Raw genomic sequence first — 57,671 nt, 5'->3', positions numbered from 1 at the left:
TTTGTTTGTGACTTCTTCCCCTTCACCACGGCTAGCACCAAATCCATGAATGTAGACAATGGCGATGGGTGTTTTTTCTTCTGAAACTCGAACCAGCAGTTCTTCGTTGTTTGGTCTCGTATTTTCTTTGGCACTGATTTGCAGTTCGTTTTGGTAGAAGGCGTCAAAATTTTCGAATTTCCGCGAGGAATCATAATTGTATTCACTGATAGACCAGTTGTAAGTGGATACTAGAAATGAAGATAGAATGAGAGTGATGGCAATCACCCATTTGATTATTATTCTCATCGAGGTTCTCTTGTTACGAAAGTTAAATATAACAAATGCAGGATTTCTGTTACTAATTCAAGTCAATTTGTTTGTTTTCTGTCACAAACAGACAGCACCCATCCAACTCTGGATGACACCACCCCCAGAAGTAGCAAAAACTGCCGCCGTATATGGTGAAATTAGAAATCCTTTCGCAGTCGATGTGGAGATTCGAAACATTCTCAGTAATGATTACAAAACTGTTGAGTTCCATGAGACCTCCATTGACAACGAGACCCAAGTGGCAAAAATGCGTAAGTTGGAATATCCTATCCAAGTAAAAACAAATCAGACGATTCAATTGATGCGATCTGGTAAACATTTGATGTTATATGAGAAAATAAAACATTCTGAAAAAATAGAATTAGAACTGGAGTTTTCAAATGGAGAAAGAAGAGTCGTTATAGTAGAAGAGCGTTCTTTATGAAAAAAAAGTTTATCTTAATTTTGGTTATTGGGATTTTTTTGGGAGGTTGCGGGTCAGCTTTCGAATTTACAGACCTACCGATAGGAGGGAATGTAGAGGCAAAAGATAAATCAGGTAAATTGATTTCCTTTCGATCTTTCCCCGAACCGGTGTTACTCGTTTTTTTTGGGTATACATATTGTCCCGATTTTTGTCCGAATACACTCGCCAAAATAAAAGCCGCTGTGGAACCCCTAACCGAAGAAGAAAAATCAAAATTTAAGGTGGTTTTTATCTCGGTAGACCCTGTTCGTGATTCACCAGAGACAACCACAAAGTATGTCCAATTTTATTTGCCTCAATCGGTGGGCCTTTCTTTTTCAGCAGATACGACAAACCAAATTTTAAAACAATACGCAGCCTATGTTCAAAAAACGGAAGATGGTCAAAGTATTGACCATTCTACTTATATTTACGTTTTAGATCAAAATCGTAAGACCCGAAAACTAATCAAGTCCACCGATTCTAAAGAAATAATCACAAGATCCATACAGAAGTTAAGCGGCTATTCCATTGAGTCGAAGTAACGCATCGATCTCAGGATCTTTTCCATAAAAATCTCGGAAAAGATCCATCGCATTTCCTGAACCACCTTTTTCTAATACAGTTTTCCTGAAATGTGCTGCATGATCTAGATCGAAAACCCCTCTATCAACAAACGAATAATAGGCGTTCGCCGATAGAAGTTCTGCCCATTTGTAAGAATAATAACCAGCAGCATACCCACCAGCAAAGATATGGGTAAAGGAGTTTTGAAATTTGTTATAAGCAGGTGGGAACACCACAGAGAATTCTTTTCTAACTTGGTCTAAAATTTCCTGAACTCTTTTTTCTGTTGGTTTTTCCATATGAATCAACATATCAAACTTAGCAAATTCCAATTGTCTCACCACTCCCATGGCCGACATAAAGTTTTTGGCTTTTACCATAGTTTCGATATAGGAATTCGGAATTGGCTCTTTGGTTTCGTAGTGTTTTGCAAAAAGCTCCAAAACTTTTGGTTCATAAGCAAAGTTTTCTAAAAATTGGGAAGGGAATTCTACTGCATCCCACTCAACCCCGTTTACTCCACTCACAAAAGCTTCGTTCACACGGGAGAGAAGGTGGTGGAGAGCATGGCCTAGTTCATGGAAGAGAGTCACCACATCACTGGGGCGGAGTAACGAAGGTTGAGTTTTTGTGGCTTTTGGAAAACTTGCAACAACAAAGGCAACAGGAAGTTCTGTTTTTCCGGTTTCATCTTGGAAATGCGGTTTCCAATTGTGCATCCAAGCACCACCTTTTTTTTCTGTTCTCACTTCTAGATCCAAATACAAACGAGATATGGTTTCTCCTTCCACGATGAGATCATAACAAAGAACGGATGGTTCCCAAACAGCTGTGTTAACTTGTTGGAACTGAATGCCTAAAAGTTTTTCTAAAAATAAAAAAGTTCCACTGATTACAGTTTCTTTTTCGAGATATGGTCGGTAAATTTCTTCATCATATGAAAAAGATTCTTTTTTAAGTTTTTCTGAAAAATACGTGAGATCCCAAGGCTCAAGGTCTGCATGCCCTAACTTTTTAGCAAAATTTTTAATTTCGTTTAGTTCTTGTAAGGCGATCGGTTTTGCTTTTTCCCCTAGATGGTCTATGAAATCGATTACTTGTTCCGGGTTATCTGCCACTTTGGTAGCCAAACTCAAATGGGCAAAGGTGGGAAAACCAAGAAGTTTTGCTTCTTTTTCTCTGAGATCCAAAATTTCTTCTATTAATTTCCCGTTTTCTGGAGCACGTGTGCAATAACCATCATAGAGTTTTTTTCTAATTTCTCTGTTTTCGCCATAAGTCATATAAGCAATGTAAGATGGAAAGTGTAAGGTGAATAAATAGGTTCCATCTTCTTGTTTTGCAGATAATTTTTCGCTTTCGGGAAGTCCTTTTACTTCTTCTTCTGAAAGTTTAAGAGAAAACGCATTCGTGGCATTAAGAACATTCTGCGAAAATTGATTGGAAAGGTCGGACAATCGAATATGAAGTTGTTTGAGCTCTTCTTTCGTTTTTACGTCCAATCCCACTCCGGACAATCGAAAGTCTCGAATTTCATTTTCTAATACTTTCTTTGCTTCTTTTGTTAAATTTGTTTCTGTTGATTGGATTTTTAAAAATGTAGAAAAGATATCTTCGTTTTGCCCAAGGTCTGTATAGTATTCGCTTAGTTTTGGTAAAAGCCGGCTGTAGATGGTTTGGCTTTCCTCATTGTTTTTGACAGAGTTGAGATGTGAAACTTCTGTAACAAGATCCCCCAATTCTGTTTGGATTCTTTGGTAAGGTTTGATAAAGTTTTGAAAAGTTGGTTTGTCGTTTTTTAGTAAAGTTTGAATGAATTTTTTGTTAGACTCCATTTTTTCTAAAATGGCAGATTCTTTTTTGGGAAGATTTTCAGAATGAAATTCAGGAAACATAAAGACCTCTATGGATTTAGACTCGATTTCAATTGATACTTCGTCAGTTTGGAAGTAGAGGGAAAGGATGCCACCGGAAAAAAGTAAAATTGTTTTCTTTGATGGAATTTGTCATTTGTGTATGGGATCGGTCCAGTTCCTTTTGAAAAAAAACCAAAAAGAAAATTTATATTTTTCTGCCATTGGTTCGGAGACTTTTCATTCCTTGTTTTCAAAAGAGATATCACCAAAACTTCCCGATAGCATTTTATATTGGAGGGAAGGGACTTTGTATTTAGAATCCGATGCCATTTTGCAATTGGTTCGGGAACTTAAATTCCCTTGGTTTTTATTGTTTGGGTTTTGGATGGTTCCCCGAATGATTCGAAATCCTCTTTACCGTTTCATCGCCAAACGACGATATGTTTGGTTTGGCAAAGCGGAAGCTTGTATGGTCCCTGCGCCAAACATAAAAAAACGATTTTTGGATTAAGGTTCTATCGTTTTTACGAGTCTAAGATTTAGTTTTTTGTTTCGATCATATGCATAAAGAGAAAATGGTTCTCCCACGGGTTCCCAGTAAACTCCCATTTCTTTCCAAACCTGATAATCAGAATCAGAAACAAATAAATATCCCTTTGTTGTTTGGATATCTTTCCAACTGATCTCTATTATCGGGCGATTGTAATAAAATGCAAAACTAGGAATCCCGTGGGCTCCAAATGAATGTAATGTTTTTTCTTTTGGAACGTATCCGCTAACGATCCTTGCCAGATTTTTTGTGTCTTTTCTGATTTCAGCAAACTTAGGTAGGATCATAAAGGAAATGATGGCAGCCATCACAAGCGCAACAGTTAGATAGATTCGATACATATAAATTTGGTTGTGTTTTCTTGAAAGTTGATCTCCCAGTAGAATGGAAAGAATCGGATATGCGGAAAGTGGATAAGAAGGAAGTTTACTTGCTAAAACTTCATAAAAAATCCAAGAAAAAACAAGTCCGAGGAATAAAAAACGTTTTGGTGTAAACGTGTAATCCATCTCTTTCCATTCCCAAGGGAAAAGATTTTTAAATATTTTAAACCCGTTTGTTCTGAGTAAGGCAAATAGTTTCCAACCATTTTCATAGAGAAATGAAAGATAAATTCTTGTCCAAGGGAAAAGAGTTACAACAAATAACATCAGATAGGTGCCAGGTGGACCTGACTGACCAAATACTGGATCAGTCGCACGACGAAAAATATACCAATCCAACATCCATCGTATGAGTTCTCCGTTGTCTTTTTGCCAAGATAAATAACCCCATAAAAAAAGTGGAAGTATCGCTAGAGGAAACCATAAAAATGGATGGAGTTTCCAAATCCAAGAACGAATTTGATTGATGCTTAAAAGGAGAGCACAAGTCCCACCTAAAAAAATCAGGATAGGTGGCCCTTTGACAAGAAGTCCCAAACACACACTGAGCCAAAACAAAAATACGAATCGTTTTTTGTTTGATTTGATCCAGTGGTACAGAGATACAAAGCCTGACATTCCGAAAAATACTAAAAGAGAATCGACCAACGCAATCTTTCCATTCAGCGGAAAGTATAATGAAAAACTCAATATACTAAAAGCATATAATGCCGTCCTTGATCCAAACATAACATTTGCAAGATGGTATGTTAACAAAGTTGTTCCCAGAATACAAAGTGCGGGAAATAAACGTAAAACCCATTCAGAAACTCCGAACCATTTGAAAAAAACAGCGGTGGTCCAAAAATGGAGAGGTGGTTTTCTATGAGGGGTAGAATAGGGAAATTCCATTCGGAGATAATCTCCATTTTCCACCATATTTCGAGAAAATCCTGCATAAGCTGCCTCATCTTGGTCCACCAATGGAGAGGAATTTCCATAAAACAAAAATACGGTTAGGACAAAGAGAAGGATGAGGAAAGTGCGATGGACAGATAAGAATTTCACAATCTCACGAGAGGGAACCCACGCTTCTTTGTCAAAGCGGAATTGAGTTTTTGGTTTTGTATCCATTTTGTAACAAATCTGGAATCAAATTGGAAAAAAAAATCGATACAGTTTCTTTATGCTTTTCAATGTTCCTGCGCCCATCGTTAACACCGAAAGGCAAACAGAGAATAAACCTTCCTTGTGGAAGTATCGTTACGTTCTTTTTTTGTTCTCTTTGTTCGGGATTTTATTATTTTATCAATTAGCTGTTGTTTTACTTCTTAGAAAAACAGTTCTCCTTCCTTCATCTCCCTTCCAAGGATCAAAAATAGTCAATCCATACCAAAATTGGAATGGGGAAGACCAGGAAAAAATTTCCTTACATACTCATTCCGATGAAGTTTGGTTCACCCCAGAAAGACATACGGTATCTGAAATTATCTCTGAATACAAAAGGGAAGGATTTTCAAATGTTTCCATCACGGATTACGGTCAAATATCTGATACAGAGAATCAAGAATACATTCGTGGTTTGGAATGGGGGCAGAATATAAAAAAACGCCATCTTTTAGCGATTGGGATTAAAAAGTCATTTTATGATTATTTTCCAATTTACGCAACGAGAGAAAATCTCAATTGGGTGATGGATCGTATGCATAAGTTAGGTGGTTATGTGGTCATTCCTCATCCTAAATTATTTGATTCATTTTCCAGAGAGGAGATATCTTCGCTTGGAGGTTTCCAAGCAGTTGAAGTTTATTCTCCCTATGGAGATGACCCTAAAATTTTAGATTCATTACTTAGCCAAGGCAGAAACGTCCATTGTATGGCCAGCGATGACCTACATTATTTTCCAGAATCCTCAATCAAACGTTTTGACCAACCGAGTTGGAAGAATGCAATCCAAACTTTGGGGAACCAAAGAGGACGCAAAGGGGAGAGTTTTCTACGTTATATTGTGACAGAGAAAGGAACAAAAGACCAGTCATCCGTTCTATCGGCACTCCAACAAGGTTCGTTTTATTGTGTGAAAAAGTTTTTTCATGGAGCTGATGATCCGAAAGTCCCAACGATACAAATGACAAAGGATCAGACAATCCAATTGAGTTCAAGGGAACGTTATCTTGAAATTCGTTTTATTGGCCAAGCTGGAGAAGTTTTACAAGTGAACCCTGACACAAGTTATGCCGAATATAAACTTAAAGAGAAGGATTCCTACGTTAGGTTGGAGATGATCGGCCTCACAGGATCGATTCTCTCCAACGCAATTTATAGAAATAATTAGTAATTAAATTTTACTACCGTTATTTGAAGTTTAGATTTTGGTCTGAACCATCAAATGCATCCAAAAATGCTTTGGAAGTGGTTTCGTATTGTTTTACCGTACCAAGTGCTGCTTGTCCCGATATGCTTGCACCAAAGGCAACATAGGTTCGATTAAATGCTTCGTCTACGGACATAAAATCAGCTCCGCCAACAGTTGGACTAGGGTAGTCGGCTGGAACTTGTGTTGCTAACAATTGATCGGTTACATACCCATTGATATTAAAAATCCCATATGACAGGCGAACATTGGGAGCAGAAGGTGATTCTGGAATTGCGCAGATGGTTTCCGGTCTTGCCGCACTCATCGTGAAGGTTGCTTTGGCTGTAGTTTGGAAAGGTGAATCGAACTTTTGCATATAAGCGAGGTTATAGTAGATTTGGTCGCTTGATCCTGTTCCTTGTGCAGCGTTACAAACAGTTTTTAAATTATCTAAGGCTACCGCTCCCGATGGGTTAACTTCTTTCAGTTTGGTAAATGTCAAACGTACCACGGAACGAAAACAAAGCTGTCTTCCTGCATCAACTTCAGTAAGAACTACTCTTCCATGTCTGCTAATCCAACTAGCATTTTCAGGACCGTTCCTCCAAGTATAGGTTTGGAATTTGGTTCCGTAAACAGAGTCGTTTGCCGTATAACTTTCGGTGATGACATTTCCTACGTTGGCAAACTGAGGATTACCAAAGTCAACCAAACGATAGTAAACCAATGCTCCATCGTTACCCAGAGTTGTGTTTGGATCGTCGAAAAACAATTGTAAGGAGGGAGTTGAAGCACCTGTTTTTTTGATCTCAAAAAAATGGTTAAAGTCTTTGGTTCCAGTATAGGCAGTGGAACTAACTCCTGTCGTGGGTGTGCTAATTTTAATGGTTAGTGTGGCAGAACCAAATCCACTTAAATTGACATTGTTTAATACATCATTGCGTGGTGTTGCATTGTTGAAGTAACCTGCGTTTTTTAACGCAAGGATGAGAGAATCGATGATCCCTGAATTCCCTCTGGCCCAGGTTGCAGATTGGCGGACAAAACCCCAGTTGTCGGCACTTGTAGCCGACCAAATTTTTTCAGAACCAATTCCCAGATGGATGGCATCTCGAAAGAGATGGACGAGTTGGTCGTTCCGATCCAAACGAGTGAGTTTATTAAAGTCGGAAATCTGAAGGCTCATTCCAAAAAATACAATGGCATAGAGGATCTTTTTCATGGTTTATTCCGCAATTCCCTTGGGGATACAGATGGTAAACCCAGACTTTGGACCAGAGCAGCCGGCAGATTGGTTGTAAGCCCACACAGAGAGTAGGAGGGCCCCTATGAGATCTTCGTCTTTTTTATCATCTTTTTGAAACATCGAACAAGCGACGAGTGTGCTAAGTGCGAAAAGGGCGATGGATTGAATGATAAATCTTCTCATACCTTTGTTCTAAAAGATACGAGAAGTTTTTGCAAGAATTTATCGAGAGAGGATTTGGTATTCCCACTCCATCACTGGACTTTGTTCAATGGAAGCAGTAAGTGTGTTCGGAACTATCACCATTGATCTGGCAGTGGTTTTGGTTCCTGTGACAGCAGGAGGTAAGAGTCGATAGAATGAATCTTCTTTTTTGCCTCGGAGTTGGAATTCCTTCCATTCTTCTCTAGAAGCAAAGGCACGAATTCTATCTTTGGAAGGAGTCGAGGAGGCTCTAAACGAAATTCGTTTATCAGGAATGGTCACTCGATCTCCCTTGCGAATGAAATTATCATTTTGGATTTGGTTGGGGAAAAGAAGGACAGGCTCTCCTTTTTGGTTCTCAGGAACTAAAACGACATACACATAATTGTCTTCAGCCGATTCGATTTCAAAACGAATGGGTTCCCCTGCTATATAAGTGGGCTTTAGGGAATTAATTTTGAGTTGGGTCGCAGATCCTGAACCTGTTTCTGACAAAGCCAAATATATATTTTTTTATCTAAAAAACTCAGGAAATCAGAGACTAAAGTTTTAGAAAGACTATCCGGGAGGGAATTGCGGTATTCTAACTTTTGGTGTAAAACATCTACAAAGGAAATCACAGCTTGTCCATCTTCTGTTGATACAAGCAGAAGTTTGTCCATACCAGAGAGACTTTTGAAGTTGCGAATGGTTTCTTCAGAAGGATTTCCTTCTTTATCAAATTCCCAAGTCCCTAATTCAGAGTGTTTCAAAGGAAGAGTTACCAGTCCGCGGGAAGTGGATTGGATTTGTTCTTTGATAAAATCACGAAGGACAACGTTTTCTTCTGAATTTGAAAGAGATTCTACTGCAATTCTATAAACAGGTAACTTCCCAATTTTGTCTGAAGAAAAAAGGGAAAGAGAAATGATTGATGAGAGAATTAAAAATTGTTTCATTATTCGTCTACCCTACCTTGGCCTTTGTATTCATTCATAAGTTGGTCGTTTTTTTCGTATTGTTCTTTGATCCGTTGGTAGTTTTCTTCTTTGATGGCTTTGAACTCTTCAAAAATGCGCATTTTATCTTTTACAAATTCATCTAAAATTTGTTTTTTTAATTCTTTTCCAGATACAACTACTTCTTCATTTTCAGCAACGAGAGTTTGTTTTCCCTTTTTATCCGGACTGACTGCTACAGTCCCTTCATTGACATAAACTCCCGTTTCCACTTCGGTCAGGTCTTCGTTGACTCCACCGGTGTCCGGGGCAGCCGCTAAAAATTCTGTTCCTCTCACTCCTGCCACAAAGCTAGGATTGACAACACTGAGTTGGTTTTGGCTTGGGACTCCTGGTCCTGGTTTGTGTGCTTTGACAAATAATTTTCCACCCACAAGTTTGAGAGTAGTGGATTTGGATTTAGGATTGAGCAGGTCCTCGATTAGAACAGATGAATATTTTGACAAACGAACAGTTGCTTGTGTTGCCAATTGGATCTCGCAAGTGCCATTTTCAGTTGTGATTGTATCCCCTTTTTTTAGGATACTACCTAACTTTACGGGCTCTTTTGACCTTTTGAAACGAGGTCCAGAAAGGTAGTTTGTTCCTTGAATGAAACTAATTATCCCCACTTCCTCTGCGGCGAGGGTTGTGGTCAAAAGAAGAAACAAAATGGACACAATAAATCGAATCATGCCACTTTTATAGTAGAACTCACTCCTCTTACAAGCTAAAAAAACTAAAAAAAAAATCAAAAATTCCCCTACAAAAATGGTGAGCGAGGACCAATCTGCAAATTTACCACCTATCTTCTGATATGTGGTATAAGTTTTTTTCCATATGTTTTTGTTTGGGATTTCTTTTTTATCCTTTGTTAGCAGAGGACAATTTGTTCTGGGAAGACTGTGTTTGGATTGGGATGGAACGAAATGGAAATTTAGGTTTGGAACAGGTTCGTTCTGAAATATTTCCGATCCTGACTCGTGAAAAATGGAAACAATACCTTCCCAAATTAGGAGTTCATTATTTTGGAATTTTCTCAAAAAATCCAGAACAGATCGACCAAGAATACCGAGACGTTCGTTTGCAAATCCAACAGTTATTGTATGATGGAGGAGATACCGAAAGAGAAAAACAAAAATTAGAGATTCGAAGACTGATTCATTCGGAAGAGAAAAAACTCCTTCGAGAAAAAATATTTAAGTCAATTTCTCTTTCTTATCTTTCATTTCAAAAACGACAGTTAGTAGATTTGATCTATCAACTTAGATCAGAACGATATAAACTAGAACAAAAAAAACGAAAAAAAGAATTGGAACTTGGGTTATCTTCAAAAGGGGAATCCGAGTGGCGCAAAGTTTGGGAAGTTGAATTTCAATCAAAACAGATACATTCAGATACAAATAAAAAACTGGCAGTTTTGGAATTACAACAAGCGATGTCACTTGAGCCGAATGTTCGCATTACCCTAGCAGGTGGATTTACAGAACGCATTCGATTGTTTGATCCAAATTCCAAATTATTGGCTCCCAATGAAAACCACCCACTTCGGAAAAAATTGAGACTACAAATTGAGTTAGCAGAACTAGAAGAAGAAAGTTTAGACAATGAATGGAAACCAAAACTAATATTAGGTGGTTATATTGGGAAAAATGGCAATGGAGGTTTCCCGCTTCAAAATGAAATTTATGGACTGAGTGTGGGAGTCCAAGCCAATTTAGGAGGAACAAGTTTTCAGTCCAATACGCAAAATGGGATCCAGTCGGAAGGAAACGGAATCCAAAGAATTCCAGGGTATGGACCGCAGCCAGTTGGTCCTGGTGAAAATTCTTTTCAAAGTGGATCAATTGGTTTATTCGATGATTTGGGTCGAAACAAAAAAATCTTCGATTCAAAAATGAGTTTGTTACAAGCAAAAACTGATTGGAAACAATCGGAGATCGGTTTTTTGAACCAAGTCCAATCGATTGAAATTAAACTAATTGAATTGTATCAAAAATATAACCTCTATTTGGAAAATACAAAATCCAATTTAAACCAACACAGAGCCAAAAGAGAGGAAAGGAACCTTGGATTTATCTCAGAAATTGAATACTTAAAATCAGAAGAAGAAGTATTTGTTAGTTTGGAATCCGTATTGGAGCCTTACTTTCAATACATATCCACTGCTTTGGAACTTGTTTTGTTACTCGGAGATAATCCTTTTGACAATCGTTATTACCGCGTAGAGTCAAAACGCATCCCAAGTGATCTCTCCAGAGTTTTAGAAGACTGGAAAGAATTTCCTGAAAGCGAAAAAAGAAAAATAAACGAACCAATTCAAAAGAAACCTTACCCATTTTTAATGGAGGATTCGTATGAAGCTCGTTAGATGGAATCTGTTGTTTTTATTCGTATCTGTTTTATTTCAATGTTCTTCCAAATTGGGTTCATTTGATGACTGGATTGGAGTTTTGAATTCTAGTGATGCTCCCAAAGTTCTTGTTTTTTCTCCGGCTTCTGATTCCAACAATGTCGAACCAAAAACAAATATTTCTGTTGTATTTAGTAAAGCAATGTCCATCCAGTCTTGCGTATCAGCTTTTTCATTGGACCCACCAGTTCGAGGAAGTTTTGAAACAACGGAACTTTCTTTAAAATATTTTCCAAATACGGAATTGCCATCTGGTGGTTATGTGGTTCGACTCACCAAACAATGTGAAGATAAAACTGGAAAGGATCTGGACCGTGTTTACACCATCCCTTTTCGTGTGGGAGAAAAAGATAATCCTGGTCCACCGATGATAAATTCAATAATGATTTCGACGGGAACAGAATCGGAATGTTTGCTCGGTGGAAGTTTTACCAATATATTATTAGGTGGAACTGAAATTGTTTGTTCCGGGGTTCCTGGTCCTTCACCAATTCAAGTTCAATTTTCAAAACCAATGAACCAAACGGAAGTGGGCCTCGGACTTCGGATTGAGCCTGCCATCTCTTACCGATTGGAATGGGAAAGTCCGACTTTACTAACTGTTTTACCAGACCTCAATTTTTTACCGGAGACTCGGTATCATATTTTATTCCCAGTAGGATTGCATTCATTGGATGGTGCCGAGTTGTCGGAAGTAGTTCGTTCCGATTTTTTTGTTGGCCCAGATTTGAGTGAACCAGAAGTCATTGGTTTTGGATTGGAATCACAAAACTGTGGTTTGGGGATTCAGGAATTAGGATCGATTGCCGGAGGTCGTTGGGATTCAGGATTTTGTTTTTGGAGCCAAGGGCTGCCCATTCTTAGTCCTAATCATTATCATTTTCGCGGGGGAGACACAGGCTTTGGAGGACCAGCTACGAGTTCTGACTGTGCAGATGTAAATACAGATAACTTTCGGATTTTTTTTGATCAGTATATGGATACAACTTCAGTCATCGGAGCAACAAGATTATCGAGAATTTCCCCTCCATCAACAAACATTCGTTTGTCAACTTGGGTTTGGTCTCATTGCCAAACAGAATCCCCGTTTGGTTGTAAACAATTAACTTATTCCTTTGCTGAAAGTGAAGCAAGTTGTAACGGGACTTTGTTTGGAAACATTTCAACCGGTGGCGATTTTAATTTATCTTATTCTGCTCTTGCACCAAACTTTTATCCATATTATGAGTTTCGTTTGGATCCGGATGCAAAATCTATTTCTGGGAAAAGGATGAAAGTTGGTTTTGTCATTCAGGTTGAAGCAAAATGAGGTATGTATTTGTTGCGAGTTGTTTTGTGTGTTTATCTTGTGTTGGAAATACAATGGCTTTCAGGAAGCTTACTTATCCCATACCGAATGGTAAAAAGATCTTGTTTGTTCATTCCGCTTCACCTTGTTTTTACGATAGTTATTCAGAAGAAAAAGAAGTCAGCTTTCAAATACAGGAAGAATTAGAACAGCTAGGTTATTCGGTATTTGTTAGAGAAACAATTTGGAATGAAGTTAGTTCCGACCATTCCAAAGATCCTTTAGGGGACTTCCAAAATCATTTAAAAAGATTACCTACGGAGAATCAGTCGCGGATACAAATTTGGAAAGAACAAGCGGATCAAGTTGGAGCAACTGAAGTTTTGGTTTTACGGTTCGCTTTCCCATTCAAACAAAATCAAAATTCTATAAGAGTGATCTGGTTTGATTTTTCTAAAAGAGAAGTGAGTCGATTCGATTGGATCTGGGACAAAAAAGATCCATTCCCTTTTCGTGATTCTATCCAAAATCTCTAGGAGTCCCGTAATGAAAAATGGATTTATTTTGTTTTCTGTTTTTGTTTTCTTTCGTTGTTCGCAGGTAACTATCCCAGAATCGAATGATCTAAAAGTTCTTTCTGAAGCTTATTTATCTGGTCATTTAACTGTCGTCAGCTCCATTTTGAAGGAGAAAAAGAAAGAACAAAAATTGTTACCTTCAGAAGAGCTACTTTTTTGCAAATCTTTGTTTTATTTGGGTGATTGGAAGGAGTTTTTTGCTCATTGGTCAGAAGTTTCTTATAAAACACCTGAATTGATATTGTTATATTTTAAGGCGGTGCTTGTATCAAAATTTCCTGTCACTATTTCCTCTGAAGATGAATCAAGATTAATTGAGTTACTACCCATTTCACCTGAAGCTTGTTTGTTGTATTTGAAATTAAAGAATACTAAAGATCCAACAAAACAAAAGAAACTTTTTTTGGCCCAATGGAAACAATTCCAAACCCATCTAAATAGATTAGAAAAGGAATTGGGTAAAAAATGAAAATATCTCTTCTGAAAATTCAGCTTAAACAATACCAAAAGCTTCTATTGAAAACGTTAAAAGAGAGATTTAAGGGATTCTATCTATCTCCTTTTTTCTTCCTTACTCTTTATTTTATACTCTACGGAGTTCATTGTTTCTGGAATTGGGATGAGTTTATGAGTAACAATCGCAATTTAGAAATGGATGCGATAAGCTCAGGGAAACAAGTTTCTCTTTGGAGTTTGTATCCATTTCAAATTGTTAGTGTAATTTTTGTTAGCGTATTGTATTTGCTCCTTTCTATTTCGATCAACTTTCTTTTTTCTTTCTTCAAGAGAACAAAAGAAACATTTCGCAACAATTTGGGAAAGTTAATGAAGAGTCTGATTCATCAATTTTTTTTCTTTGTCTGTCTCCTGTTTTTAGGAAACCAAATTTTAGGTCATTTCCTGGGTTCTAATTTTTATTCCACATTGGTAGTAGTATTTTGGACAACGTTGTTTATATTGTTTCTTATTAATAATGGGGAACTATACAAACGGTTGTTTGTTTCTAGTGACCAATTTGTAACTTTTCTGTCTCGTTGTTTGGGTTATTTAAATCCAATCTTATTTGTCTTTTTTGTTTTGATCTTGGCAAATGTATGAAAGGGAATTTTAGACATTTACTAAAAGTATGGCTCTGGAAATTAATTTTTCTGGTAATTTCGTTTTCTGTTTTGTCGATTCTCTATACATACTTTTCAACACCCGCTATTCGTCTCCGATTCCCCTTTTTGGCTTCATTTCTATACTTTCCCAATCAATTGGGAAAACCCAATGATATTTCTGTTATGGGCTCACCAAATCAAAATTTGGTGTTCAAAAAACCAAGAGTTTTAGAGGAAAATAAGGTTTTGGAATACCCTTCTGTTGTGGAGCCAACTAAAGAAATTCAATTGCATAGCAAACAAACTGGAAGAGTCAAAAAGATACTAGTAGAGGAGGGGGACTTTGTTAAGGAAGGCCAAATTCTTTTAGAGGTAGATGATGAATTGATTCGATTGGAGGGGGAAAGATTAAGTTTATCTGCTGATATCGCAAAATCTCAAGTGGCAATTGCTTTTGAAAAATGGAAACATGCAGAGAAACAAGTGGAAACTAAACTTAGAGAGATCGATAAAAAAACGGAATGGATTGAACTTGCGGAAAAAGAGCTGGCGTTAGCCCGAGATATAAAAGAAAAAAAAATAATCCTTTGGAGACAAGGTTTTTTATCTCTCTCCGAGTTGGAGAAAATAAAACAAGAAGAAGAGTCTAAACAAACACAGTATAACAATTTATTGCGAGATCGGGAAAATCTGCTATCTGGTGTTTATTTAGGATTGGAATCAGGAGAGATTCGTTTTGAGGAAAAGTTAAAGGTCTGGAGAGAAAAAAATACCTCTATCGAACGTTCTGAGTATGAATTGAGTTTGGCTCATTTAAAAATCATTCAAAACCAAATGGAGTCAAATAAGCAATTGTTAGCCGATACTCGTTTGCGAACTCCGAAATCTGGAAAAATATTAAAAATTCAGACAAAAGAAGGGGAGTTAACAAACCAAATTCCTGCAATTATTTTAATTGAGAAGGGGGAGCTTTCAGCTGGGTTCCAAATTCCTGAATCTGATTTGATTCATTTTTCTCCAGGGAAATCAGTAGTTTTTTTGCCTTCACAAACCAATTTACCATCAATCAGAGGTAAGGTGGAAAGGGTAGGAGGTTTTTTGGAAGCAAGGTCTCATAGTATTGGTATCAAAGTTCGTTTGGAACAAAATCATAAAATGATTCTGCCTGGTATGTTCGGGCTTTCGCAAGTGAAACTAGATGAGGTTAGCAAAAAAATTTTGATCCCTGCATCTTCTCTTCACGGAGATGAAACAAATGGTTTTTTTGTGAACGTAAAAAATGGACAAAAGGTAGAAAAACGTTTTATACAGTATAAACCCTATTTGTTAAATGAATTAGAAATACTTTCTGGTCTTTCTTCTGAGGATGAAGTAGAATTTAGTCTAGTTTTATGAAGATTGAAAGTTATATTCTTTCTTTATACAAACACAAAAAATTATATTTTGTTATCAGTTTATCGATTGTCATTGCCGCTTTTTTTAGAATTCCAGAATTGGAAATTTGGTTATTACCGAAATTAACACCCTCTCGGTATTTTGTTGTCACTGAGTATCCGAATCATTCGGCTGAAGATACAGACATGATGGTGAGTTTACCAATTTCAGAAATGGTCTCTGCTGTAAAGTCTGTGGATCGAATACGCACAATTTCTGAACACAGTAAGTCAATTGTGGAAATTGATCTACAATTTGGTGCTTCTATTCGTGATTTTAAAGAAGAATTATACCAAACAATTTTAGAAATGAAAGATAAACTGCCATTAGGTGTCGGTATTTCACGTTTGGTTCAAGGAGAAATAAATGATCGCCCGTTTCTTGAGATTATTATCCCGAATGAAACAATCGATGGTCTTAAGAATTTCAATTTTCGTTTAAAACAATTGGTGTTCCAATTGGAACGAATCCCTGGTGTTACGGAAGTTCGAGTTGTAGGAAACAGAAATAAAATTTCTATTATTTCCATAAATCCCCAGACTTTTGATTTGTTTCCGATTAACATCCGTGATTTGGAATTGCAACTCCAAGCAGGGATTCGCCACGGATCACTGGGGGTGGTGGAAGAATACAGAAAAGAAACTGAATTGAAATTTTCTCCAGAAGTTCTTTCTCACCAAAATCTTTTTGAATTTCCCATTCATTTAGGAAACGGAAGTTCCGTAGGGCTTGGTCGACTAGCAACAATCTACGAATCAGATTCTCCAGGTGAAAAACTAACACGATTGAACGGAAAAAGCTCAATTTATCTCGCAGTCTTTACTGATCCTTTTTCAAATCCATTGCGGTTATCTTCAGAAGTTAAAACAAAACTAAGAAGTTTAGATTCCGTAATCCATTCAGAAATTTTTTTTGATGGATCGAATGAACTTGAGGATCAAATCAAACAAAGTAGTTTTAATATAATTTGGGGATTGGGATTCGCATTCCTCTTTTCATTCCTTTTATACCGTAGTTGGGTTCCGGCTATGATTTTACTTATATCAGTTTTATTTTCATTGGTTTTCTTTTTTCATTTAATTTTGTTTTTTTCAATTTCAATTAACTTACTTAGTTTAGGTGGGATTTCGGTTGGAATTGGAATGTTATTTGATGCCAGTAACCTGATTGTATTTTCCATACGAAAAAATTTAATACTGGGGTTATCGAATCTAGAGGCTGTTACAAAGGGAATTCGTTCTGTTTTGGTGTCACTAGTTTCCTCTTCACTCACTACCATCGTTGTTTTTATCCCTCTTCTATTATTCCCCATGAAATGGAAAGAATTCTTTTTCGATTCTGGAGTCTGCATAGCTCTTTTGGTTTTTTGTTCATTGATCTCTTCCATTTTGATTGTTCCATTGTTTTCCATTTCTTTAGCAGAATCATTAAAGTTGGAACCTAAAAGTTTCGAAAGAGAACAATCTATATTTGCAATTTATAATAAAACGTATTTTTTGTTTTCTAAGATGAATGTTAGGTTGGGTACGTTCATTTTTATTATCATATCATCTCTCTATTTGTTGGCGTTTGGACCTAGATGGAAAATTTTTCCAGACCAAGTTTCGGTAGGTAATCGATTGCAAATGATTCCTTGGAATCATTTGAGTTTAGAAGAAGAACTTTTGTTTGTCGAAGATTTGGAAAAGAAATTAAGAACATTCGATCCATCTCTTTCTATTTTTCTCTCGCCATTAAATGTTTATGATACAAGGAATCAGCATCCTAAAAAAGCAATTGCAATTGAATGGAAATTTTTTGGGACAAAGAATGAAAAAGAATTAGAAAGATTGATTTCTAATGAACTTTTGGGATCAAGATGGGATTGGCAATGGGGGCCTATCAACTCACAACTTAAAACAGCATTGCCTTTCATTCCTGTTGACTCGGTAGTTTTTCTTCATGATCAATGGGAAGAGTTAAACAAAATTGTTAGGGATTTCCAAACTCAGTTAAAATCTAATGGGTTTGTTGGGAAGTTTGATTTTTTGCCAAAAGAAATTCGATTAGAAGAGTGGACTAGAAATCAGATCCCGACTCCGGACTGGAATCCAAATGAAGAAGACTTAAAACAAAAATTTTTATACGAACAAATACCTAAGTATTTAGGAACTATTGGCGAAACAAACAAATCAGATTTATATCTTGGTTTCGATTCCTTTCTTTCAAACCATACAAACGCAAACGATATTTCTAAAATTAGTTTTAAAACAAAAACCAATGATACAACGTTCCTTAGTTCTCTTTTTAAATCAAAACCAAGGGGGAGTTGGAATCAGTTTCGCCGTGAATCTGGATTGTTTTCTGTCGAATGGGTTGGTCAAGCGATAGACTTTGATCTTAAAAAATTAGATCCAAAAGGCCATTTATCTTTGCTAAAAGTTTCGGCAAGCGATGAAATCAAAAAGTTTTATTTGGTTCTTGCGGTCCTTTTATTAATTTCCTTTGTTTTTATTTATTTAGCCCTTGTGGGAATTTACGAATCATTTTGGATCCCATTTTTTTATCTTTCTATCTCCTGCTTCTACATTTTGGTTACGATCGTTTTTGTTTTTTGTTTATTTTCGGAATTTCATCTAGGGCATTATATCGGTCTCGTTGTTTTACTTGGATTGTCTATTGATAGTATTTCTTTATTTGCGGAAAGGTGGATAGAGGTTCCCAAAAATGAAATGGGTTCCGAAAAGCGAGAACACGTTCTTCGTTGGTTGTTCCGGCCAATTTTATTAAACTCAGGAACTACGATGATGGGTCTTTTTCCTGTCATTCTCTTTGAAGGCCCTGGTTCTGATTTTTCAGAATCAATCGCAAGCACGATGTTTGTTGGCATCTTTCTTTCTTTATTTTTTGTTTTTTATGTTTATCCGGCTTTGTTTGTTAAGTTTTGGGACAATAAACCATGATGGCAAATTTAATTCAAAATTACCGGTATCGTATTTTGGCCATAGTTTTGTTTTTTAGTTTACTATCTGTTTTGCAATTAAGTTACATATTGTTAGGTGCAGAATCCTTTTTGCAGTCCTCGGAATCCATTCAAATTACGATCCAATGGCCCGGTAAAACAGCTTTACAAGTGGAAGAAGGAATCACTAAACCTTGGGAACAACTTTTAAAAGGAATTTCTGGTTACAAAGAAATTGAATCCATCTCAGAACGAGGAAGTTCCCAGATCCATTTGGAATTAGAAGAAGGTATAAAAAAAGATGTTATTGTCTCTGCGATTCGAAATGAATATCTTTTGCAGAGACAAAGGTTCCCTGTTGATTCACTTTCTCCTAAAATCCAAGTAAAAAAGTCAGAAGATCAGTATATTGTTATATTGCAAAAGATATCAAAAAACTCTGACCGCAGTCACAAGGGTTTGGAAAGCCAAATTCGAAATATCGCAGGGGTTTCCTCTTTTGTTCATCATCCGGGGTCTGAAAAAGAAGTGGTTTTGGAAATTCAACCCGACCGGATACAAAGTTTTGAATTTCCCTCACTGTCCGTTGTTTATGATGCCATTCGAAATTACAACTTTGGGTTTTATTATGATTTAGGAGAGGGTTTGTGGTTCCAAAAAGATTTCCCGCTCAAGCCAAGTGATTGGTCAAATTTAGGTATCCCTTCGCGGTCTGGAGAAGGTCTTTTGGTTTCTTCTTTTGGTTCCGTATCATTGAGAGATAAAAAATCTCATCATGGAACAAGAATCAATGGATTACAATCTGAAACGATATTGATTAACGCAGAGAATGGAACTTCTTTGTATCATATAACTAGAGAACTAAACACTTTATTATCTAATCATAAAGATTGGATTTTGTTATACACAAGTTACCAAGATTTTTTTTCTGATTTGTATCGGTTTTTCTTTCTATTTTTTTTGTTAGATTTGGTTTTAGTTCTGACTCCTATTTTGTTCCCGATAGAAACGAAACCAATTCTATATAATTTGTTATCATTTTATACAACCTCTCTTCTTTTTTTAGGTATTTGTTCTTTTTTCTCGTTTTCGATTTGCCGATCTACGTTGTTTCTATTTTTAGTTTGGAAATTCTTTTTGGTTTTATTCCCAGTTAGAAAAATTGGGAAATGGACCCTCTCAGTTCTTGTTTCCGTTTTGATACTTTGGATTTTTGTTTTTTTCAATTGGATCCCTAAAACCTTAGGTATATTTTCTTTGGTTCATTTATATTTTTTTATATTTGTTCCTTTTCTGAAAACTCTCTTTCAATCCTTTTCGAAAAAATCGATTTTGTCTTTTTCTTTGTTCGCTCGGAGAAAAAAATATCCAAATAAACAAAGGACTAAGTTGGGGGACCAAAATTCACAGAAAAAGAGCAGTCTATTCCTTGCCGTCATACTTCTGATCATTAGCATTTCATTTTCTTTGGTTTCTAGTTTAGAACTTACGCCGGTTACGACTTATTACGGTACTGTTCAGATTGGAAGATTAGAATTTCCCACTTCATTACCGGAAAAAGAGTCAATACGAATCACCAAACAGGTAGAAAACGAAATACTCTCGAGAAAAATAACTGATCTTTTGATTCTCAAACAAAATCCTTCGAGTTCCGTTTTTTATTTTCGATTAAACGAGTTAGGTGGAATAAACGGTTTTAAAAATCTTCCAACAGAATCAGGATATTTTCATTTTTTTGGAGAGGCGGAACCAAATGCAGATCGAAAAATTCGATTTTCAAATGCAAATACGGAAATTTTAGAAAAAAAAATAATTTCCATCCTCCCTTGGTTGCGGACAAAAAAAGAAATTGAAGAAGTTGTTTTGTGTTTTCAGCCTTCAACCGAAGGATGGGATATTCATTCTTCTGCTAAGTATAGTAACTTGTTAGGTTTCGATTTGAATGATTCACTAAGAGAAAGATCATTGGATTTACAATCATCGATTGTTGGAAAAATGGTTTTAGATAAAAAGATAACAGATATTCGTTTTTTAGTAGAACCGGATAAAAAATTAGATCGTTATCCCCAAAGGCCAACAAAAATGGCATCAGGCATTCCCGTTTTTACGGAGTCGTTTACAAATTATCAAACTATCAATAATCAAGGAAGGATCTATCGTAAGAATGGAGAAACAAGTTTAGAAATTTTGGTGAAGGGAAAATTCATTGATTGGGAGGAGCTGGAATTTAAAATTCGAAATTTTTTGGGAAATGATATCGTTCAGTTATCGGAAACTGTTCCCAAAAAAGAATCATTACCAAAATACAGACCTGTTTTTGTCCTTATAATTTCAATTTTGTTATTATATCGAAAGAAAAATAACCTATTCTGGCTTTTCCCTTGTGTTTGCTTTTTGTTTCTTTGGCGAATCAATGTTATTTTGTTAGGTGGAGATTATTTTCTTTTTGGAACTACAATTTTATTTTTGTCTTTTTTGCTTCTTTGGATCCCACGCTCCTCCTTACATTGGGATCTTTTGATTTCTTTTTTCTTTTTGTTTGGTTTGTCGTATTTTCTCCCGGGTGATGGGGGAAGATTTTTTATGGGAGGATTCCTCCTTATCTCAGTTTTCTTTCTTTTCTATTTAAAAATGTTACAAAAGTGGAAAATAATGAAAACCAAATTTATTTTTTGATACCTAAGAGAGCTGAGGTTCTCTATGATTTCAAAATCCTCTTTTTGCTCTTTTTTTATTTTTTTAACTAGTTTTCTCGCTTTTACTTATGCCGTTGTTGGGCAATCAATTTTAGAAAGTTGGACTCCTCCAACTTACCAATCTTCTGCTTATTCTGAACTTTATGGAAATGTTTACTTTTCCAATTCTATCGATGAATGGGAATCAAGAGTTCATGAAGTTTTGTATTTGTCAATGGGGCAGTGGGAAGAAAATGCAAATCGAATCATTGAACAAATTCTTTCAGAAGAAAAGGGAGAAGACAGTTTTGTATCGAATGAAGGTTATCTTGATGAAAGAAGAAGGTCTCTTTTTTCAGAAATTTCAGTTTTTTATTCTGCATGGGAAAGGGATTTGATTAATGATTATTTTGATAATCGAAATGTTTTTTTAGAGAAAATAGAAACAGGTAAAGTGGATGTTTTGTATTTTAATCGAATTGGACAGGAATCATTGTATGAAGATTTTACTGCTGAAGAACTTGCAGTTGCAGAAAGCAGAAACCAAATTTTAGAATCGGCAAAAGAGTGGGAGTTTCAATGGGACAAAACAAGGCAGGAGGGTTTGGATTCTTTTGCTAATTCTATTTCGCAACTCGAAACAGATTACCAATTATATGTTCAATCTTTGTCCGATACAGAAAATAAGTTTTTAGAAAATTTAAATGCAATTAACTCATATAAAGATACAGTTAAGGTTGCTGTACGTGAAATTGTATCTCAGTTAAAAACAGGTTTGGAGGCTTCATGTTCTGTGTCTACAGGCTGCCAATATAAAAATTATGACGGAACTTATAATGATGCAGGTAAGTTATTTTCCAAGTTTATTGGGGATCTTTCCCTTCAGTTGAACCAGCCTGAAATTGATCCAGATTCTATTCTAACATCTATTTCGACGCAAATTAGGGATTTTTTATCTGATGAATCAAATAAGGCATTTTCTGAATATTCTATATTTAAAGATCAGATTTATACTTACCAAACAGGATTTCAAATTCAGCTGAATCAATCAAAATCTAACTTTGATCTGGCCGGAGCTGAATGGAGGATCCGTAATCAAACTTACCATGACCTTTCTTCTGCATATACATACGAAAACTGGCTGACTGGCGGAGGTGGGGAAGTTGGAATATTTTCGGAAGTTTATGATCTTGAGATGCGCGGAATCTTTCAGTCGATTCATCACTCTGATTTTGGTCGATTGATATCAATCATTAATAGTCGGTTAGGCGAAGGACGACGGGTGCAATCTTTGGTGTCGGCCAATTTGTATACTGATGCCTATCATTTTGTTAATAATCAAAAAATTGGGGATTTTTACGTCCCTTTTGATCAGCCAACTTATACTCGCGGTAATTTGTTGTTAGATGGAAAAAATAAATATGGTTATTGGACTGCCGACCGTTATTTAACAATCCTTACACCAGGAACCGTTAGTTTTCAAATGGGAGCTGTTGGTTATTCAGTTCTTTATGAAATGTACGATGAAAATTCCTCTCAAACTTCGTTGTATTGGAAAGATAATTATTCTCAGTTAGATGGACAATCGAACCATTTTCAGAAAAATCTGTTACCTGCTGTATCGCATTGGGAAACAAAGGTAAAAGAATATTCAAATCGTTATGAAGATTGGAAAGAAAATAAAAACAATCTTCTTGTTGAAGCGAGCGCAAATTTAGAATCCAATCGGTTAGAAATCGAACGTTCAAAGGAAGTTTGGTTAAAGAGTTTAGATGAGGAAAAACATGATGGATTGAAATCCTGGGCAGAGTTATACGAATCCGCTGATTTGAGAACTAATCCTACTCCATCTATTTCTGCTTGGAAACCTAATCTTAAAAAGGAAGAATTCTCTGTAGCGAATTTACTGGAATTTCAATCCTTAGCAAATTTTGGAGAACCTACAGAGGGAATCCAAATTGGTGGGAATGGGTTATTGCAAGAATTTCATAAAACGATTACGGGGGTGGGTCAATACGCTTCTTTGTTACAAATGAATCGTGACTTAGAACAAATTCAAAGTTTAGAACAAAAAAAACTAATTAACCAAATGTCCTATTCGATCCAATGGGAGTCGTTAGGTGGTCGTGAGTTGAAAAAAGAAGAAAGGATTTTGCTCGGTTATCATGATACTTCTCAATTGAGCGAGGCTGAACAAAATCGGTTTGGCTCTTGTTATGAAAATCCTAATGCAGAAATATGTAAAAACTTATTGAAGAAAGAATACGATGTGACAATCGACAGCAAAAATGGAGTCGTTACTTTAAAAAAAGAAATTTATAATGGCTTACTTGCTGGTAAAAACGCTGAAGGTCAATACAATGCAGGGAAAACTGAGGAAATTCGTCAGGTTCAGTTATCTTCCATTGGGAAACTCAACGTTGCCAGTGGGAATAGTTTTTTTACTCCATGGAGTGAGGAAGATTGGTCTATACTCTTTCAAAAGAAAGCGGATACAACACAATCATTTTTGACAAACTCACTCCAGAAAGATAAACATTCCATTAACTCAAATATTAATTCTATTCAAGAAAAAGATAACCGAAATAAGGATTTATTTTTAGCAAGGAAGGAAAGTCAAGAGAATCAAGACTCCTTAGTTCAGGAGTTAGCAGTTGCTTATTTTACTGGAGGAATTGGAGGTGTGAAAGCATCTTTGAAAGGAAAGTTAGATTCGGCAATTAATAGTGAATTGGCAAAGGCTTGGATCACTGCAACAGGAGGAAGTGAGTCAGATATTCAAACTGCGACAATGGTGATTGATTTTATGAGAGGACGTATTGATGCTAAAAAAATCCAATCGCGAAACCAATTTGTTTCTTTGAAAAATCCAATACAAGCCATCGAATCCATTACTGCAAAAACTATGACTTCTAGCTTAAACGTTTTGGACAAAGTTACTTTGGGCCAATCTACAATGATTTTAAATGCATCCTTAGCTCCTCATTTAGGGGTGTTTAAAAATTTGATTGGGGAGAGGCAGTATAATAAAATTAACGACCAAATGGTAGGTCCAGAAAAAAGACTTAGTGAAATTAAAGAAAATGAACAGATGTTAGTTAAGAATGGCGTTTCGATGGCACTATCACAAAGTACGGGAATACCTGCTGAAGCTATATCTAAAATGTTAGGTGATAAATATAACCAGATCAAATCAAAACAAGCAAATAAGGCAATGGCAAAAAATCCCATTATGGATATTGGTTCGCAAATGGTCGGTGCCTTTGGTGGGATAGTCAAAACTGCCGTTGTTGCATTTGGTACAAGGGAAGATGAAATTCAATCTATAATGGAAGATACTAATGGAGTATTGAATGCGGGAAGTTTAAATCAAAATGCTTCCACAAGTACAAGTTTTGGTTATACTTTGCAAGCATTTGGTATGCAAGCAGGTTGGACAAAATACCAAAGTCAATATTTAAATTTAAGAGATTCAAAGGCAGTTGTCGAAGAACTTGGACAAAAAGCACTCGCAAAAGAATTAGCAAAATCGATGGGTGTTGATGAAAGTGCCATAAGTCAAATTGTCGGTTCAACTTATTCTACTTACCAAAAACAAAAATCAGATAAAAAGGCCAGATCAAATGCTGTTAGACAGACTGTTGTCAATGCAGCATCGATAGCGCTTACACTAGGTGCCAGTGGTATGTTAACGGGAGTTAATTCCGCACTTTCATCTATCGGAAAGGCAATCAGTAGTATTTCTAATGGATTATTACCTGCCACAACACAAATAGGACAAGCTGTCGCCTCCACATTCGTGCAAACGATCGCAGGCAGCCACGAAGGTCCCAGGGGAGCATTGGCTGGGTTCACCAATGGTGTGTTAGGAGGAATTTCTCAAGGGATGGGGAAAATTCAATCTGGATATTTTAAGGGGATGGTTCCTGGAGTTGGTATTACATATTCTGATAAAAATGGTTGGGGAGGATCTTTAGGAATTGGAAATACAATTAGCAATGTAAGTTTAAGTTTTTCTGAAAAGGGAAATACCACCTTACAAACTTCTAAATCCCTAGGTGGAGGGGTGCAATTGGCCGCAGATGTGACAACAAATGGTGCTGCCAATGTTGGATTTAATTATAATCCTACCGGAAAAGGTACTCGGACAGATTGGAATTATTCTATGATGTATGATTTGAATGGTGGTGGGTTTAGCGGAAGTATTGGGTATACAGATCCCAATTCAAAACTTGGTTTAAAGTCTTCTATTGATAAGAATGGTATCTCCACCTCATCAGAGTTACAAGGGGTTACTTTGGGAACTAATTCTGAAGATGGATTCGAAATGTCAGAAATGAATTTTGCCGAACAGAATATCAATGCAGCCCAGGATGTTAGTGGTTCTGGTGACCTTGAAACTCTATCGTTACAGGAAAACGATTCTGATCTTTTTTCTGACTTTGCAACGGCAGCTGGTACTATGGGAACTTTATTGTTAAGTGGGATTGGTTTAGGTTTGGGTTTGCGAAGTCGTTTCAATGGTGGTCTTAGTCGTTCTATTTCTGTTGGTTCTGATTCGGGATCAGTTGCCATCGGAGCATCTTTTGGAAATACTTTTTTGGAAATTCTAACGAATCCTTTAAAGAGTGGGGTCCTTCGTTTTGGGGAAGTGGTATCAAGATTTGTCGGTGGATTTACCAAAGAAAAAAATACCTATGACAAAAAGAATCTTAGCCCAGATGAGAAACAAAAAACGCAAAGTGAACAGATTAAAAAGATCGAAGCCAGTATAATTGATGATTATACAAAAGATAGTCGTATCGATACGGAAAAAAAACTTTATGAATTACGTAAAGCCGGAGTAGATACAACAGAAATTGAGGCAAAGTTAAAAAAACTTAGAGGAGGGAAAGATGTTCCAATCCCCGCTAAGACTGAAAAAGAACTAAAGGAATACATCCGGTTACGAGAAGGTAGTTCTTTGTATCCCTTTCATCCAGAAACAACGATCTTAGTTTCTTCTACAGAGGCACTGGCAGGAATTAATCTGAACCATGATCCTAAAAAAGAAACAAATGCTGCCTATTTGAAGCGATTGGGGAAAGAAATTTCAGAGGCTTCCAAAAATGTAGATCTTTCTACCAAGGAACTGATCACCGAACACGCAGTGAATGTAGCAAAGTTATTAGGGAAATCTCTGAAAGGAAAAGTTTCTTATGAGCAATATAAAATAATCGATGGAAAAAAAGATGTATCTGCTGTAAATCCGGTAGATGCAAATGGATTTCGCGCCGTGGATGGTCTCGATTGCATTCGGTTCATCGGAGCAGTCTTAAATGCCTCTGGAATTACCACTAATGGAAGTTTTGCGAATTTAAACACTGAACTATACCAGATGCCAGATGAAATGAAAAATATGGATTTAGAATATGACAATCGAAATGCACATTATAACGGGGTGGAATACTTTCGCCAAGCATCTAACTTTATGACTTTGGTATCGGATCGCATTACGACAAGCAAGGATTTGGCTCAACACAAAGCCAATTTTCAAACGAAAGAATTAAATGTGGGACTAATTGGTATCACTAGGGCAAATGAAAACTTACCAGATAGCAAGATTTCAGCGGTAAAATCAGACCATGTATATATGATTACTGACAAACGATTTAATCAAGAGTTAGGGATTTTTGAGTATCAAATTGCAGAATCACGGGGGAAAGTCGGTGTAAGTAATCCTTGGATACGATCTGAATCAAATCAGGCGCTGGAATTAAGTTTAAGGTCAGCTTTAAAAACTAAGAATCTTTCTAAACAAGAGATAAATAGTTACATAAAAGATGTATTAAAATCCTCCGAAGAATCTAGTTATTTAAGACGTTCGGAATTTTATGAATTAAAACCGCAATTTAGAAAAGAGGTTTCAAATGAAGTATGAGGGTATATTATTAATAATCCTTTTTGCAAATACTACCTTTTGTAAAAAGGAAGAGCTTGTTTTTAAGCAAGAAAATCCATTTTATATAAATTCATCGGAAACTTGTAACTTAAGTAAAACAAGTAGCGAATTTCCTTGCATACAAAAAAAAGAAGATTTGGCATGTCATGCAATATTTAAAAAGGCAGAATCTTTCAATATAGATCAAATTTTTAGGAACACGAAATGGACAAGTCCTGATCTCGAGTCAACGTTTAATTACTACTTCAATAATCAAAATAATATGTCCATTTTAGAAGGTGGACCATCAAGAAACATTAGTGATTTTATTAAGATAGGGAATGGTAAAATTTATCAAGAAAACAGAAATTGGATTTATGAGCAATATTGTGATTATGAAAAATGTGAAGAACTCAAGCTTTTGATTGAATACGTTGGTTGTTCTGTAAGTTATTCCGATAATAGTAACAAACACCGATTATTTTTGACGATAGGGAATCGATATTATGATCAATACGACGATCCAAATAAAAGAAAGTTTCTATCGATTGTTCTTGAAGAACCTGTAAAACCCCAAATCCGAAACGGATTCGAACTCTACTTAGTTCCTCCCCCTCCTAAATAAATCTTAATATTCGTAGATCCTTGCGCCAGCGATTGAAGCGAAAATCCTTTCGCTTGGCGAAAGATTGCAGCGGAAAGCGCGGTCGATTGGACGTAGGAGTTCGGTGCACCAAACCAGTGCGAGGCGCACAAACTTCTAAACTTTCCATATGTAAACAAAATCGGTTCGGTCAGCCCAAGGAAGTTCGAATTCTATTTTGCGTAATTTGATTTCGCCGGCTCGTAAATATTCGCGAATACCTCTGTCGCGAAAGATGGTTTCACTAAAGGAAATTTCTCCAGAATTGGTTACGGACTGAAGTTTCGCAGTGTAGTTGACTGTATTCCCAAAATAATCAATGTTACTGTTAAGGTTCACTGCCAAACAATTCCCTGAATGAATTGAAATTCGTATTCTTACTGGTGTGTGTTTGTTTTCGGGGTGAAACCATTCCTGCATTTCTTTTGCGGCCTTTAATGCTTGTAAGGGGGAAGAAAAACTGGCCATTACTGCATCTCCGATGGTTTTGACTACAACACCGCGGAAGTTTTGGATGATTTGGTTGGTTTTGATAAAGTGTTCACGTACTTGTAAAAAAGCACCATGGTCACCTTCCGATTCATAAAACTTTGTAGAGCCAACGATATCTGTGAAAAGAATTGTTTTGATACCGATGTCGAGTTGTAGATTTGTGGCGATGGCTTCTTCGGAAAATAAGTCTCGAAATTCTTGGTAATCAAATATTTCCGATGGTCTTAGGCTTGTTTGGTCTTCACTTCTTTCTTCTAATACAATCGTAATATCATCTTCTGATTCGTTTTCAAAAACGAGGTTTGGTTTTGGCGAAACTTTGATTTCTTCCTCTTTTGTTTCAGGTAACCACAAAATATCTGTTTGTTGGTTGTTTGGTTTGATGTCTACTAAACGATATTTTTTCTCTCCTTTTTTTCTAAGTCTGAAGATTCCTGAGCCAATCAATAAATTGGAAGAGAATGATTTTTTACCTCCAATTTTTTTTGTAAGGAGAATATGTTGTTTTGTTGCAGGCTCTGCTGCACAATACATCTGTTTTTCGATGATTCGAATTCCGGGATGTAGATGAAAAGTTACCTCTATGGAATTGACACCTGTTGTATCAAAATCAATTTCGCAAACTTCACATTGGTCTTTGGAAGGGATGTCGCTGAGACGAGAAAGGGAGGTCCTTGCTCCACGGCAATGCGGGCATACGATGTCCCAACTGAGAGTAAATAATCCAAGTCGACAGCCGTGTAAAAAAAGAAATAAAACTTCGTCGGGATCTAAGTTTAAGTTTCGGCTAACTTCTTTTATACGGATTCTATAAAGTTCATTATCTGATGCTGATTTGATCCAATCAAAAATTGAAGCCACTGTGTCTTTTGAAATTCCTAGTTGTACCAATCGGTCTTTTTCTTGGTCTAGTTTTTCCTGATGAATCCATTGAGCATCAGGTGCAAAAGAAGTTTCTTTTCCAGGTTTGGTAACTTTTTGGTGTTTGCCTTTTTTAATTTCTTCGGCAATTTCATTTAGAGATTTGTGAAAATCTTCTCCCATTTTGGGCATTACGAATTCTAAAAGTTTCCGCATAAAAAAGTTTCTCGGAATCCAGCCAAAGTAAACATAAACTCTACTTCTAGATTCACCCAGAGGTTCTAAAAATATTTTTCCTCTAATGTAGTGTCCAAAACCTTTTGTATAAATCCTTGCATGAAAGATTTCTTTTAGATATTCCCATTCCCAAGGGACTTCTTCCCATTCAAATGAAAAACCTGCCACTTTGGTTTTCCCTATTAGTTTCCCGTTGACTTCTTTATAATCAAATCGTGGCATTCCCATTCTTTTGTTTAGAGAAGAGGTGTCAATGAGGTGGGGCCACATTTCTTCTCTGGTAACAGGAAGGTCGATTTCCCAGAGATAGTCCATTGGCTTCGCAAGTGATTTCCATTTGTCTTCCCAAGGATATTTTTGAAGTAAAGATTGTAAATCGATCATAGTGGTTTTAGGATGAGAATAGCCTTTCCTCCATTTCCTTTGACTGTTACTTCACCATCTGTTTCAGAAATTTTTTCTGCATTGGAAAGTACAACCTGTACACCATTGGGGTAAACGAATCTAGGAACCTTGATGATACAAGGCGCATTAATAGAGAGGTCAGATAACCATTCAAAATAAAATTCTCTGTTTTCTAAATTATATTTCATTTTGATCGGAGTGCCTTGGATGGAAGCTGCATATGGTCGACAGAATCCCTCGATGGCCCGCCCACCACCTCCATAAACATCTGGATCGGATCCCGGGATGATTTGGTCTTTGGAAAATATACTGAGGTCTTCTTGGTTCCAACCATCACCTACCATTAGATCGTTTTCATTTGATGCTGTGTAGTTCCAAAGTGTATTGGATAAAAATAGTTGGTCCATTGCATTATACATTGCATCAAGGGCCATCACATGGCGTTTCCAAATTTTTGGAGAATGATTCCCTTTTTTCCATTCTCTGTATGCTTTCCCACCTTGTAAGTCAAATGGAATTCCAAATTCTCCAATTAGACTTGGAATTTTTCCAGGAACCGAGTTTGCTGTATTTTTAATTCTCGTTAGTTGGCGTACATACATTCCCTCTATTCCTGACTTACCGAACACCGGCCGTTTCGTGAGTGTATCAATTGCAACTGGATATAAAAATGTTTTGAATAAAAGGGTGAGGATATCATACCAATGGGCTGCATTTACGGCAAGTTTGGGAACTTCTCCATTGAGATGAGGATTTGTGAATGCATCTGACGCTTCCCTTTCGATAAAAACCATCCAGTCGCTTCGAATTTCTTGGATGGTTTCACCAACTGTACGCATAAAAGGAATAAGATAATCGGCATCAAAGTCAACAGTTCGTCCATTTACCTTTTGGAAAAAATCATTTTTTTCGATAAATGGAGTTCCATCTTTCGTGATTGTATAAGCTCCCTCTAATTGGAAAGGGTCGTCAGGAGAGTCTGGCAACCAAATTGAAACTTGATTTTCATTCACCGTGACTGTTTTTGTTGGAACAAATCCACCTTTCCAAACTTTTAAAGTGAGGTATGGCAAATCAATTGAATGTCCATGAGAAGAAAACAATGCATCAATGGGAGACCATCCAAGTCCTGGTTTGGATGGATCTTCCTCGGTATTTTTTAAACCACGATCATTCATGGCCCGACCTATAAAACCTTTTCCTGGCTCGTTTAAAGAATCAAAACCCAATACAAAGTCAAAACCTTTGACCCGTTCTGCAATTTGTTTCATACATCCTAAGTAATGACCTTGTAAATAATCTTGAACATTTTTTCCGTTAATAAGAAAGTTCGGTGCAAAATCCCTTCCGCCAAAAAATAAAGTCCAAAGAATCCCATTCCCGGCATAACGGTAGTTTTGTGACCAGCACATGGTGGGATAATTTTCTTCCTGACGAATCCCAGGGTTTGTGTAGTCATACGCTCTTTGCATGACTAAGCTTGCATCAGCTTCGGAAAGCTTGCGAAAATCGATGCCAAGTTTTTCAAAGATCCAACCGGGGGCACCATCACCTCCCGTCATACGGGACCAGACGTCTTGGTGGAAATCAATAAATACATAAAAACCATATTCACCCGCCAAACGGACGATTTCTGTAAAATAATCTAAGTAATCATGATCATACTCATTCGGACCTTTGTGTTCCACTGCTTCCCAGGTGGTTAATAATCGAAGTGTATTAAACCCCCATCTTTGGAGTCTCGTAAAGTGAATCTCTGCTTCTGAAAGTGGAAATGGCCTTCCAATAAAACTAACTTCTCTATGGTCGGAAAAATCTGAGGGAAACTGTGTCCCTCCATTGGGATAAGGAACCTTTGTATCTCCACCTAAGTTGACTCCGCGCAAAATTACTTTTCTGCCATTTTGATCTATAAACCATTCGCCTTGGGGTGAGAGTTTTTTTTGTGCCATTGATTTATCCTTCTTTCTTCAAATCCGTTTTATTTTTTTCAGACTCGGCATAGAGGTTGAGATAACCGAGTAAAAAGTAAAATACAATTAGAACTTCATCATCTTGAAAATAACATTGTAAAAGTCCAGAAAAGAAAAACCCAACAAGTCCATATGTCATAAACCTAATTTTTTTAGGAATGTTCCCATTCAGTAAGGTATACAGTATGATACCAAATAACATAAGATAAAGAATTCCCTGCGGACCACCAAAGACAGCAGTTAAGTGAAAGTAATCATTATGGGCATGTCCCCTTTGTGTGACCTCATAAAAAAAGCTGAGTTCCTTGTTTTCTTTTTCTTTTTCTTTTCTTGAGAATTCTATTTCATTTTGGTAGTTCCCAGATCCAATGCCGAAAATAGGATTTTTTTCGATTAACGGAAATGTGGAATCCCAAATAAAAGTTCTCCCCGAGTCAGTATGTTTTTCCCCACCAAACAATGGATCTACGACTCGTTTGACGGCGTTTGTGCTTTTGTATCCTACAAAAACGCAAACGAATATCAAAAGGGTAAAAACTCCAATGCGTTTAAGCATTTTCTTAGAGATATCTTTATCGATAAAAACAAGAATATAGATCCCAAAAATTACACTGACTAATGCTCCGAGTAGGGATGATCTAGCGTTGTTAAATAAAAAAACTATGGATACTAACAAAAGCAATATGGCGTTTGTAGAAATTTTAGTTATAGATTCTTTTTTATACCAAGAATCATACAAACGAAATACGAATCCAGGAAAAATGAAGGCGAGTAGTCCCCCAAAGGTGAGGTGGGTGTTCATAAGGCCAATTGGAAGATAAATGTTAATGTTCGTGATTTTACCGTAATGGTGTTGGTAGGGCCAAGATGCAGAAGTTTTGTATAAGTCTGAAATTAATCTGGAGAGCCTTGTCATCGAGAATATAGACACAAATCCTGTGATTACTATCACTAAAGCAAAAATAAAAAATGTTTTGTATAGGAATTGTCTGTCTTCTGGTTTGATTCCCTGGACGGAGACAAATGCAGTGACAAGGAAAATGTCCTTCATTTCATCACGAAACGCATGTTTAATGGAAAGTAAGTCGAAACCCGATCCTGCGAAATGATACAAAACGGTTACAATTTGCCAGGCGTAAAACAGGAAGAGAATTTTTACCAATTGACTTTTGAATTTTGGTTTTTCGGGGAGAAAGAGAAAAAAAACAAATGAGAGGAGTAAGAAAAGTTGGCTTAATGAAACGGAAAGTGCACAGGAAATGATGGACAAGGCGAGAAAAGAACGATAGATTCGGTAAAACATAACTTTGGATGAGACTAATGCTTTTCTCCAATTTGTAAAGAGGTAACAGTTGCGAGTCTTATATTTTTCCGATACTTTTTTGCCAAAAACCGATGGAGTCGCAGTTTCCATAAAGAATTTTTCTGAACTTTTAGCTCTCCGTGGCCATGAGTTTTGTATTTGTGCGCCCAAATATGGAGATGGGGACTTTGATCGGATGACAGATAAAATCCAGGTAGTCCGATTTCGCTCAGGATATCTCCCTAGTTACCCTGATATCAAGGTAGTTTTACCCTCACCAGGAAAAATCAAACGTGTCATCGAAGATTTTAAACCAGACCTCATCCATATACATACACCAGGCCTTCTCGGGTTATATGCTGTTAATGCTGCAGAACGATTTGGAATTCCCACAATAGGAACCTATCACACTTTAATGGCGGAACAGGAAATGTATGTTTCTTTTTACCGTTTGTTTAAACTTGATAAACTCTTTTTTAAGGCCAATAAGTTCAAAAAAAAACTGAATATTGATGAATTGGACAAAATTGTAAAATTTGATAATTTTAATATTCGTAAAAAAATAATCCTAAAAATTTGTAATGATATATATAACAGATGTGATGTGGTAATTTCGCCAAGTCATCTCATCAAAGAACAACTCATTGAATATGGAATCACTCGACCGATCACAGTGGTATCCAATGGAATGGATTTAAAAAGATTCCAAGGGACTCCTCGGATTTATTCTAGTGGTGATGCTCCTAAGTTTTTGCATGTGGGCAGAATTTCGTATGAAAAAAATTGTGATGTAGTTCTCAATGCATTTAAAACCATTCATGAATATTACCCAAAGGCTACACTCACGATCATTGGAGAAGGTCCTGCCATTCCATCTTTACAAAGACAGGCCGAACATTTGGGCATTCAAGATGCTCTCAGTTTTAAAGGTTTTATTCCCAATGCTGTCTTACATGAAGAGTATCCAAAGTATGATGTATTTTTAACGGCTTCCACAATGGAAACACAAGGGCTTGTTGTATTGGAAGCAATTGCCTGTGGCTTACCTGCAGTGGGAGTGGATGCATTTGCATTACCTGAACTCATACGGCATGGTGAAAACGGATACATTGCTAAGTCTTTTGACGCCAAAGGAATTGCACAAGGAGCACTCGAGATGATTCGTAATCCTGATGAGTATGCAAAGTTTTCTAAAAATTCCATCCAAATTGCATCAGGCCATGAAATGGAAAAATGTGTCGATGCGATGGAAGAAGTATATTCTAAAGTGGTAGAAGCAATGAAGGGTAAGGTCAAAAAATCTAATATCTTTGATTTGTTTTTTGATTTTATGCAATGACAAGTTTTATACCTCTGGGTTTGCGTTCCCTTATTACAGGGTTCGCAATATTATTAACTTTTTACGCATACATTCCTTATATCAAAGGGATTTGGACGGGTACTATTCGTCCCCATGTATTTTCGTGGATCATTTGGGGAGCCACCACCTTTATTGTGTTCTTCGCACAAATTGCTGGGAATGGGGGGATTGGTAGTGCTCCAATTGGTTTTTCGGGAATCATTACCATTTTAGTCGCATGGATCGCATACAAAAAACGTGGTGATATTAAAATTACCAGATTCGATTGGTTTTTCTTCTGCCTTGCAGTTTCTAGTTTGCCGTTTTGGTTTTATTTTTCGGATCCTTTGGCAGCGGTGGTTGTTTTGTCTATCGCTGATATTTTGGGTTTTATTCCGACTTTTCGTAAAGGATATTTCCATCCTAACTCCGAACCAGTGGGTTTTTATCTAATCTTTGTGTTTCGTAATTTTTTGGCTTTGGCCGGACTTGCTGAGTGGAACATAACAACCTTATTGTTCCCAGGATCTGCCGGAATCGCTTGCGTGGTTTTTGTGGTTATGATAAAAATAAGAAAATTAAAACTAGAAATGATATCTTAGTTCATTCCTTGTCTTGAACTGGATAAAAAATAACGGACCGAAGCATTCGACCTTCTTCCGTATCTTCGTAAACAACTTCGGCTTGTTTGGCACGAGCCGGTAAATACATTTGCACTGCTTCTACAATTTCATAAGCACTGAGGGTATAGTCTAGAGCTTTGATCGCTAGTTCTACACTAAGAAATCTTTCTCTACTTACCGTTTTTGTTTCTGTTTTTTTTGCAATGATAAGCCATTTGTATAACCTTGCTGAACGATTGGTGTCTAGTAAATTTCCAATATCCAGTTTCATTACAGGAAGGGTGGCGGGAGTTTGGTTGAACCTAACTTCGATTCCGCGTGAGGTGGCGTTTTCCAGTCGCATTGATAGTTGTTTATCAAAAAGTGTATCATCTATGTATTCAATTCGATCGCAAGTGGAATACACCGTGTTACATAAATTTCCATAATTTTTATGGAAGAAAAAAACTTGTAACACCTTCCCAGTGGAGGGATGGTATAGAATTTTTGCATTGTAGTGACCCATCCTTCCAAATTTTATTACTGAACGAATTCGTTTGTATAAATTGTAACTGAGACCAAATAAATCTTTGATGATTGGGACATCAGTGACACCAAAACCTCTCGTTGCAATATAAAATGGTTCTAAACTCACATGACCATCACGTTTGGCTATTTCACGCAAGTATTCTGTGAGATCATCCATTTTGGATTCACTGAATGAAAGTGGATGGTCTAATAAATCGACTACTACCTTACCGCTGTTTTTTCCTAGCTCTAACCAAACTTCATCCAGGTAGGTTCCGTCTTCGGTATAAGATATCTTTTTACAATACAAGTCTTGGCATTTGATTTGTTCATCGTAATCGGCTTTGTTGGGAGAGGGAAGGAAAACAGGTTGGAATTCAGAAGAAAATTCTTCTGACCAAACTTGTGAATGTCCAAATAAGGAAAAAAATAAATATAAGGAAATAATAACTGTTTTTTTTCTGTTAAAACTAAAATGATTTCGATGAGTGAAAATCTGGTTTTTGAATTTTAGAAAAACAGGAGAATGAAAACCTTTTTTTCGAGAAAACATCGAAACCTCCAAGACCTACTTCAGTGGCTATAAACCTAAACTACCAAAGTGTATTTACATTTTGAATGAGTCTAATTCGTCTAACAACGTCTAATGGGTCTATCAGTTCCATACAAGCATGATCCCCTCGCCAACACTTGGTGTTCCCATAAATGGAACAAGGGCGACAAGGTAAGTCCACTTGCAAAACACCTGAATCTTCTTGGGCAAAGGGACCAAATCCGGAAAGTGGGTGCGTGGTTCCATAGATTCCGATCACTGGTTTTTTGAGAAGGGCTGCGATATGCACGTTTGAACTGTCCATACCAATCATGACATCCAATCGATCCATAATTCCAAGTTCCCCGCGGATACCTAAATTCCCACCCTGAACGATATGAGCACGTCGATGGCCGTTCCTGAGAATTTCTAGTTCTTTTGCCTCATCCTTTCCACCAAACAGAAATACGTTGCAATCCGGAAATTCATCGAGTAAAACTTCCACAAGGCGTTTGCATTTTTCAAAGCTCCATTCCTTGAGTTCGTGTCCAGCAAATGGTGCGAATCCAAACCATTGACCTTCTTTTTTGTCAATGCCAATGGATTTAAAAAAATCCCTCGCATACACTTTGGATTCTCCATCAACATTTAACCATGGACCTTTTCGAATGGGTGCATCAAATCCTGCTTTACGAAAAACATTTAAATAACGTTCTACTGTATGAGGAAGTTGGTTTAATTTTTTATTATAACGTCTTGTTTGTGCTAATTTTTCCCTACGGCCTTTGATGATTTTAGAATAGGGGACACCTTGGCTTCGAAATAAAAAAGCAATGAACCTGGAACGGACAGAACCATGTAAATCAATTACATGACCGAATGGACCTAGTTTGGCGATGTCACGATACATCCTCCAGAGACCTAGAATCCCTTTATATTTTTTTAGATTTATTCCTAGAACATTGAGATTAGGGATATTATAGAAAAATGGTGCGAAGTTTCCTCTTGTAACAACTGTCAGCTGAATATTTGAATATTTTGCTGCTATGGCGATGAGTGCTGGGGTCATCAAAGCTACATCTCCCATCGCCGAAAATCGTAATACTAAGAGGTTTGTCATTTTTGATTCTTATACAATGATGGATTTAGATTTTGATCATTGTACATCTTCATTTGACGATAAACTTTTACTCTTTTGATTCCAAGTGAGTAGTCCGAAAAAAGTTCGTCCAAACATTTTTTGAGATCTTCCCTTTGGTCTAGGAGAATATCGAGTTTTGTTTGGCATTTGGCTATATGTTCTTTTGATGCAGACGCATCCTTTCTGGAAACTTGTTCTTCCATATGGTAGATCTTTAGTTCCAGGATACTCATTCGATCTAGTAACCAAGCTGGTGATTCGGAGTTTAGTCTCGCATCTGGTTTGGGAGTGATGGAACGAAACATCTCAATGACAAAGTCGTCGAGTTTTTCCACCATATCAGTTCTATCTTGGTTTAGTTTATCGATCTTTCGTTTGAGAGCTACTACTTCTTCCAAAGCAATGTCCGGCCTTCGGATTTCATCTTCAATGTGCCATTGGATGGTATCAATATGGTTTTTTTGGTAGAGAGTCGATTCGAGACTTCCTTCTGGGTAAGGGTTTGGATGAGGGGCTTCTTTTTTATGCCAATCCAGAACGGATTCCTGGAAAATTGAGACGGCTTTTATGGCTTCCAATGCTTTCATAATGTACTGCAATTCATGATTTAATATGGTTTTTGGCGTTCAATCTAAATATTTCCCAGGTTTTTCGCTTTCTTTTACCTTCTTTTTTCGTTTTTTTTACAGGGATGTGCTTAGTTGTGATCGCATATAGGGTTCATCCGGATTACCCTCTTGTCATTGTCTCCAATAGAGATGAGTTTTTTGAAAGGCCAACGGCCTCCCTTCACTTATGGGATACGAGTCCTAAAATCATTGCGGGAAAGGATTTAAAAGCAGGGGGAACTTGGCTTGGTGCGAGTTCTTTAGGTAAGGTTTCCTTTCTTACCAATGTCAGAAATTTTCGAAATCCTTCGCATCCCCATCCAAAATCAAGAGGCAAACTTGTATTAGATTTTCTGCAATCACCCAAGGACCTTTCTTCTCGAAATTATAGGGCAGAAGTTTTCTCTAATGCGAGCCAGTTCGAAGGTTTTAATTTATTTTTGTATGATGGCAAAGAAGCAAACTATGTGGGAGGAGATCCATTACAAGAATCTGAATTGTTACCAGGTTTTCATGCAGTGAGTAACGCGAGTTGGAATACGGTTTGGCCAAAAACGGCAAAACTAAAGGCGAACGTGAAACAGGTGTTTGATTCCATTCCGATGAATGACAATTGGATCTCCCGTGTCACTTTAGAGTTCTTTCGTTTACTTTCTGATGCTGACATTGTGAAAGAAGACTCTCTTCTGCCCGACACAGGGATTGGTTTGGAGAGAGAAAGGTATTTATCATCCATTCGAATTCGTGTTCCAGGTTACGGAACTCGTGCATCTACGATTTTATTTTATGGCAAAAAAGAAGTGGAGATTGTGGAAAGAACCTTCCCCGATCCGCTTTCCAATGAATATTCGGAACGGAGAGAGGTTTTAGCATTTAGCGAGAGTTAGTCTTCTAATCGGAAGTTTTTCATTGGAAAAGCAGAAGTAATTTCTTTCACTCCTGCTTTTACTTTGGATTCCCAAGTAGAATCACCAAAATGATCCAGGTAATCACAAATTAGATTTCCTACTGCTTCAATTTCTTTTTCTTTTAAACCGCGAGTAGTAAGGGCAGGTGTTCCTAGTCGGATTCCTGAAGCAACTGCAGGAGGATTTTTATCAAAAGGAATTGCATTTTTATTGACTGTCACTCCTACATGATCCAACCCATTCGCAGCATCATTTCCCGTGAGTCCTTTTACTGAAACATCAAGAAGAACAATATGGTTGTCTGTTCCGCCAGAAACCACACGAAATCCACGTTTTTGGAATGTATCTGCCAGAACTTTTGCATTCTTTACTACTTGTTGGATATAAGTTTTGTAATCTGGCCTGAGAGCTTCGCCGAAGGCAACGGCTTTTGCTGCAATCACGTGCATGAGTGGTCCCCCTTGGATTCCGGGAAACACTCTTGAGTTTAAAATCTTTTCGTGTTCTGCGGAGGAAAGAATGAGTCCTCCTCTTGGTCCACGTAAAGTTTTGTGAGTTGTCGTTGTTACAAAATCACAAACTCCTATTGGACTTGGGTGTTCTCCTGCAACTACAAGACCAGAGATATGTGCAATATCCGCCATGATTTTGGCCCCAATTCCATTGGCAATTTCACGGAACTTATTAAAATCAATGGTTCTTGGATAAGCAGATGCACCCACAACAATTAGTTTTGGTTTGTGTTCTTTGGCGAGTTTTGCCACTTCATCATAATTGATCGTTTCTGTTTTTTCATCCACACCATAAGGGATTGGCTTAAAATACTTTCCACTGATGTTGACAGCACTACCATGAGTTAGGTGACCACCATGAGCCAAATTCATTCCAAGGAAACTATCTCCTGGTTCGAGTGTTGCAAGAAATACTGCCATATTCGCCTGTGCGCCGCTATGTGGTTGCACATTCGCATATTCGGCACCAAACATTTTTTTTGCTCGTTCAATTGCGAGTTGTTCTATCTTGTCTGCGTTTTCGCATCCGTTGTAGTAACGTTTCCCAGGATAACCTTCCGCATATTTGTTCGTAAGAGTGGAGTGGTAAGCTTCCAACACTGGACGGGATACAAAGTTTTCACTAGCAATCATTTCTAGGGAATGTTCTTGGCGTTCGTCTTCTTTTTTTAAAGCGGCGTAGACTTCTGGATCTTGTTTTTCTAAATAACTCATGTTGGAATTTCTCTATGAAGTGTGTATTCTGGATTTTGGTATTTCTTCTTGCGAATAGATTCAGATTCTTGGAGCACGTGTTTCCGAAAAGTAGAAAAGTCAGAGCCAAAGAAGGAAATTTTTGAAAAATCCTCTGGCTCAGATTCTCCTAAATAAGAAAAAACTTCCCGAACAAGATCTTTTGCCCAAACCTTTTCAGAAAAAAAATTGGGAAGGGAGGTAAGAAATTCTTTGTGACTTCTTTCTTTACGATAGTCAGGTTCTTCGGGAGGGTGGTACAGGACTTCTGCCACACGTTCAATTAATCGATCTTCCAAAATGAGTGTTCCATGTTGGACAATACAATTCCGTTTTCGAAATTGAGCGTTTCCTGAAATCTTTTTATAGATTCCATTTTTTTCCAGAACCAAATCGGATTTCCCTTTTGGAAAACATTGGATGTTTTGTCTTCCCAAGGACTTTGCTACAATTCCAAGGAGGATATCATACGAATCTTTGACAGGAAAAAGATCCTTCCTCTCATCCAAATTAAAATAGAGAGAGTAATTGATATTTCCTGAAAGCGAGTGAAAGACCGTCCCCCCACCGGAAGCTCGTCTTGCAATATAACAAAAATTAGGTTTTGGCTTTTTATGAAACCCAACAGTCCTTGCAACCGATTCGTATTTTGTCACCACTTCTTCTTTGATGTTTCGGAATGGATTTTCCGAAAGACCCAAAATGATGGAATCAGGATTTTTCCATAACCTCACCCCTGCCGTGATCCCTTCGGAAACCAGTTTTAAAGCTATTGCCTCCTCGATCGCCAAGTTATAGTAAGGTGACCTAGGTGGTATTTCTGGAAAAAAGAATATTTTGTTGGAATTCACTCGTTAAAATATTTCTGTGAGGCTTCGTTTAAAAACTTTCTTTCACTTCGGGAAAGGGAATCCATCCCATTTTTGGAAATTTTTTCCAAAAGTTCATCCACTTTCGTTTTTGCGTTTTCTCTTTTTGCCATTTCTTCCTGGTAACGCATAAACCTGCGTTTTTGCAGATACCGAGAGAGAGACCAAGTCGGAAGGGAACCCACTTTCTTTTTCCAGCCAGTGTAAACTTTCATCAAGAAAAAACCTCCAATGGCTCCTCCTAAATGAGCAAAATGGGCCACTCTTTCCCCTTGCGCAAACAGTACCATAAGCATTACAATCATGACAAAGTATTTGGCTCTCATGGGAAAGATGAGAAAAACAAGAAGTTCTCGGTTTGGCCAAGTCATCGCATAGGCAACGAGTAGTCCATAGATACTCGCGCTTGCCCCGACCACTAGTCCTTGGGGAAAACCAAAAAATTGGGCAACGACAGTACCCACCCCGCCAAGAAATGCAGTGAAAAGATAAAATTTTAAAAAGGCTCTTTCTCCCCAATTCTCGGCAAGTTCTGAACCAAACATCCAAAGGCTCAGCATATTAAACAGAATATGTAAAAAACTCCCGTGTAGAAAGGCATAACTCAGGAGTTGCCAGACCCAACCATTGAAAACCAGTTCCGGGGTAAGGCCGAAATAAAGTTCTAGAATGGGAGAATGGAAAGCCAGTTTCGTTATCATCTGCAGAAGGAATATTACTGCGTTTATGATGATGAGAGTGCGTACAACGGGAACCATTGGGGGTCCAAATCGGAGTTCATATCCTGGGTAACGAGAGGCCATAAATTCAAGGTCGCAAATCTTGAGTGACAAGGAAAGTCGATTTCCTAGCATCGAGGAAGTGATTGTGCAACTCTACGGAGTCCGCGGCTCCATTGCGAGTCCCCTCCGAAACCAAGACTACCGCAAAAAAATTATCGATATTCTGGACCTCTATCGGCAATCGGGGGCTGGTGTTTCGGCCGATGAATTCTGGCAAGACCTCCCATACCATCTCAAATTTGTCACGGGATCTGACACAACTTGTGTTTCTGTCACCGATGATGATGGCGAAGTTTTTGTTTTGGATATGGGAACAGGGCTTCGGAATTTGGGAGATGAACTTGTCTCCGATTATCTTTCCAACAAATTAAAAAGGACAGTCTCTTTCTTTATCACGCACACCCATTGGGATCATATCCAAGGACTCCCTTTCTTTAAGCCCATCTATTTCCCTGACTTCCTCCTTAATTTTTACTCTCCTTATTCCGATTTAGAATCCCGTTTGCAAAAACAACAAGAACCTGAGTTTTTTCCAGTTCCCTTGGATGGAACCGGATCTGCGAAAGATTTCAAACTCTTCTTTCCTGGGGATGTTTTAGAATTTGGATCTGGGATGAAGGTGGAATGTTATCCTTTAAAACATCCGGGGGGGTCTTTTGCGTATAAGTTTACCAATAGAGCCGGTAAAATTTTTATTTTTGCCACTGATGCGGAATTTACGGGAGCAGATATGGATCTAATCCATGAATGCCAACCTTTCTTTGCAGATGCTGATTTACTTATATTAGATACCCAATATACTTTAGATGAATCTTTTTCCAAGTTTGATTGGGGGCATACCGCCTACACTATGTCAGTGAATTGTGCAACATCCTGGCGCGTAAAAAACTTAGTCCTAACACATCATGAACCAAGTTATTCAGATGAAAAAATATACGAAATTTATAAGGATGCCAAACTCCACAAAGAACAGTTAGGCGAAAAAAAATTAAAAATTCATTTAGCAAGGGAAGGTTTACGCTTCCACCTATAAGACCATGAACAAAGAAAAAACACTTCGAATTACAATCACTACTTTCTTTAGTATTGCGCTCCTTGGCGGATTCTTTTTTGGATACATACTTTCTGAGGTAAATAAAGGAAAGGAGTTACAAAAGTTGGCATCTTATCAACCAACCACTCCTACCAAACTCTACGATTCGAATGGAGTTTTGTTCGCAGAACTGTATCGCCACAAACAAGAATTACTAAAATACAGCGACATTCCTCCTCATGTCATTCATGCATTTTTATCAGTAGAAGATGATAATTTTTTCAATCACTTTGGTATTGATTTTTTAGCCATTGTTCGTGCTGCCATCAAAAACGTTTTTGCCGGACGGATTGTCCAAGGTGGATCTACTCTTACCCAACAGCTTGCAAAAACAATCTTACAACAAAGGAAAAAAACATTTGGACGTAAGTTTTTAGAAGCACTCCTCACTTTGCAAATTGAACAAGAGTATACTAAAGAAGAAATTTTAGAAATCTATTTTAACTTAATTTATTTAGGACATGGAACCACTGGTCTTTCTTCTGCAGCTAATGTTTATTTCCAAAAAGATGTTAGAGATTTGAGCATTGCCGAAGCTGCCATGCTTGCGAGACTTCCCAAAGCACCTGTAACGTATTCTCCTTTCAAAAACCCCAAAGAAGCAAAACAGGCTCATCTGGTGGTTTTGGGGCTGATGGCAAAAAATGGTTTTATTCCCAAAGACCAAGTTCAAAAAATCCACGATGAATTTTGGGAAAGATACTGGCCAGTTGTGATCACACAATCTCCTTCTCGTTCCACATGGGGTGCAAAACTCAATAGAGCTCCTTATTTTACGGAATGGGTGCGCCAAATTCTAGAGAAAGAACTAGGAGAAGAGGCGTTGTACACTGGCGGATTAAGAGTTTATACAACGCTTGATGTTAGAAAACAAGAGATTGCAGAAGAAGAACTTAGGAAAGGTCTTATCGAACAAGATAAATATGCTTTTGGTGCAAACTTCCGTTATGTGGGAAGAGCTGATAGGGGCCTAGTTTCCTTGTACAATTTGTTCGGTTCAATTTTTCCCGTTGGTGTTCCTTACGTTACAAGTTTGGATGATAGGCAAGTATTTCGGCTTCATTTAGAAAAAGAAATGGCACCTGCGTTGGAACTTTTGACCGATTTCACTCCTTCTGAAAACGAAAGTTCCGCAGTCAAAGAATTTCAAAGGTCTTCTCTTGTATTTTCTTCCAACTTACATGTTGAAGGTGCCATCGTCACGATTGACCACCAAACTGGTTATATCCAAACGATGGTGGGTGGATCCAGATTTTCCCCTAAAAATCAATTTAACCGCGCTATGCAAGCGAGACGTCAAACTGGTTCTGCATTCAAACCATTTGTTTATGCTGCAGCAATTCAAAACAGAGCAGTTGGTTCTGGCACTGGAATTATGGATGCACCTTTAACAACAATCACCGAAGAAGGGGAAGGTTATTCTCCACAGGATATCTCTGGTGATTTTAGAGGAATGGTTCCGCTTTCTCGTGCTTTATCCTTATCTCTTAATATTGTTTCTGTTCAGGTACTGATGAGAACTGGAACTGATGCTGTCATTGATTTTGCATCCAAAGTTACCAAAGCAAATAAATCCAGGTTCCCTACTGGTCCTGCATTGGCTCTCGGAGTGGCGGAGTTAACTCCCTATGAAATGGCATTGGGTTATTCTATTTTAGCAAATAAAGGAAAAGATGTAATTCCGTTTAGCGTTCGTTATGTTTTGAATCAAAGTGGTTCTGTTGTTTATAATAAAGAGAAGGAAGTCCAAGAGACTCTTGCGGAGGAAGCAAAAAACGGGACGATTCAAATCATTCCTGAAGCAACTGCTTATATCATTAAGCAAATGTTAATTGGTGTTGCTATGGGTGGAACACCAACCCAAGCTCTTCGTGCTTCTGATAAAGGAAATTATAAGGGCGAGTCCGGTGGAAAAACTGGTTCTACTTCCTCTTATACCAATGTTTGGTATGCAGGCTTTGATCCAAAATACACATCCATTGTTTGGATGGGATTCGATAAATCCTCACTTTCCCTTGGTAAAGGTGTTACTGCCGCAGGTGTTGCTGCCCCGATTTGGGGGAAGATGTACTCTCGTTGGTACAACGAAGGCCCATACCCCGTATTCTATCCGAATGGAAAAGCAGAGGAAATACCTGCTGATGTGGTCAAAGGTGCCACTTGTGCTTTTAATGGACTTTCTCCTGGACCCAACTGTCCTTTGACTGGAAATTTATTTTTAAAACCAATTACCATAGCAGGTCGCACTCTTGCTGTTCCAGGTGGGCGGCAGTGTGACGGGGACCGTGATCACTACCGCTCGATGGATCTAACCGACTTTCTCCAAAGAGAGTTGGAAATCTCTGATGAGGAATTGAAATAAACGAACCTTATACCTTTGCTTTGTCACAGGAAAGTAGCTCACAAAAGTAAGTGACTTTCTTTTTTCATACACTCGGTTTGGCAACTCGCTTACCAAGGAAACCAAGGCACAAAAGTAAGCGGCTATCCTTTTTCAGTCAGTTTCCCTTTCGGCAGCAGAATTTATTTCCAATTCTACATTTTGCGTACTTTTTAAGCAAATACACTCCTGTTTTCTCATTGGTTATCCCTTTGTTTGGCAATCTCTCTGTGTTTAGGCCACTTTGTGCCTGGCACGATAGTTGCATTAAACTAATAGAACCGTTGGTTCGGAGGGAATATGAAAAAGGCAATTCTAACCATTCTAGTTTTGGCACTTACCGCTTCCATTTCAGCTGGAGAGTCTTCTTTGATGAATGAAGACCTGGATTCCCTCATCAACCAATATGATAAAGAAACGCTCACTGCGATCTCAAATGAACTTGTGAAACTTGCAAGTGAAGAAGAGGTGATGGGCGAGTTTGATTTAGCATCCGGACATTATTCGAGAGCAATTAAAATTAGAGAAGCAATTGGAATGAGCGAACACAAGAGTTTTGCTTCCATCCAATACCTTGCAAGCCAGGCACACTCAAAGGCGGGAAACTTTTGTGAAGCATCCACACATGCCAAAAAAGCGAGTGAAGCTTTTCGTCAACACGGGATTACAAAATTCGAACAAAAGGCAAATGTAGAATACAAAGAATATGCCCGCGCTTGTGCTGTGGTGGCACTCAGATAAAAACTGTATGTAATGATTCTTTCTAGAGATGGTTACCCTTTTTTGATTCTTCTTCGAATCAATCCAACTTCACGTGGTTGTACACGTGGGGTTGGAATTCTTTTTTTCCGTATTTCAGCCTAGCTTTTTCGAACAAACTAGATCTTGTGTAAGGTAGATCGGATTCCCACGCAATCCCAAAATCCGCTTCATGATAACCTGACTCAAATTGTAAGGGATAAAGAGATTTCCCGTCATAATAATACAACAAACGATGTTCTATTCGGCGATTGGATTTTGGAGTTTGAAGTGAACACGGAAACAAGGAGAACCAATCTTTTCTCTGAGGGATTGTTTTATCTTTTTTGGTTGATTCGCATTCCACTTCGGAAATTGAGTTTGTTTTAAGTAAAACCCACTCTCCAGATTTTTCAAATGTACCCAATCCTTCTTTTTGATGGAATTCTGAATGATCCTCGTAAACCTTCCATACACTCCAGGTTTTCACAAACTGAGAGTTTTGTTGGAGGTGGATTTCTTCTTTCCAATACAAATGGAATTGTTTTGAGTTATATGGTGATTTTTTTTCCGTTGGTCTGACATAGACACCTAAAGAAATCTTTGTATCTCGAGGAAGATCCGTAGGAAGTGCACGGATCCAATCTATTTTGGGTGCACAATGGATACTAAGGAATAACAAACAAATGGGCAGAAGAGTCAAAGGAACTCTTCTGCCCATTTGTTTGTTGCCTACTTTACTTTTTTGAAGTAAGGATTTAGAACTGGAAGTAAATAAAATCTTGCCCACCATCTCCAAAAATTCCGAGCAAAAGTAGAATGACTACTGATAGAATAGGAAGGAGAATATTTTGATAAGGTTTTAGTTTTTCATACACATAGTTTGAATATTGAAACCAGTTGAACATCAGTCCCAAGGCAATGAAAGTAGGAAGTTCATCCACTCGGCTTAAAGTTTCACCCGTATTGCGGAATGTTAAAACACCTTTGAAAATTTCAAAAGCTACCGTCATAGATTCTTCACCCCGGGCCGCTGCTCGAAAGAAAACACCCGAAAAAGTAAATATGATAAACACAACAATTGTTCGAATGATTCCCACAAATGGAAGAGTATCTGGTAAAAATTTCTTTTTCCCTCGACCTAAATACAATGATCTTTCCACCCAGATGAGTGCCCCTAAATAAGCACCCCAAAATACGAATGCCCAGTTGGCACCATGCCAAAGCCCGCCGAGGCACATAGTGATAAAAGAGTTTATGTTGGAACGAAAGATGGAACCTTTACTTCCACCTAGTGGAATGTAAATATAATCACGTAACCAGGAAGAAAGTGTGATATGCCATCTCGACCAAAGTTCACGGAAAGACTGTGAGAAAAATGGCCCTTGGAAGTTTTCTGGAATCTCATATCCTAGTAAATTTGCAGAACCACGTGCCATATCCGTGTATCCAGAAAAGTCACAGTACACTTGTATTGCGAATGCGATCACACTAAAAAAAATAGAAAAACTATCGAATTTTGCGGGATCCATAAAGATCGGTGAAATGATGGGTGCTATGTTTTCAGCGATAATTACTTTTTTGAAAAGACCACCAATGATGAGAAACAAACCTTTTTTCATTCGATCTGAATCGATTGTAGGATGGTCGAGCTGCGGTAAAAAATCTTGCGACCGCATGATTGGACCTGCAATCAATTGCGGAAAGAAAAGAATGAATAAAAAATAGTCCACAGCAGACATTCTTTTTTCAATGATCCCCCGGTGAATGTCCACTTGCACTGCAATGATTTGAAAGGTATAAAAACTAATCGCTAGAGGTAAGAATATACTCCAAGAGCCTGAAATTTCTTTAAATGCGGGATAACCTGTCAAAGAAAACAAGGATCCAGTGATAAAGTAGAAATACTTAAAGAATCCTAAATTGATTAGGTTTAACGCAACGATGGCAAAGAGTAAATGCTGATAGGATTCTCCTTTGTCTTTTTTGCGAAAAATCCATTCGCTAAATCCATAGTTGACTAAAATCACCAAAAGGAAATGAAACAGAAAAGGAAAACTGAAATAAGCATAGAAAATTAAGGAAGAAGTAACAAGTAATGGTTTTCTTCCTTTTTGTGGGATATTCCAGTAAATTAAATAAGTAAACGCAAAAAGAAGTAAATAAGGAATAGAATTAAATAACATTGATTAGTTGGCCTTGAAATTATAGATCCCAAAGATAAAGAAATTTAGCATTGGTTCCCGTTCCTAAAATTTTATCTGCAATTCCTAAAGAAAACGGATTTTTATTAATATCAGTGGCTTGGTAAATGTTATCAACTCTGCCTTTTCCTCTTTGGTAAGTGATCACCCGTGGATCTCCGTGTCGATTTCCTTGGAATTTAGGGTGCTGCATGATCTGATAAACAAAATCATCAAAATATCCGATGAAATCAACCATACCTTCTTTCTTTGCTTGTTCTGCTGTGAAGATTCTTCCATCGCAGATTTCTCTGAGTCGAGTTTCTGCTACGTTCGGTCTTCCTTTTTTGACTACTTCAAAAAACCTGCCATACAAACTGTCGATGATAGATTGAAGAATTTTTCTTTGTTCTGAAGTCATTTCTGAAATAGGTGAACCAAGAGCCTTGTTTGGGCCAGAGGTAAAAGACTGATCTTTGACTCCAATTTTATCCAATCCTTCTTTTACATTGATCCCTGACATGATGACTCCCACTGAACCTGTAACAGTTGTTGGGTGAGCACCGATTCCATCGGTGGCCATTGCTATGTAATAGGCTCCACTTGCGGCGGTATCCATAAATCCTGCAAAAACAGGAATGGATTTTCTATTTTTAAATTTCAAAACTTCTTGGTAAATGATATCGCTTGCTGTTACGGTTCCGCCTGGTGAGTTGATTTTTAATATCACTGCTTTGACGTCTGGATCACGTTCCGCATATTTTAAGGATTCTTTGATCCTTGCGACCATGGATTCGGTCGGCGGGCCGAAAAATGAATCCTTGGCATCATCCGTAATCATTCCTTCGATGGAGATGATCACGATTTTTTCTTGATCTCTTCCGGCTATGAGTTTCTCTTCGAAATCAGCCTTGCCACTTTGCGGAAACAGGTTCATACTGTTTCCAATAACACAAGATTCGGTAAAGAGAACCGAAAGCAGAACGACACAAACGAATAGAAAAGACTTTCTTGAAGGCATACAAACCTTTCTAAGATCGCAAACTATGACTTCAATCATTTTTGGGAGATAAATCTTGTACCAACTGAAAACAAAACAGTCTTGTTTTGAAATCCACCCAACGGGCGGTGGCCAATGGCTTGGTTTGCATCTTTTGTCGCCGGTTGACGGAAAATCCGTCTCAGTGGTTTCAGGACACAAGGCCCCCGATCCTTTTTTCGCTTCCGGGTCTTTTCTCATGTTTCCTTGGGTGAATCGACTAGAACCAAACCCTTGGGCCCGGGAGCCATTTTATCCCAGTACACATTGGCTTACTGATGGGAACGGAATCCCCTTGCACGGCCTTTATCACAACCTCCCCCGGCATTTGGTAAGAGAGGAGATCACAGATGGGGTCGCCTATGCGGAATTTGAAATGGAAATTCCTACAACATGGAAGGGTAGTTTGCTTTCTCAAATCAAAGTCAAAGAATGTTACCAATTGTTTCCTTCTGAGTTAAAAGTGATCTACCGATTGACTAATGGATCTGACACAGAATTTCCTTTTGCATTGGGAATTCATCCATACTTTCGGTGGAATGAGGATGAATCCATTGATGATCTTTTTTTATTTGGAAGTGGGTTTCATAAAGTGAAGTTAGGAGATTATCTCCTTCCGGAAAAAGTTCAAAAGGAAGAAGTCATTTTAAATTCAGAAGAAACTCTTATGGGTAAAAATTTGGATGAACTCTATGCATCCATCGATGGAGAAAATTCTTACATCGGTCTTTTTTCTATGAATAAAAAAGAAAAGCTGATGATCCAAGGTGGAGAGTTTTACCAGGTATATACTCCACAAGATCGAAGATCTATAGCGATTGAGCCTATGACAGGCACTGGGAATTTTTTACACTTCCCTGGTGGTAATCCTAAAACGATTGCACCTAAGACGGAAAAAAAGATCGAATTTTCTATTCGATTGGATCGTTTTTAAAAAAATATCATCTCTTTATCGAACAAACTGTCTAAGGTAATAGAGGTTAGTCCAACAATGTCAGATGCACTAGTGAATACATGCAAACAAATCAGTAAAAATTTATTAGAGATCAAATATTTCGCTGAAAAGAAAAACACTAGCCGAACTTCTGTTTACCGAGCGTTACAAGATAAAAAAATCAATGAAGTTGTGATTGGAAAAAACTCTCGTTTTATCATTTTGGATGATTCTGCGAAGAAGTGGAAACCTGGTAGACAGTCCTAAATTCTAATTCATTTTCAAAAAGATTTTTCTCCTTCCATTCTGATTGGATCTGGGGATGGACCACCTTCCATATATCTACAGGAATTTGATTTCTGATTGTGTTTGGTAAAACAGAACGAAATCCCCAATACGGTAACAGGTATTCGTCGGTCTCTTTTTCGAGCATATACCCCAAAAAAGTGTAAAACACCTTTCCAATCGTTTCGTCACTGTGTTTGTCACGTGTTTTGACATATACTTCTGCAAATCTAGGATATGGAAATTTAAATTCTTTTTTGATCAATCGGTAGTGGATGGATTTTAGATATCCTGTGCGGAAGTAGAATTTTTTTTCTCCCATATAAACGAGAGGAATGGCCGTGGCGGTGGAATCCTCTTCTAATTTTAGGTCCATTCGAAGTTTTGTAAAACCTAAGTTCAACCAAACAATCGAAATGGGAGTGTTCCAAAATTGGTTCCATAAGAAACGAAACCCATTTGGTATTGTTTTGTTTTCTCGAAATAAAACAGCATCCCGTAAAATTTCTGTTAGTTTGTGTTGCCTATTTTGGATGTAACTTCTTGGGAAAAACCAGTGGTAAATACTTTGCCAAAATGATAAACGAATGGATAAATTGATACTTAACTTGGCTTTTCCCAAGGCTCTTGGTTCTGTGTTCCAATCCATTACCACTGCAGGACGGAAAAAAGAAAACCCCTGGTCCTCCCAATCCAAGCAGATTTGTTTCAATTCTGTTTCTGTCATAGGGAGATGTTCTAATGAAATTGCGATCGGGATTGTTTTTTGGATTTTCCGCATTTTTTATACCATTCGGTCGATCTATGATAACAAGATGAATGATTTAGCCTTTGAGAATCAAAGTTTTTTATGGGGAAACGAAGCGGGCCCTGTTCGGATCCTTTCTGAATACCTCCACCCCAAATCGGAATTCCAAACACATGGAATTACAGATACAATTGTTGTGTTTGGTTCGGCACGCATTCCTTCTCCAGAAACTCCCAAATCAAATCCACCTTCCCCGATCGAATCCTTGAGCCATTATTATACAGAAGCCTGTGAGTTTTCTCGATTGATTTCCGAATGGGCAGATTTGTTCAAACAGGAGAATCCGGATCGAAACTTACACATCTGCACTGGCGGTGGGCCCGGGATCATGGAAGCCGGGAATAGAGGAGCAAGAGAGGCAGGATCCAAATCCGTCGCCCTCAATATTGTTTTACCTCATGAACAACATGTAAATCCCTATGTAGATCCAGAACTTGCTTTTGAATTTCATTATTTTTTTATGAGAAAACTTTGGTTTATGAAAACCTGTCGTGGGATGATTGCCTTTCCTGGTGGATTTGGAACCTTTGATGAACTTTTTGAAACCCTTACTTTGGTGCAGACAGGAAAAAAATCCAGGATTCCCATCTTGTTGTATGGGACAGAATTTTGGACGAGTGTGATCAATTTCAAAAAGCTGGCAGAGATGCGCCTAATTTCGGAAGAAGACCTCCATTTGTTTGGGTTTGCAGATACACCCATCGATGCGCTTCGATTCTTTCAGGAAAAGATTCGTTTCGAATTGACCCATTCTGAGGGTACAAAAACATAGCGAAACAAGGTAATAATTATGGCTAGAACATGTGTAGTAACCGGAAAAGGAACGACGGCAGGGAACAACGTATCCCATTCTCATAAAAAGAACCGCCGTATCTGGAAGGTGAATGTGATCACAAAGAAAATCTTCTTAGAAGACGAGAACCGTTGGGTTCGAGTTAAGATTTCTACACGTGCTTTGCGAACTCTTCGTAAAAAAGGTTTGAAAGTGGCAATCAAAGACCACGGTGGCGATATCGCTGCGATCACTCCTAAAAAATACGTTGGGATCACTCCAAAAGCACAACCAGCAGCTTAAGTTTTTTTTAAGCGCAATTTTGGATTGAAACAATCCAGAAAAACACCCAAAGTCACCGAAGTCTACCGTCTCCTGGAGGCGGAGTTCGGTGCAGTAGAAACCCCCCTTCATTTTTCTAAACCTTATGAGTTGGCCATAGCAGTCATCTTAAGTGCACAATGTACGGATGAACGCGTGAACCAAGTCACACCGGAACTCTTTCGCACTTTCCCCACTCTTGAATCTTTTGCAAAGGCACCTCTTGCGGCCATAGAGAAAAAAATTTTCTCTACTGGGTTTTATAAAAACAAAGCCAAAAGTATCCAGGGTTTTGCTCGGATGGTTCTTGATGAATTTAGTGGTGAAATTCCAAAAACAATGGAAGAGGCCATTAAACTTCCTGGGTTTGGAAGGAAAACGGCCAATGTGGTTCTTGCAGAAATTTATGGAGTTGTGGAAGGCTTTGTTGTGGATACCCATGTGAAGCGACTCACCCAACGTTTGGGTTTTACAAAAAAAACGGATCCCGTTCAAATTGAACGTGAGATGATGAAAATGACTCCTAAGGAGATTTGCCGAAACCTATCTCTGTACCTAATATTTCTCGGTCGTAAGTATTGCCAGGCGCGCCGGACATTTTGTTCGACTTGTCCTCTTTCTTCCCTATGTCCTTCGTTTTCGGAATAGGTTTTTCTAATCCTTCTTCTGTTTCCGATTCTTTTCTTTGTTTCCAGGAACGATTTCTATCTGTTAAATTAATGGATTCTAATTTATAATCCAAACGAATTAGGTTGCGTTTGCGATAGAATAAATTTAAAATACCTAGCCTTCCATAGTCTTTCGGGCATTCAATTTGGTGTACATTGGATAAATATCGAAACCGGGAAATAGGTTTCCCTTCCACAAGAAGGAAGAGGGGGAGTTCGGAGTGGTTTTGCCAAGGGAGAAGAGGAATTTTTGTTTCATCATCGCTTCTTACATAAACAATCCAACCATCATAGTCCTCAATGTTTTTGGCATCGATGAGTTCTTGGATTGAACCTAAACCTAGTTTGACGGGGCCATGATTCATCTCACTTGGTTTTCCCAAGCTGAATCCATCAAACGGAAATTCAAGGAGTTTGTCTTTGGGTTGAAAAGGGTACAACATGTACCCCTTCCCACGTTTTAAGTCTAAATCCATTTTTTCTCGTTCGACAAATCCGAGGAGGGCACTTAAGCCCCCGCGTCCTTCATCATCCATTGTGGTAAATAGTTCCTTACCACAATGGAAAAAAATTCTTAGAGGTCGGTCTTCTAAGCTTGGATGAGCAAAAGAAACTGTAGAGAGAAGAAAAATCCCGAATGTAACACTGGGAAACGGGGATCTTCCAAGAAAAGAAAGACGGATATTCATAATTTGGGACCTTGGTTCTAAGAACGGAAGAAATCGAATCTGAATGAACCAAAAAACCTTCAGTCTGTCTAAACTAAGGGCAGAAAGGATGCCATGAACTTCTTTAAAAACCTTATTCTTTACGCAAAAATGGTCAAATTTTCCCACACACTCTTTGCTTTGCCCTTCGCAGGAATTAGTTTCCTCCTGGCTTATCTAGAATCCACCCTGGATACCGGTGACTTGCTCCGGATTGGAGCCCTTGTCCTTGTTTGTATGGTCACCGCCCGTAGCGCAGCCATGGGATTCAACCGCTATGTAGATTCAGAAATCGATGAAAAGAATCCTCGTACACAAAATAGAGAAATCCCTTCTGGAAAAATTTCCAAACTCTCAGCTCTTCTCTTCATTGGGCTTTCTTCTTTTATTTTTATCTTTGCCAGTTTTTTTGTGAACAAACTGGCCTTCTTACTCTCCTTCCCTGCACTTTTTGTATTATTCCTTTATTCACTCACAAAAAGATTCACCCTATTTTGCCATTTGGTTTTGGGATTTGCAATTTCTCTTGCTCCTCTCGGTGCCTGGATTGCCATCACTGAAACTGTGAGTTTAGTTCCCGTTTTATTTTCTTTGGGATTACTCTTTCATATTTCCGCCTTTGATGTGTTATATGCCATTCAGGATATGGACTTTGACGCCAAAGAAAATCTTCATAGCATTCCTTCTCGACTAGGGGAAACCAAATCAAGAGCCATTGCTGTCATTCTTCATAGCTTTTCTTTTGTATTTTTTATTTATGCAGGGATCAGCGCTGGACTTGGGCTTATGTATTTCCTTATCCTTTCCGTGATTGGAATTTTGGTTTTGTATGAACATAGGATTTCTTACCAATATAAGTCCAAAGACCTACCTATTATTTTTTACCAAATCAATTCTTGGATCAGCGTTGTTTTATTTCTGGCAATTCTATTTGATAAGTGGAACGAGTTTCGATTAAAAATTTCTTCGGGTATTAGTTTTTAATGAAACTTGTTGTGGGCCTTGCTGGTGCTAGTGGTAGTATTTATGCTGCTCGGTTTCTTCGTGCCCTCTATGAATTAGAAGGGGAGACTTATATTACGGCAAGCCCTGCTGCTTTACGAATTTTTTCCGAAGAGTATGAGACAAAGGTTGAGTCTTGCGAAGAGATTCTTTCTTTTGTCGAAACAAAATGGAAACCACAAACGAAACATAGGTTTCATGTTCGTAATTTTTTTGATATTGGATCTGATATTGCCAGTGGTTCGAACACTTGGGATTGCATGGTTGTGATTCCCTGTAGTATGAAAACAGTGGCTTCGATGTCAGCAGGTCTAACAGAAAATTTAATTGAAAGAGCAGCGGATGTCACATTGAAAGAAAGAAGAAGGTTGATTGTTGTTCCAAGAGAAACTCCTTACAACCGCATCCACCTTAAAAATCTTTTGGCTCTCGATGAAGCTGGTGCGATCATCCTTCCCGCTTCTCCTGGGTTTTATCAAATGCCAAAAACATTGGATGATTTAGGAGATTTTATTGCTGGAAGGATATTCAGTCTTCTGGGAGTCAACCAAACACTATTTCCTAAGTGGTTGGGGTAAAATTCCGAAAGTAAGCAGTTGGTTTTCCGTTGTCACCTAAACAAACGTAGGTGATGTCACTTTCAATCACCGCAGACATTTTTCCCGTTTGTGGGTTATTCGTAATGGCCAAAGTTCGGGATGTCACCGAAGATTTTCCGTATTTTACGATTTTTCCGTAGATCTGGATGATGTCTCCGGCCCGAGCGGGGGAACGAAATACCACATTGTCCATACTCATGGTAACAATATTGGTATAACGGATTTTATTCATCACATACATTGCCATCCCTTCATCAATCCAGGAGAGCATTTTCCCTCCAAATAGATTGTTATGGTAGTTCAAATCGTCAGGTTGGACCAGATGTTGGGTAACCAGTTCCATATCGAGGAGTTTGTTCTGAATCGTATCGACCATAAATACCAAAAAATATGTTTTCGATTTATTCGATACTAAAAACCCTAGAGAAAAGATTTCTGACTTATGCACTCTTACGCTCACAAAAACATACTCGACACCCTCCAATTCTCCAAAGAGGACTTAAACTTCCTAATTGAGAAGACCCAACGTATGAACTTACTTCAGGAATCCGGAAAGGCTTTCGGAATTCTGAATGGAAAACTTCTGGCATCCTTGTTTTTTGAAGCAAGCACAAGGACTCGGCTTTCCTTTGAAGCGGCCATGGAAAGGTTAGGTGGAAGATTAATTTCCACCGTGGGGTTTCAGTTTTCTTCAATCTCTAAAGGAGAGACACTTTATGATACCATGAAGATGATCGAAGCCTATGTAGACATAGCCGTCATTCGCCATCCAGTGGAAGGATCTTCTCGGATTGCGGCAGGAGCAGTCAATATTCCTGTGATCAACGCAGGAGATGGGGCAGGCCAACACCCGACCCAAGCTCTTCTCGATTTATACACGATTGTATCCGAAAAAGGAAAGATCGATGGTTTAAACATTGCGTTTATCGGAGATTTAAAATATGGAAGGACCATCCATTCTCTCATTAATCTATTAAGGCACTATCCTGTGCATTTGTATCTGATTAGTCCTGAAGAACTTAAACTTCCAGAGAAATACAAAAAAAACTTGGAAGGTTATCCTATGACTTGGGAAGAAACCACGGACATCAAAGCTTTTTGGGATGCAGATGTTGCATATGTGACTCGGATCCAAGAAGAACGTTTCCCTGACCATAGAGAATATGAAAAATTAAAAGATATTTATAAAGTGAATAAGGAACTAGTTCTTGCTTCTAAAAAAGAAACGATCATTCTCCATCCACTTCCACGTGTGAACGAACTTTCTACTGACGTGGATGATCTTCCCAATGCAGCTTACTTTCGTCAGGCGAAGTATGGTGTGGTGGTAAGAATGGCATTACTTTGTCTCAGTCTTGGAGTGAATTTTGACTAAAAAGATTTGGACATTAGGTGAGGCAAGGGAAGTCCTCCCTCTCGTTCGTGACATCACCAAAGAATATTATATAAAGGCCAGTATTCTTGCAGATGACATTCGGAATAAACTATTACCAGAAAATGTTTTAGAAACCAAAGAAGAAGAAATTAGTGAAATTGTAAAACATTGGACAAACGAAATTTTGGCAATGCAGATCGATGTCAAAGGATTGTGGTTGGTAGACTTTGATCATGGCAGTGGGTTTTATTGTTGGACCTGGGGCGAAGAAGATGTGTTATACGAACACGGTTATCATGAAGGATTTAGATCGAGAAAACTCATAGAGGAAAATAAAGAAGAAAATGACTCAGATAAATGAAAACTATTTAAAGTTGAAAGCAGGATACCTTTTTCCTGAAATCGGAAGAAGAGTGAAGGCTTACTCTGAAGCCAACCAAAGTGCAAAAATCATTCGCCTTGGGATTGGAGATGTGACTTTACCGTTGGCACCTACAATTGTCAATGCAATGGTTGATGCAGCTAAAGAAATGGGAAGCTCTGGGGGTTTTCATGGGTATGGCCCGGAACAAGGATATTCCTTTCTCATTCAAAAAATCATTGCTCATGACTATACCGCTCGCGGTGTCCAAATTGCGGAAGATGAAGTTTTTGTTTCTGATGGATCCAAATGTGACTGTGGTAACATCCAAGAGATTTTTTCTCTAGATAGCAAAATTGCTGTCGTTGACCCCGTGTATCCAGTGTATGTGGACACAAATGTGATGGCAGGTCGCACGGGAGAAGTGGGATCGGATGGAAGATATGCGAATATCATTTATATGCCAGCCACAGAAGAAAACAATTTTGAGCCGGACTTCCCAAAAGAAAAACCCGATATCATTTATCTTTGTTATCCAAATAACCCTACCGGTATGGTGGCAACTAAGTCTCGTCTTACGGAATGGGTGAACTTTGCCAAAAAAATTGGAAGTATCATCCTTTATGATTCGGCTTATGAATCCTTCATCCAAGACCCAGAAATTCCTAAATCCATTTATGAAATTCCTGGTGCCAAAGAAGTGGCGATGGAATTT

General features: G+C 37.9%; 52 protein-coding genes (2 of these 52 only partly in view). 30 read left to right on the top strand and 22 right to left on the bottom strand.

The annotated features are described in order from the left end of the window. Nucleotides 1–288, bottom strand: partial view of an alpha/beta hydrolase gene (locus tag CLV96_RS06170; protein ID WP_004784050.1) — the beginning only. Its footprint begins 732 nt before the window's first position; the window shows 288 of its 1,020 coding nt (coding positions 1–288); its start codon is at nucleotides 286–288; its stop codon lies beyond the left edge, outside the window. Between CLV96_RS06170 and CLV96_RS06165 the strand changes: the two genes are divergently transcribed. Then, nucleotides 257–736, top strand: coding sequence for a copper chaperone PCu(A)C (locus CLV96_RS06165; protein WP_243836420.1), 480 nt, complete (start codon nucleotides 257–259; stop codon nucleotides 734–736). The two genes, CLV96_RS06170 and CLV96_RS06165, sit on opposite strands and share 32 nt — an antisense overlap. Beyond that, entirely contained in the window at nucleotides 733–1,302 is a 570-nt protein-coding gene (locus tag CLV96_RS06160) for an SCO family protein (protein WP_004787304.1), read from the top strand. The genes CLV96_RS06165 and CLV96_RS06160 overlap by 4 nt, the downstream gene beginning before the upstream one ends. Here the strand turns inward: CLV96_RS06160 and CLV96_RS06155 are convergent. Continuing rightward, complete coding sequence (locus CLV96_RS06155) at nucleotides 1,273–3,219, bottom strand: M3 family metallopeptidase (protein WP_004786578.1); 1,947 nt, start codon at nucleotides 3,217–3,219, stop codon at nucleotides 1,273–1,275. The genes CLV96_RS06160 and CLV96_RS06155 overlap by 30 nt on opposite strands. A gap of 67 nt (nucleotides 3,220–3,286) precedes the next feature. On the opposite strand from CLV96_RS06155, the gene CLV96_RS06150 reads away from it, so the two are divergent. Then, on the top strand, nucleotides 3,287–3,691 hold the full coding sequence (locus CLV96_RS06150; protein WP_004785849.1) for a thiol-disulfide oxidoreductase DCC family protein: 405 nt from the start codon (nucleotides 3,287–3,289) through the stop codon (nucleotides 3,689–3,691). Here the strand turns inward: CLV96_RS06150 and CLV96_RS06145 are convergent. Then, on the bottom strand, nucleotides 3,688–5,226 hold the full coding sequence (locus CLV96_RS06145; RefSeq protein WP_004785466.1) for an ArnT family glycosyltransferase: 1,539 nt from the start codon (nucleotides 5,224–5,226) through the stop codon (nucleotides 3,688–3,690). The two genes, CLV96_RS06150 and CLV96_RS06145, sit on opposite strands and share 4 nt — an antisense overlap. Before the next feature lie 52 nt (nucleotides 5,227–5,278). Between CLV96_RS06145 and CLV96_RS06140 the strand changes: the two genes are divergently transcribed. After that, complete coding sequence (locus tag CLV96_RS06140; RefSeq protein ID WP_004787701.1) at nucleotides 5,279–6,427, top strand: hypothetical protein; 1,149 nt, start codon at nucleotides 5,279–5,281, stop codon at nucleotides 6,425–6,427. A gap of 19 nt (nucleotides 6,428–6,446) precedes the next feature. Here CLV96_RS06140 and CLV96_RS06135 read toward each other — a convergent pair whose 3' ends face one another. Genes CLV96_RS06135 through CLV96_RS06120 form a run of 5 tightly spaced genes read right to left on the bottom strand, consistent with a single transcriptional unit; the run spans nucleotide 6,447 to nucleotide 9,570 of the window. Then, nucleotides 6,447–7,670: an LIC_12337 family protein gene (locus CLV96_RS06135; protein WP_004787485.1), complete on the bottom strand. Its 1,224-nt coding sequence runs from the start codon at nucleotides 7,668–7,670 to the stop codon at nucleotides 6,447–6,449. A 3-nt stretch (nucleotides 7,671–7,673) separates the two neighbouring features. Next, nucleotides 7,674–7,877: a hypothetical protein gene (locus tag CLV96_RS06130; RefSeq protein ID WP_004785222.1), complete on the bottom strand. Its 204-nt coding sequence runs from the start codon at nucleotides 7,875–7,877 to the stop codon at nucleotides 7,674–7,676. Nucleotides 7,878–7,916: 39 nt separating this feature from the next. After that, complete coding sequence (locus CLV96_RS19980) at nucleotides 7,917–8,393, bottom strand: DUF4384 domain-containing protein (protein ID WP_243836419.1); 477 nt, start codon at nucleotides 8,391–8,393, stop codon at nucleotides 7,917–7,919. Further along, nucleotides 8,342–8,836, bottom strand: coding sequence for a hypothetical protein (locus CLV96_RS19975; protein WP_004787021.1), 495 nt, complete (start codon nucleotides 8,834–8,836; stop codon nucleotides 8,342–8,344). Before CLV96_RS19975 ends, CLV96_RS19980 begins: the two co-directional genes overlap by 52 nt. Further along, nucleotides 8,836–9,570 (bottom strand): FecR family protein, encoded by a 735-nt coding sequence (locus CLV96_RS06120; RefSeq protein WP_208325385.1) that lies wholly within the window; start codon nucleotides 9,568–9,570, stop codon nucleotides 8,836–8,838. Before CLV96_RS06120 ends, CLV96_RS19975 begins: the two co-directional genes overlap by 1 nt. A gap of 122 nt (nucleotides 9,571–9,692) precedes the next feature. Between CLV96_RS06120 and CLV96_RS06115 the strand changes: the two genes are divergently transcribed. The 10 genes from CLV96_RS06115 to CLV96_RS06070 all read left to right on the top strand — a co-directional run bounded on the left by CLV96_RS06115 (nucleotide 9,693) and on the right by CLV96_RS06070 (nucleotide 27,849). Next, nucleotides 9,693–11,246 carry a TolC family protein gene (locus CLV96_RS06115; protein ID WP_243836418.1) on the top strand — a complete coding sequence of 518 codons (1,554 nt, stop codon included), beginning with the start codon at nucleotides 9,693–9,695 and terminating at the stop codon, nucleotides 11,244–11,246. Nucleotides 11,247–11,256: 10 nt separating this feature from the next. Continuing rightward, nucleotides 11,257–12,597 (top strand): Ig-like domain-containing domain, encoded by a 1,341-nt coding sequence (locus tag CLV96_RS06110; RefSeq protein ID WP_004786297.1) that lies wholly within the window; start codon nucleotides 11,257–11,259, stop codon nucleotides 12,595–12,597. Between the two features lie 53 nt (nucleotides 12,598–12,650). Further along, a complete protein-coding gene (locus tag CLV96_RS06105; RefSeq protein WP_004784770.1) occupies nucleotides 12,651–13,112 on the top strand; it encodes a hypothetical protein in 462 nt (153 codons plus the stop codon). Between the two features lie 10 nt (nucleotides 13,113–13,122). After that, entirely contained in the window at nucleotides 13,123–13,623 is a 501-nt protein-coding gene (locus CLV96_RS06100) for a hypothetical protein (protein WP_004785831.1), read from the top strand. Nucleotides 13,624–13,781: 158 nt separating this feature from the next. Beyond that, nucleotides 13,782–14,252 carry a hypothetical protein gene (locus CLV96_RS06095; protein WP_243836417.1) on the top strand — a complete coding sequence of 157 codons (471 nt, stop codon included), beginning with the start codon at nucleotides 13,782–13,784 and terminating at the stop codon, nucleotides 14,250–14,252. Nucleotides 14,253–14,380: 128 nt separating this feature from the next. Then, nucleotides 14,381–15,649, top strand: a complete 1,269-nt coding sequence (locus CLV96_RS06090) for an efflux RND transporter periplasmic adaptor subunit (protein ID WP_004787729.1) — start codon at nucleotides 14,381–14,383, stop codon at nucleotides 15,647–15,649. Further along, nucleotides 15,646–18,630, top strand: a complete 2,985-nt coding sequence (locus CLV96_RS06085; RefSeq protein ID WP_004786755.1) for an efflux RND transporter permease subunit — start codon at nucleotides 15,646–15,648, stop codon at nucleotides 18,628–18,630. The genes CLV96_RS06090 and CLV96_RS06085 overlap by 4 nt, the downstream gene beginning before the upstream one ends. Further along, nucleotides 18,627–21,305, top strand: a complete 2,679-nt coding sequence (locus tag CLV96_RS06080; protein WP_004786554.1) for an efflux RND transporter permease subunit — start codon at nucleotides 18,627–18,629, stop codon at nucleotides 21,303–21,305. The genes CLV96_RS06085 and CLV96_RS06080 overlap by 4 nt, the downstream gene beginning before the upstream one ends. Before the next feature lie 24 nt (nucleotides 21,306–21,329). Beyond that, complete coding sequence (locus CLV96_RS06075) at nucleotides 21,330–27,224, top strand: TIGR04388 family protein (protein WP_004787312.1); 5,895 nt, start codon at nucleotides 21,330–21,332, stop codon at nucleotides 27,222–27,224. Further along, nucleotides 27,214–27,849: a hypothetical protein gene (locus tag CLV96_RS06070; protein ID WP_004784331.1), complete on the top strand. Its 636-nt coding sequence runs from the start codon at nucleotides 27,214–27,216 to the stop codon at nucleotides 27,847–27,849. The genes CLV96_RS06075 and CLV96_RS06070 overlap by 11 nt, the downstream gene beginning before the upstream one ends. A 135-nt stretch (nucleotides 27,850–27,984) precedes the next feature. On the opposite strand, the gene CLV96_RS06065 is transcribed toward CLV96_RS06070, so the two are convergent. Genes CLV96_RS06065 through CLV96_RS06055 form a run of 3 tightly spaced genes read right to left on the bottom strand, consistent with a single transcriptional unit; the run spans nucleotide 27,985 to nucleotide 33,138 of the window. Beyond that, nucleotides 27,985–29,841 carry an adenylate/guanylate cyclase domain-containing protein gene (locus CLV96_RS06065; RefSeq protein WP_004787444.1) on the bottom strand — a complete coding sequence of 619 codons (1,857 nt, stop codon included), beginning with the start codon at nucleotides 29,839–29,841 and terminating at the stop codon, nucleotides 27,985–27,987. Then, entirely contained in the window at nucleotides 29,838–31,814 is a 1,977-nt protein-coding gene (locus tag CLV96_RS06060; RefSeq protein ID WP_004784183.1) for a glycoside hydrolase family 5 protein, read from the bottom strand. Before CLV96_RS06060 ends, CLV96_RS06065 begins: the two co-directional genes overlap by 4 nt. Before the next feature lie 4 nt (nucleotides 31,815–31,818). Then, complete coding sequence (locus tag CLV96_RS06055) at nucleotides 31,819–33,138, bottom strand: O-antigen ligase family protein (RefSeq protein ID WP_004785381.1); 1,320 nt, start codon at nucleotides 33,136–33,138, stop codon at nucleotides 31,819–31,821. 49 nt (nucleotides 33,139–33,187) lie between these two features. Between CLV96_RS06055 and CLV96_RS06050 the strand changes: the two genes are divergently transcribed. Together CLV96_RS06050 and CLV96_RS06045 are read left to right on the top strand one after the other, a co-directional pair. Further along, nucleotides 33,188–34,477 carry a glycosyltransferase gene (locus CLV96_RS06050; protein WP_004787697.1) on the top strand — a complete coding sequence of 430 codons (1,290 nt, stop codon included), beginning with the start codon at nucleotides 33,188–33,190 and terminating at the stop codon, nucleotides 34,475–34,477. Beyond that, on the top strand, nucleotides 34,474–35,079 hold the full coding sequence (locus CLV96_RS06045) for a hypothetical protein (RefSeq protein ID WP_004785184.1): 606 nt from the start codon (nucleotides 34,474–34,476) through the stop codon (nucleotides 35,077–35,079). Before CLV96_RS06050 ends, CLV96_RS06045 begins: the two co-directional genes overlap by 4 nt. 1 nt (nucleotide 35,080) lies before the next feature. Here the strand turns inward: CLV96_RS06045 and CLV96_RS06040 are convergent, their stop codons facing one another. Genes CLV96_RS06040 through CLV96_RS06030 form a run of 3 tightly spaced genes read right to left on the bottom strand, consistent with a single transcriptional unit; the run spans nucleotide 35,081 to nucleotide 37,867 of the window. Then, entirely contained in the window at nucleotides 35,081–36,160 is a 1,080-nt protein-coding gene (locus CLV96_RS06040; RefSeq protein ID WP_004785783.1) for a hypothetical protein, read from the bottom strand. Between the two features lie 40 nt (nucleotides 36,161–36,200). Further along, on the bottom strand, nucleotides 36,201–37,259 hold the full coding sequence (locus CLV96_RS06035) for a glycosyltransferase family 9 protein (RefSeq protein WP_081581556.1): 1,059 nt from the start codon (nucleotides 37,257–37,259) through the stop codon (nucleotides 36,201–36,203). Then, nucleotides 37,256–37,867 (bottom strand): DUF4254 domain-containing protein, encoded by a 612-nt coding sequence (locus tag CLV96_RS06030; protein WP_004787684.1) that lies wholly within the window; start codon nucleotides 37,865–37,867, stop codon nucleotides 37,256–37,258. Before CLV96_RS06030 ends, CLV96_RS06035 begins: the two co-directional genes overlap by 4 nt. A gap of 116 nt (nucleotides 37,868–37,983) precedes the next feature. Between CLV96_RS06030 and CLV96_RS06025 the strand changes: the two genes are divergently transcribed. Further along, nucleotides 37,984–38,775: an NRDE family protein gene (locus CLV96_RS06025; RefSeq protein WP_004787632.1), complete on the top strand. Its 792-nt coding sequence runs from the start codon at nucleotides 37,984–37,986 to the stop codon at nucleotides 38,773–38,775. Here CLV96_RS06025 and glyA read toward each other — a convergent pair. From glyA to CLV96_RS06010, 3 genes are read right to left on the bottom strand one after another with little or no spacing between them, the layout of a single operon-like run. Then, on the bottom strand, nucleotides 38,772–40,022 hold the full coding sequence (gene glyA, locus CLV96_RS06020) for a serine hydroxymethyltransferase (RefSeq protein ID WP_004784932.1): 1,251 nt from the start codon (nucleotides 40,020–40,022) through the stop codon (nucleotides 38,772–38,774). The two genes, CLV96_RS06025 and glyA, sit on opposite strands and share 4 nt — an antisense overlap. After that, complete coding sequence (locus CLV96_RS06015) at nucleotides 40,019–40,891, bottom strand: lipoate--protein ligase family protein (RefSeq protein ID WP_004786827.1); 873 nt, start codon at nucleotides 40,889–40,891, stop codon at nucleotides 40,019–40,021. The genes glyA and CLV96_RS06015 overlap by 4 nt, the downstream gene beginning before the upstream one ends. Continuing rightward, nucleotides 40,888–41,712 carry a rhomboid family intramembrane serine protease gene (locus CLV96_RS06010; protein ID WP_035984015.1) on the bottom strand — a complete coding sequence of 275 codons (825 nt, stop codon included), beginning with the start codon at nucleotides 41,710–41,712 and terminating at the stop codon, nucleotides 40,888–40,890. Before CLV96_RS06010 ends, CLV96_RS06015 begins: the two co-directional genes overlap by 4 nt. A 58-nt stretch (nucleotides 41,713–41,770) precedes the next feature. On the opposite strand from CLV96_RS06010, the gene CLV96_RS06005 reads away from it, so the two are divergent. From CLV96_RS06005 to CLV96_RS05995, 3 genes are all read left to right on the top strand, one after another. Continuing rightward, entirely contained in the window at nucleotides 41,771–42,724 is a 954-nt protein-coding gene (locus tag CLV96_RS06005; RefSeq protein WP_040917292.1) for an MBL fold metallo-hydrolase, read from the top strand. A gap of 4 nt (nucleotides 42,725–42,728) precedes the next feature. Continuing rightward, nucleotides 42,729–45,146, top strand: coding sequence for a penicillin-binding protein 1A (locus CLV96_RS06000; RefSeq protein WP_004787484.1), 2,418 nt, complete (start codon nucleotides 42,729–42,731; stop codon nucleotides 45,144–45,146). 318 nt (nucleotides 45,147–45,464) lie between these two features. Beyond that, the gene (locus tag CLV96_RS05995; protein WP_004786667.1) at nucleotides 45,465–45,905 is read left to right on the top strand and encodes a hypothetical protein; all 441 of its coding nucleotides are present in this window, start codon (nucleotides 45,465–45,467) and stop codon (nucleotides 45,903–45,905) included. A gap of 58 nt (nucleotides 45,906–45,963) precedes the next feature. Here CLV96_RS05995 and CLV96_RS05990 read toward each other — a convergent pair whose 3' ends face one another. The 3 genes from CLV96_RS05990 to sppA are packed head-to-tail and all read right to left on the bottom strand — an operon-like array spanning nucleotide 45,964 to nucleotide 49,106. Continuing rightward, complete coding sequence (locus CLV96_RS05990; protein WP_004787487.1) at nucleotides 45,964–46,695, bottom strand: hypothetical protein; 732 nt, start codon at nucleotides 46,693–46,695, stop codon at nucleotides 45,964–45,966. Next, the gene (locus CLV96_RS05985) at nucleotides 46,661–48,088 is read right to left on the bottom strand and encodes an MBOAT family O-acyltransferase (protein ID WP_004787323.1); all 1,428 of its coding nucleotides are present in this window, start codon (nucleotides 48,086–48,088) and stop codon (nucleotides 46,661–46,663) included. Before CLV96_RS05985 ends, CLV96_RS05990 begins: the two co-directional genes overlap by 35 nt. A 19-nt stretch (nucleotides 48,089–48,107) precedes the next feature. After that, a complete protein-coding gene (gene sppA / locus CLV96_RS05980) occupies nucleotides 48,108–49,106 on the bottom strand; it encodes a signal peptide peptidase SppA (protein WP_035983988.1) in 999 nt (332 codons plus the stop codon). A gap of 55 nt (nucleotides 49,107–49,161) precedes the next feature. On the opposite strand from sppA, the gene CLV96_RS05975 reads away from it, so the two are divergent. Next, nucleotides 49,162–50,058 carry an aldose 1-epimerase gene (locus CLV96_RS05975; protein ID WP_004785328.1) on the top strand — a complete coding sequence of 299 codons (897 nt, stop codon included), beginning with the start codon at nucleotides 49,162–49,164 and terminating at the stop codon, nucleotides 50,056–50,058. 57 nt (nucleotides 50,059–50,115) lie between these two features. Continuing rightward, entirely contained in the window at nucleotides 50,116–50,325 is a 210-nt protein-coding gene (locus tag CLV96_RS05970) for a hypothetical protein (RefSeq protein ID WP_004787737.1), read from the top strand. Here the strand turns inward: CLV96_RS05970 and CLV96_RS05965 are convergent. Then, entirely contained in the window at nucleotides 50,276–51,124 is an 849-nt protein-coding gene (locus CLV96_RS05965) for a hypothetical protein (protein ID WP_004784719.1), read from the bottom strand. The two genes, CLV96_RS05970 and CLV96_RS05965, sit on opposite strands and share 50 nt — an antisense overlap. A 34-nt stretch (nucleotides 51,125–51,158) precedes the next feature. On the opposite strand from CLV96_RS05965, the gene CLV96_RS05960 reads away from it, so the two are divergent. From CLV96_RS05960 to CLV96_RS05940, 5 genes are all read left to right on the top strand, one after another. Further along, a complete protein-coding gene (locus CLV96_RS05960; protein ID WP_004785494.1) occupies nucleotides 51,159–51,923 on the top strand; it encodes an LOG family protein in 765 nt (254 codons plus the stop codon). An 18-nt stretch (nucleotides 51,924–51,941) separates the two neighbouring features. Next, nucleotides 51,942–52,226 carry a 50S ribosomal protein L28 gene (rpmB, locus tag CLV96_RS05955; RefSeq protein ID WP_004785895.1) on the top strand — a complete coding sequence of 95 codons (285 nt, stop codon included), beginning with the start codon at nucleotides 51,942–51,944 and terminating at the stop codon, nucleotides 52,224–52,226. Nucleotides 52,227–52,250: 24 nt separating this feature from the next. Then, nucleotides 52,251–52,892 carry an endonuclease III gene (nth, locus tag CLV96_RS05950; protein ID WP_081581557.1) on the top strand — a complete coding sequence of 214 codons (642 nt, stop codon included), beginning with the start codon at nucleotides 52,251–52,253 and terminating at the stop codon, nucleotides 52,890–52,892. A gap of 802 nt (nucleotides 52,893–53,694) precedes the next feature. Then, nucleotides 53,695–54,603, top strand: a complete 909-nt coding sequence (locus tag CLV96_RS05945; protein ID WP_040917293.1) for a UbiA-like polyprenyltransferase — start codon at nucleotides 53,695–53,697, stop codon at nucleotides 54,601–54,603. Then, nucleotides 54,603–55,199 (top strand): UbiX family flavin prenyltransferase, encoded by a 597-nt coding sequence (locus tag CLV96_RS05940; RefSeq protein ID WP_004785016.1) that lies wholly within the window; start codon nucleotides 54,603–54,605, stop codon nucleotides 55,197–55,199. The genes CLV96_RS05945 and CLV96_RS05940 overlap by 1 nt, the downstream gene beginning before the upstream one ends. Here the strand turns inward: CLV96_RS05940 and CLV96_RS05935 are convergent. Further along, complete coding sequence (locus CLV96_RS05935; protein ID WP_004785651.1) at nucleotides 55,183–55,596, bottom strand: acyl-CoA thioesterase; 414 nt, start codon at nucleotides 55,594–55,596, stop codon at nucleotides 55,183–55,185. The genes CLV96_RS05940 and CLV96_RS05935 overlap by 17 nt on opposite strands. 66 nt (nucleotides 55,597–55,662) lie before the next feature. Here CLV96_RS05935 and pyrB point away from each other — a divergent pair, with 66 nt between their 5' ends. The 3 genes in view from pyrB to CLV96_RS05920 are tightly spaced (each overlapping or abutting the next) and all read left to right on the top strand, a layout consistent with a single transcriptional unit that may run on beyond the window. Continuing rightward, the gene (gene pyrB / locus CLV96_RS05930) at nucleotides 55,663–56,595 is read left to right on the top strand and encodes an aspartate carbamoyltransferase (RefSeq protein ID WP_035983984.1); all 933 of its coding nucleotides are present in this window, start codon (nucleotides 55,663–55,665) and stop codon (nucleotides 56,593–56,595) included. Further along, nucleotides 56,588–56,956, top strand: a complete 369-nt coding sequence (locus tag CLV96_RS05925) for a DUF2203 domain-containing protein (RefSeq protein ID WP_004786130.1) — start codon at nucleotides 56,588–56,590, stop codon at nucleotides 56,954–56,956. The genes pyrB and CLV96_RS05925 overlap by 8 nt, the downstream gene beginning before the upstream one ends. Continuing rightward, a protein-coding gene (locus CLV96_RS05920; protein WP_004785406.1) for an LL-diaminopimelate aminotransferase crosses the window boundary here: on the top strand, nucleotides 56,940–57,671 show its 5' portion. It continues 495 nt past the right edge of the window; 732 of the gene's 1,227 nt are visible here — the first part of the coding sequence; its start codon is at nucleotides 56,940–56,942; the stop codon falls past the right edge of the window. The genes CLV96_RS05925 and CLV96_RS05920 overlap by 17 nt, the downstream gene beginning before the upstream one ends.

This window comes from Leptospira meyeri, from assembly GCF_004368965.1.
GTDB lineage: Bacteria > Spirochaetota > Leptospiria > Leptospirales > Leptospiraceae > Leptospira_A > Leptospira_A meyeri.
Note: the sequence above shows the minus strand (reverse complement) of the source record. Positions and strands in the feature narration are given on the sequence as shown.

Excerpts from the sequence above, each read along its gene's own strand:
- CLV96_RS06165 (WP_243836420.1), top strand. The coding sequence starts at position 257 with ATGGCAATCACCCATTTGATTATTATTCTCATCGAGGTTCTCTTGTTA.
- CLV96_RS06160 (WP_004787304.1), top strand. The coding sequence starts at position 733 with ATGAAAAAAAAGTTTATCTTAATTTTGGTTATTGGGATTTTTTTGGGA.
- CLV96_RS06155 (WP_004786578.1), bottom strand. The coding sequence starts at position 3,219 with ATGTTTCCTGAATTTCATTCTGAAAATCTTCCCAAAAAAGAATCTGCC.
- CLV96_RS06150 (WP_004785849.1), top strand. The coding sequence starts at position 3,287 with ATGCCACCGGAAAAAAGTAAAATTGTTTTCTTTGATGGAATTTGTCAT.
- CLV96_RS06145 (WP_004785466.1), bottom strand. The coding sequence starts at position 5,226 with ATGGATACAAAACCAAAAACTCAATTCCGCTTTGACAAAGAAGCGTGG.
- CLV96_RS06140 (WP_004787701.1), top strand. The coding sequence starts at position 5,279 with ATGCTTTTCAATGTTCCTGCGCCCATCGTTAACACCGAAAGGCAAACA.
- CLV96_RS06135 (WP_004787485.1), bottom strand. The coding sequence starts at position 7,670 with ATGAAAAAGATCCTCTATGCCATTGTATTTTTTGGAATGAGCCTTCAG.
- CLV96_RS06130 (WP_004785222.1), bottom strand. The coding sequence starts at position 7,877 with ATGAGAAGATTTATCATTCAATCCATCGCCCTTTTCGCACTTAGCACA.
- CLV96_RS19975 (WP_004787021.1), bottom strand. The coding sequence starts at position 8,836 with ATGAAACAATTTTTAATTCTCTCATCAATCATTTCTCTTTCCCTTTTT.
- CLV96_RS06120 (WP_208325385.1), bottom strand. The coding sequence starts at position 9,570 with ATGATTCGATTTATTGTGTCCATTTTGTTTCTTCTTTTGACCACAACC.
- CLV96_RS06115 (WP_243836418.1), top strand. The coding sequence starts at position 9,693 with ATGTGGTATAAGTTTTTTTCCATATGTTTTTGTTTGGGATTTCTTTTT.
- CLV96_RS06105 (WP_004784770.1), top strand. The coding sequence starts at position 12,651 with ATGGCTTTCAGGAAGCTTACTTATCCCATACCGAATGGTAAAAAGATC.
- CLV96_RS06100 (WP_004785831.1), top strand. The coding sequence starts at position 13,123 with ATGAAAAATGGATTTATTTTGTTTTCTGTTTTTGTTTTCTTTCGTTGT.
- CLV96_RS06095 (WP_243836417.1), top strand. The coding sequence starts at position 13,782 with ATGAGTAACAATCGCAATTTAGAAATGGATGCGATAAGCTCAGGGAAA.
- CLV96_RS06085 (WP_004786755.1), top strand. The coding sequence starts at position 15,646 with ATGAAGATTGAAAGTTATATTCTTTCTTTATACAAACACAAAAAATTA.
- CLV96_RS06080 (WP_004786554.1), top strand. The coding sequence starts at position 18,627 with ATGATGGCAAATTTAATTCAAAATTACCGGTATCGTATTTTGGCCATA.
- CLV96_RS06075 (WP_004787312.1), top strand. The coding sequence starts at position 21,330 with ATGATTTCAAAATCCTCTTTTTGCTCTTTTTTTATTTTTTTAACTAGT.
- CLV96_RS06070 (WP_004784331.1), top strand. The coding sequence starts at position 27,214 with ATGAAGTATGAGGGTATATTATTAATAATCCTTTTTGCAAATACTACC.
- CLV96_RS06065 (WP_004787444.1), bottom strand. The coding sequence starts at position 29,841 with ATGATCGATTTACAATCTTTACTTCAAAAATATCCTTGGGAAGACAAA.
- CLV96_RS06060 (WP_004784183.1), bottom strand. The coding sequence starts at position 31,814 with ATGGCACAAAAAAAACTCTCACCCCAAGGCGAATGGTTTATAGATCAA.
- CLV96_RS06055 (WP_004785381.1), bottom strand. The coding sequence starts at position 33,138 with ATGTTTTACCGAATCTATCGTTCTTTTCTCGCCTTGTCCATCATTTCC.
- CLV96_RS06045 (WP_004785184.1), top strand. The coding sequence starts at position 34,474 with ATGACAAGTTTTATACCTCTGGGTTTGCGTTCCCTTATTACAGGGTTC.
- CLV96_RS06040 (WP_004785783.1), bottom strand. The coding sequence starts at position 36,160 with ATGTTTTCTCGAAAAAAAGGTTTTCATTCTCCTGTTTTTCTAAAATTC.
- CLV96_RS06035 (WP_081581556.1), bottom strand. The coding sequence starts at position 37,259 with ATGACAAACCTCTTAGTATTACGATTTTCGGCGATGGGAGATGTAGCT.
- CLV96_RS06030 (WP_004787684.1), bottom strand. The coding sequence starts at position 37,867 with ATGAAAGCATTGGAAGCCATAAAAGCCGTCTCAATTTTCCAGGAATCC.
- glyA (WP_004784932.1), bottom strand. The coding sequence starts at position 40,022 with ATGAGTTATTTAGAAAAACAAGATCCAGAAGTCTACGCCGCTTTAAAA.
- CLV96_RS06010 (WP_035984015.1), bottom strand. The coding sequence starts at position 41,712 with ATGGCCTCTCGTTACCCAGGATATGAACTCCGATTTGGACCCCCAATG.
- CLV96_RS06000 (WP_004787484.1), top strand. The coding sequence starts at position 42,729 with ATGAACAAAGAAAAAACACTTCGAATTACAATCACTACTTTCTTTAGT.
- CLV96_RS05995 (WP_004786667.1), top strand. The coding sequence starts at position 45,465 with ATGAAAAAGGCAATTCTAACCATTCTAGTTTTGGCACTTACCGCTTCC.
- CLV96_RS05990 (WP_004787487.1), bottom strand. The coding sequence starts at position 46,695 with ATGGTGGGCAAGATTTTATTTACTTCCAGTTCTAAATCCTTACTTCAA.
- CLV96_RS05985 (WP_004787323.1), bottom strand. The coding sequence starts at position 48,088 with ATGTTATTTAATTCTATTCCTTATTTACTTCTTTTTGCGTTTACTTAT.
- sppA (WP_035983988.1), bottom strand. The coding sequence starts at position 49,106 with ATGCCTTCAAGAAAGTCTTTTCTATTCGTTTGTGTCGTTCTGCTTTCG.
- CLV96_RS05970 (WP_004787737.1), top strand. The coding sequence starts at position 50,116 with ATGTCAGATGCACTAGTGAATACATGCAAACAAATCAGTAAAAATTTA.
- CLV96_RS05965 (WP_004784719.1), bottom strand. The coding sequence starts at position 51,124 with ATGCGGAAAATCCAAAAAACAATCCCGATCGCAATTTCATTAGAACAT.
- CLV96_RS05960 (WP_004785494.1), top strand. The coding sequence starts at position 51,159 with ATGAATGATTTAGCCTTTGAGAATCAAAGTTTTTTATGGGGAAACGAA.
- rpmB (WP_004785895.1), top strand. The coding sequence starts at position 51,942 with ATGGCTAGAACATGTGTAGTAACCGGAAAAGGAACGACGGCAGGGAAC.
- CLV96_RS05945 (WP_040917293.1), top strand. The coding sequence starts at position 53,695 with ATGAACTTCTTTAAAAACCTTATTCTTTACGCAAAAATGGTCAAATTT.
- CLV96_RS05940 (WP_004785016.1), top strand. The coding sequence starts at position 54,603 with ATGAAACTTGTTGTGGGCCTTGCTGGTGCTAGTGGTAGTATTTATGCT.
- CLV96_RS05935 (WP_004785651.1), bottom strand. The coding sequence starts at position 55,596 with ATGGTCGATACGATTCAGAACAAACTCCTCGATATGGAACTGGTTACC.
- pyrB (WP_035983984.1), top strand. The coding sequence starts at position 55,663 with ATGCACTCTTACGCTCACAAAAACATACTCGACACCCTCCAATTCTCC.